This is a genomic window from Pseudomonas artemisiae (assembly GCF_057128685.1).
This window is the reverse complement of sequence record NZ_JBSKHS010000005.1, coordinates 260,712-316,290: the sequence shown is the minus strand read 5'-3', so window position 1 is coordinate 316,290 and position 55,579 is coordinate 260,712. Positions and strand designations below refer to the sequence as shown.

53 protein-coding genes, 3 tRNA genes and 1 pseudogene are annotated in these 55,579 nt (G+C 59.8%); 37 read left to right on the top strand and 20 right to left on the bottom strand.

Features of this window, described 5'->3' with window-relative positions:
* Positions 1-134: 134 nt before the first annotated feature.
* Entirely contained in the window at positions 135-1,016 is an 882-nt protein-coding gene (locus ACWKV4_RS09010; protein ID WP_483831724.1) for a LysR substrate-binding domain-containing protein, read from the bottom strand.
* 101 nt (positions 1,017-1,117) lie between these two features.
* Between ACWKV4_RS09010 and ACWKV4_RS09005 the strand changes: the two genes are divergently transcribed.
* From ACWKV4_RS09005 to rpoS, 8 genes are all read left to right on the top strand, one after another.
* On the top strand, positions 1,118-2,230 hold the full coding sequence (locus tag ACWKV4_RS09005) for an S-(hydroxymethyl)glutathione dehydrogenase/class III alcohol dehydrogenase (protein ID WP_483831723.1): 1,113 nt from the start codon (positions 1,118-1,120) through the stop codon (positions 2,228-2,230).
* Between the two features lie 10 nt (positions 2,231-2,240).
* The gene (fghA, locus tag ACWKV4_RS09000) at positions 2,241-3,083 is read left to right on the top strand and encodes an S-formylglutathione hydrolase (RefSeq protein WP_483831722.1); all 843 of its coding nucleotides are present in this window, start codon (positions 2,241-2,243) and stop codon (positions 3,081-3,083) included.
* A 100-nt stretch (positions 3,084-3,183) separates the two neighbouring features.
* On the top strand, positions 3,184-3,657 hold the full coding sequence (gene ispF, locus ACWKV4_RS08995; RefSeq protein ID WP_483831721.1) for a 2-C-methyl-D-erythritol 2,4-cyclodiphosphate synthase: 474 nt from the start codon (positions 3,184-3,186) through the stop codon (positions 3,655-3,657).
* A complete protein-coding gene (gene truD / locus ACWKV4_RS08990) occupies positions 3,654-4,688 on the top strand; it encodes a tRNA pseudouridine(13) synthase TruD (RefSeq protein WP_483831720.1) in 1,035 nt (344 codons plus the stop codon). Before ispF ends, truD begins: the two co-directional genes overlap by 4 nt.
* Before the next feature lie 11 nt (positions 4,689-4,699).
* The gene (gene surE / locus ACWKV4_RS08985; RefSeq protein WP_483831719.1) at positions 4,700-5,449 is read left to right on the top strand and encodes a 5'/3'-nucleotidase SurE; all 750 of its coding nucleotides are present in this window, start codon (positions 4,700-4,702) and stop codon (positions 5,447-5,449) included.
* A 38-nt stretch (positions 5,450-5,487) separates the two neighbouring features.
* Complete coding sequence (locus ACWKV4_RS08980) at positions 5,488-6,123, top strand: protein-L-isoaspartate(D-aspartate) O-methyltransferase (RefSeq protein WP_483831736.1); 636 nt, start codon at positions 5,488-5,490, stop codon at positions 6,121-6,123.
* A 186-nt stretch (positions 6,124-6,309) separates the two neighbouring features.
* Entirely contained in the window at positions 6,310-7,191 is an 882-nt protein-coding gene (locus tag ACWKV4_RS08975) for a peptidoglycan DD-metalloendopeptidase family protein (RefSeq protein ID WP_483831718.1), read from the top strand.
* Positions 7,192-7,299: 108 nt separating this feature from the next.
* A complete protein-coding gene (gene rpoS, locus ACWKV4_RS08970) occupies positions 7,300-8,304 on the top strand; it encodes an RNA polymerase sigma factor RpoS (protein WP_483831717.1) in 1,005 nt (334 codons plus the stop codon).
* 434 nt (positions 8,305-8,738) lie between these two features.
* On the opposite strand, the gene fdxA is transcribed toward rpoS, so the two are convergent.
* Positions 8,739-9,062, bottom strand: coding sequence for a ferredoxin FdxA (gene fdxA / locus ACWKV4_RS08965; protein WP_483831716.1), 324 nt, complete (start codon positions 9,060-9,062; stop codon positions 8,739-8,741).
* Positions 9,063-9,204: 142 nt separating this feature from the next.
* Positions 9,205-11,772 (bottom strand): DNA mismatch repair protein MutS, encoded by a 2,568-nt coding sequence (mutS, locus tag ACWKV4_RS08960; RefSeq protein ID WP_483831715.1) that lies wholly within the window; start codon positions 11,770-11,772, stop codon positions 9,205-9,207.
* A gap of 247 nt (positions 11,773-12,019) precedes the next feature.
* Here mutS and ACWKV4_RS08955 point away from each other — a divergent pair, with 247 nt between their 5' ends.
* The 3 genes from ACWKV4_RS08955 (at position 12,020) to recX (ending at position 14,166) form a co-directional block, all read left to right on the top strand.
* A complete protein-coding gene (locus ACWKV4_RS08955) occupies positions 12,020-12,520 on the top strand; it encodes a CinA family protein (RefSeq protein WP_483831714.1) in 501 nt (166 codons plus the stop codon).
* A gap of 106 nt (positions 12,521-12,626) precedes the next feature.
* Entirely contained in the window at positions 12,627-13,685 is a 1,059-nt protein-coding gene (recA, locus tag ACWKV4_RS08950) for a recombinase RecA (protein ID WP_483831713.1), read from the top strand.
* 28 nt (positions 13,686-13,713) lie between these two features.
* Complete coding sequence (gene recX / locus ACWKV4_RS08945) at positions 13,714-14,166, top strand: recombination regulator RecX (protein ID WP_483831712.1); 453 nt, start codon at positions 13,714-13,716, stop codon at positions 14,164-14,166.
* A 21-nt stretch (positions 14,167-14,187) separates the two neighbouring features.
* Here the strand turns inward: recX and ACWKV4_RS08940 are convergent, their stop codons facing one another.
* Both ACWKV4_RS08940 and ACWKV4_RS08935 read right to left on the bottom strand, forming a co-directional pair.
* On the bottom strand, positions 14,188-15,252 hold the full coding sequence (locus ACWKV4_RS08940; RefSeq protein WP_483831711.1) for an LOG family protein: 1,065 nt from the start codon (positions 15,250-15,252) through the stop codon (positions 14,188-14,190).
* Positions 15,253-15,337: 85 nt separating this feature from the next.
* A complete protein-coding gene (locus ACWKV4_RS08935) occupies positions 15,338-15,748 on the bottom strand; it encodes a quorum-sensing-regulated virulence factor family protein (RefSeq protein WP_483831710.1) in 411 nt (136 codons plus the stop codon).
* Positions 15,749-15,906: 158 nt separating this feature from the next.
* Between ACWKV4_RS08935 and ACWKV4_RS08930 the strand changes: the two genes are divergently transcribed.
* A complete protein-coding gene (locus tag ACWKV4_RS08930) occupies positions 15,907-16,596 on the top strand; it encodes a tRNA-uridine aminocarboxypropyltransferase (protein ID WP_483831709.1) in 690 nt (229 codons plus the stop codon).
* Here ACWKV4_RS08930 and ACWKV4_RS08925 read toward each other — a convergent pair.
* On the bottom strand, positions 16,593-17,483 hold the full coding sequence (locus ACWKV4_RS08925) for a DMT family transporter (RefSeq protein ID WP_483831708.1): 891 nt from the start codon (positions 17,481-17,483) through the stop codon (positions 16,593-16,595). The two genes, ACWKV4_RS08930 and ACWKV4_RS08925, sit on opposite strands and share 4 nt — an antisense overlap.
* Positions 17,484-17,647: 164 nt before the next feature.
* Here ACWKV4_RS08925 and erdR point away from each other — a divergent pair, with 164 nt between their 5' ends.
* Both erdR and ACWKV4_RS08915 read left to right on the top strand, forming a co-directional pair.
* Positions 17,648-18,298, top strand: coding sequence for a response regulator transcription factor ErdR (erdR, locus tag ACWKV4_RS08920; protein WP_483831707.1), 651 nt, complete (start codon positions 17,648-17,650; stop codon positions 18,296-18,298).
* 72 nt (positions 18,299-18,370) lie between these two features.
* Positions 18,371-18,733 carry a diacylglycerol kinase gene (locus ACWKV4_RS08915; RefSeq protein ID WP_483831706.1) on the top strand — a complete coding sequence of 121 codons (363 nt, stop codon included), beginning with the start codon at positions 18,371-18,373 and terminating at the stop codon, positions 18,731-18,733.
* Here ACWKV4_RS08915 and ACWKV4_RS08910 read toward each other — a convergent pair.
* Positions 18,730-19,656: a LysR family transcriptional regulator gene (locus ACWKV4_RS08910; RefSeq protein ID WP_483831705.1), complete on the bottom strand. Its 927-nt coding sequence runs from the start codon at positions 19,654-19,656 to the stop codon at positions 18,730-18,732. The two genes, ACWKV4_RS08915 and ACWKV4_RS08910, sit on opposite strands and share 4 nt — an antisense overlap.
* 135 nt (positions 19,657-19,791) lie before the next feature.
* Between ACWKV4_RS08910 and fpr the strand changes: the two genes are divergently transcribed.
* Positions 19,792-20,571, top strand: a complete 780-nt coding sequence (gene fpr / locus ACWKV4_RS08905; protein WP_483831704.1) for a ferredoxin-NADP reductase — start codon at positions 19,792-19,794, stop codon at positions 20,569-20,571.
* 51 nt (positions 20,572-20,622) lie between these two features.
* Here fpr and tsaA read toward each other — a convergent pair whose 3' ends face one another.
* The 3 genes from tsaA to rimO form a co-directional block, all read right to left on the bottom strand.
* Positions 20,623-21,318, bottom strand: a complete 696-nt coding sequence (tsaA, locus tag ACWKV4_RS08900; protein WP_483831703.1) for a tRNA (N6-threonylcarbamoyladenosine(37)-N6)-methyltransferase TrmO — start codon at positions 21,316-21,318, stop codon at positions 20,623-20,625.
* A gap of 1 nt (position 21,319) precedes the next feature.
* Positions 21,320-21,781, bottom strand: coding sequence for a YehS family protein (locus ACWKV4_RS08895; RefSeq protein ID WP_483831702.1), 462 nt, complete (start codon positions 21,779-21,781; stop codon positions 21,320-21,322).
* Between the two features lie 108 nt (positions 21,782-21,889).
* Positions 21,890-23,224 (bottom strand): 30S ribosomal protein S12 methylthiotransferase RimO, encoded by a 1,335-nt coding sequence (gene rimO, locus ACWKV4_RS08890; RefSeq protein WP_483831701.1) that lies wholly within the window; start codon positions 23,222-23,224, stop codon positions 21,890-21,892.
* Positions 23,225-23,518: 294 nt separating this feature from the next.
* On the opposite strand from rimO, the gene ACWKV4_RS08885 reads away from it, so the two are divergent.
* Positions 23,519-25,360: a potassium transporter Kup gene (locus tag ACWKV4_RS08885; protein WP_483831735.1), complete on the top strand. Its 1,842-nt coding sequence runs from the start codon at positions 23,519-23,521 to the stop codon at positions 25,358-25,360.
* Between the two features lie 61 nt (positions 25,361-25,421).
* On the opposite strand, the gene ACWKV4_RS08880 is transcribed toward ACWKV4_RS08885, so the two are convergent.
* The 4 genes from ACWKV4_RS08880 to ACWKV4_RS08865 form a co-directional block, all read right to left on the bottom strand.
* Positions 25,422-26,693 carry a virulence factor family protein gene (locus tag ACWKV4_RS08880; protein ID WP_483831700.1) on the bottom strand — a complete coding sequence of 424 codons (1,272 nt, stop codon included), beginning with the start codon at positions 26,691-26,693 and terminating at the stop codon, positions 25,422-25,424.
* Positions 26,693-29,335, bottom strand: a complete 2,643-nt coding sequence (mprF, locus tag ACWKV4_RS08875; RefSeq protein WP_483831734.1) for a bifunctional lysylphosphatidylglycerol flippase/synthetase MprF — start codon at positions 29,333-29,335, stop codon at positions 26,693-26,695. The genes ACWKV4_RS08880 and mprF overlap by 1 nt, the downstream gene beginning before the upstream one ends.
* Before the next feature lie 228 nt (positions 29,336-29,563).
* A tRNA-Met gene (locus ACWKV4_RS08870) sits at positions 29,564-29,640 on the bottom strand.
* A 160-nt stretch (positions 29,641-29,800) separates the two neighbouring features.
* A tRNA-Met gene (locus ACWKV4_RS08865) sits at positions 29,801-29,877 on the bottom strand.
* Between the two features lie 173 nt (positions 29,878-30,050).
* Between ACWKV4_RS08865 and dinB the strand changes: the two genes are divergently transcribed.
* On the top strand, positions 30,051-31,115 hold the full coding sequence (dinB, locus tag ACWKV4_RS08860; RefSeq protein ID WP_483831699.1) for a DNA polymerase IV: 1,065 nt from the start codon (positions 30,051-30,053) through the stop codon (positions 31,113-31,115).
* Between the two features lie 122 nt (positions 31,116-31,237).
* Here the strand turns inward: dinB and ACWKV4_RS08855 are convergent, their stop codons facing one another.
* The 3 genes from ACWKV4_RS08855 to ACWKV4_RS08845 all read right to left on the bottom strand — a co-directional run bounded on the left by ACWKV4_RS08855 (position 31,238) and on the right by ACWKV4_RS08845 (position 35,385).
* Positions 31,238-32,176, bottom strand: a complete 939-nt coding sequence (locus ACWKV4_RS08855; protein WP_483831698.1) for a hypothetical protein — start codon at positions 32,174-32,176, stop codon at positions 31,238-31,240.
* Positions 32,177-32,193: 17 nt separating this feature from the next.
* Entirely contained in the window at positions 32,194-33,909 is a 1,716-nt protein-coding gene (locus ACWKV4_RS08850; RefSeq protein ID WP_483831697.1) for a proline--tRNA ligase, read from the bottom strand.
* 117 nt (positions 33,910-34,026) lie between these two features.
* A complete protein-coding gene (locus tag ACWKV4_RS08845; RefSeq protein ID WP_483831696.1) occupies positions 34,027-35,385 on the bottom strand; it encodes an OprD family porin in 1,359 nt (452 codons plus the stop codon).
* Between the two features lie 658 nt (positions 35,386-36,043).
* Here ACWKV4_RS08845 and ACWKV4_RS08840 point away from each other — a divergent pair.
* Together ACWKV4_RS08840 and ACWKV4_RS08835 are read left to right on the top strand one after the other, a co-directional pair.
* The gene (locus ACWKV4_RS08840) at positions 36,044-36,469 is read left to right on the top strand and encodes an HIT domain-containing protein (protein ID WP_483831695.1); all 426 of its coding nucleotides are present in this window, start codon (positions 36,044-36,046) and stop codon (positions 36,467-36,469) included.
* Positions 36,469-36,675 (top strand): SlyX family protein, encoded by a 207-nt coding sequence (locus ACWKV4_RS08835; protein WP_483831694.1) that lies wholly within the window; start codon positions 36,469-36,471, stop codon positions 36,673-36,675. Before ACWKV4_RS08840 ends, ACWKV4_RS08835 begins: the two co-directional genes overlap by 1 nt.
* Positions 36,676-36,685: 10 nt before the next feature.
* On the opposite strand, the gene ACWKV4_RS08830 is transcribed toward ACWKV4_RS08835, so the two are convergent.
* Together ACWKV4_RS08830 and ACWKV4_RS08825 are read right to left on the bottom strand one after the other, a co-directional pair.
* On the bottom strand, positions 36,686-36,919 hold the full coding sequence (locus ACWKV4_RS08830) for a cold-shock protein (protein ID WP_483831733.1): 234 nt from the start codon (positions 36,917-36,919) through the stop codon (positions 36,686-36,688).
* A gap of 96 nt (positions 36,920-37,015) precedes the next feature.
* A pseudogene (locus ACWKV4_RS08825) lies at positions 37,016-37,288 on the bottom strand (cold shock domain-containing protein membrane protein); the annotation flags it as partial.
* A 385-nt stretch (positions 37,289-37,673) separates the two neighbouring features.
* On the opposite strand from ACWKV4_RS08825, the gene ACWKV4_RS08820 reads away from it, so the two are divergent.
* The 18 genes from ACWKV4_RS08820 (at position 37,674) to ACWKV4_RS08735 (ending at position 51,237) form a co-directional block, all read left to right on the top strand.
* Positions 37,674-38,147: a Dps family protein gene (locus tag ACWKV4_RS08820; protein WP_483831693.1), complete on the top strand. Its 474-nt coding sequence runs from the start codon at positions 37,674-37,676 to the stop codon at positions 38,145-38,147.
* Between the two features lie 175 nt (positions 38,148-38,322).
* Positions 38,323-38,697: a ribbon-helix-helix domain-containing protein gene (locus ACWKV4_RS08815; protein WP_483831692.1), complete on the top strand. Its 375-nt coding sequence runs from the start codon at positions 38,323-38,325 to the stop codon at positions 38,695-38,697.
* Between the two features lie 105 nt (positions 38,698-38,802).
* Positions 38,803-39,024, top strand: a complete 222-nt coding sequence (locus ACWKV4_RS08810; protein WP_483831691.1) for an FmdB family zinc ribbon protein — start codon at positions 38,803-38,805, stop codon at positions 39,022-39,024.
* Positions 39,025-39,107: 83 nt separating this feature from the next.
* Positions 39,108-40,883 (top strand): aspartate--tRNA ligase, encoded by a 1,776-nt coding sequence (aspS, locus tag ACWKV4_RS08805; RefSeq protein ID WP_483831690.1) that lies wholly within the window; start codon positions 39,108-39,110, stop codon positions 40,881-40,883.
* 92 nt (positions 40,884-40,975) lie between these two features.
* Positions 40,976-41,722 (top strand): YebC/PmpR family DNA-binding transcriptional regulator, encoded by a 747-nt coding sequence (locus ACWKV4_RS08800; protein ID WP_483831689.1) that lies wholly within the window; start codon positions 40,976-40,978, stop codon positions 41,720-41,722.
* The gene (gene ruvC, locus ACWKV4_RS08795; RefSeq protein ID WP_483831688.1) at positions 41,719-42,249 is read left to right on the top strand and encodes a crossover junction endodeoxyribonuclease RuvC; all 531 of its coding nucleotides are present in this window, start codon (positions 41,719-41,721) and stop codon (positions 42,247-42,249) included. Before ACWKV4_RS08800 ends, ruvC begins: the two co-directional genes overlap by 4 nt.
* A 99-nt stretch (positions 42,250-42,348) precedes the next feature.
* A complete protein-coding gene (ruvA, locus tag ACWKV4_RS08790; RefSeq protein ID WP_483831687.1) occupies positions 42,349-42,960 on the top strand; it encodes a Holliday junction branch migration protein RuvA in 612 nt (203 codons plus the stop codon).
* A gap of 1 nt (position 42,961) precedes the next feature.
* Positions 42,962-43,999, top strand: coding sequence for a Holliday junction branch migration DNA helicase RuvB (gene ruvB, locus ACWKV4_RS08785; protein WP_483831686.1), 1,038 nt, complete (start codon positions 42,962-42,964; stop codon positions 43,997-43,999).
* Positions 44,000-44,184: 185 nt separating this feature from the next.
* Entirely contained in the window at positions 44,185-44,652 is a 468-nt protein-coding gene (gene ybgC / locus ACWKV4_RS08780; RefSeq protein ID WP_483831685.1) for a tol-pal system-associated acyl-CoA thioesterase, read from the top strand.
* Positions 44,642-45,337 (top strand): protein TolQ, encoded by a 696-nt coding sequence (gene tolQ, locus ACWKV4_RS08775; RefSeq protein ID WP_483831684.1) that lies wholly within the window; start codon positions 44,642-44,644, stop codon positions 45,335-45,337. The genes ybgC and tolQ overlap by 11 nt, the downstream gene beginning before the upstream one ends.
* 14 nt (positions 45,338-45,351) lie before the next feature.
* Complete coding sequence (gene tolR / locus ACWKV4_RS08770; RefSeq protein ID WP_483831683.1) at positions 45,352-45,804, top strand: protein TolR; 453 nt, start codon at positions 45,352-45,354, stop codon at positions 45,802-45,804.
* Positions 45,804-46,907, top strand: a complete 1,104-nt coding sequence (tolA, locus tag ACWKV4_RS08765; protein ID WP_483831732.1) for a cell envelope integrity protein TolA — start codon at positions 45,804-45,806, stop codon at positions 46,905-46,907. The genes tolR and tolA overlap by 1 nt, the downstream gene beginning before the upstream one ends.
* On the top strand, positions 46,904-48,202 hold the full coding sequence (gene tolB / locus ACWKV4_RS08760; RefSeq protein WP_483831682.1) for a Tol-Pal system beta propeller repeat protein TolB: 1,299 nt from the start codon (positions 46,904-46,906) through the stop codon (positions 48,200-48,202). Before tolA ends, tolB begins: the two co-directional genes overlap by 4 nt.
* 52 nt (positions 48,203-48,254) lie before the next feature.
* The gene (pal, locus tag ACWKV4_RS08755; RefSeq protein ID WP_483831681.1) at positions 48,255-48,770 is read left to right on the top strand and encodes a peptidoglycan-associated lipoprotein Pal; all 516 of its coding nucleotides are present in this window, start codon (positions 48,255-48,257) and stop codon (positions 48,768-48,770) included.
* Between the two features lie 6 nt (positions 48,771-48,776).
* The gene (gene ybgF / locus ACWKV4_RS08750) at positions 48,777-49,601 is read left to right on the top strand and encodes a tol-pal system protein YbgF (protein WP_483831680.1); all 825 of its coding nucleotides are present in this window, start codon (positions 48,777-48,779) and stop codon (positions 49,599-49,601) included.
* 161 nt (positions 49,602-49,762) lie between these two features.
* Positions 49,763-50,410 carry a 7-carboxy-7-deazaguanine synthase QueE gene (gene queE / locus ACWKV4_RS08745; protein ID WP_483831679.1) on the top strand — a complete coding sequence of 216 codons (648 nt, stop codon included), beginning with the start codon at positions 49,763-49,765 and terminating at the stop codon, positions 50,408-50,410.
* A 15-nt stretch (positions 50,411-50,425) separates the two neighbouring features.
* The gene (queC, locus tag ACWKV4_RS08740) at positions 50,426-51,100 is read left to right on the top strand and encodes a 7-cyano-7-deazaguanine synthase QueC (protein ID WP_483831678.1); all 675 of its coding nucleotides are present in this window, start codon (positions 50,426-50,428) and stop codon (positions 51,098-51,100) included.
* A 61-nt stretch (positions 51,101-51,161) separates the two neighbouring features.
* Positions 51,162-51,237: transfer RNA gene (locus ACWKV4_RS08735), tRNA-Lys, on the top strand.
* Between the two features lie 390 nt (positions 51,238-51,627).
* Here ACWKV4_RS08735 and ACWKV4_RS08730 read toward each other — a convergent pair.
* Positions 51,628-55,579, bottom strand: a 3,952-nt coding sequence (locus tag ACWKV4_RS08730) for a putative Ig domain-containing protein (protein WP_483831677.1), incomplete at its 5' end; no start/stop codon positions are given.

The window sequence follows — 55,579 nt, the reverse complement described above, 5'->3', positions numbered from 1 at the left end:
GACCTAAGCCCTGTAGCGTACAGGGCCCAGGCTCAAACGGCTTAACGATCACTGTCCAGGTTTTGGGGCGCAGTTCATAGCCAATAAGACGCCGTTCGCCAGCTCTGCTGGCTCCTACATGAAGCATGCGGTGATTATTCGGTAGGTGCGAGGCCCTGGCGCAAGTGTTCGATCAGCCCCCGAACCTTGGGCGACAGGTGCCGTTGTTGGGGGTACAGCGCCCATACGGCGGTATTGGGCGGCTGGTGAGCGTCGAGCAATGACACCAGCGCGCCATTGCGCAGGTGTTCGAGCACATAGTAGTCAGGCAACTGGCACAGCCCCATGCCTTTGACGGTGGCATCCAGCACCGCCTGGCCGCTGTTGCAGCGCCAGTTGCCCTGAGCGCGAATGCTCTGCTCGCGGCCATCCACTTGCATTATCCACTGGTCGCTACTGCCAATCAGGCAATTGTGTCGAGCCAGTTCGGAAAGGCTATGCGGCCGGCCATAACGCTCCAGGTAACTAGGCGCCGCGCACAGGTACATTCGCCTTGGCGCCAGGCGGGTGGCCACCAGCCGTGACGCGTGCAGCCGCCCCAGACGAATGGCCAGGTCCAGCCCTTCGTTAACCAAGTCCAGCGTGCGATTGGTCAGCTCTATATCCACTTCCAGCTGCGGATACCGGGTCATGTAATCGGTCACCAGCGGTACGATAAAACGCTCACCATAAGCGACCGCGCAGGTCATGCGCAGCAGGCCCTTGGGCTCGCTGGTGAGGTCTTGCACGGCGCGCATGGCTTCTTCTCGACCATCGTGCAGCCGTCGGCAATGCTGCAAAAAAGTGTGGCCAGCCTCAGTCAGGCTTACCCTTCGAGTGCTGCGATAAAACAGCCGGGTTTGAAGCCGCTCTTCGAGTTGTGCTACCTGACGGCTCACCTGGGAAGATGACATACCTAATTGTTCGGCCGCAGCGCTGAAATGGCCTTTCTCGGCCACGGCTACGAATTCATCGATCCCTTCCCAGCGCAATGCCATACGGATTATCCCTGAGTAGCAATAATGTTTCCCGAAAGTGCTGATTATCCGCTGTAAGACGATGAATTACACTATGGTTTTACCGGATTCAAGGAACCCCCATGATCAAGTCCCGTGCTGCCGTAGCCTTTGAAGCTTCAAAACCCTTAGAGATTGTTGAAGTCGACGTTGCCATGCCTAAGGCAGGCGAGGTACTGCTCCGGGTGGTTGCCTCCGGCGTGTGTCATACCGATGCCTATACGTTGTCTGGCGCGGACCCGGAAGGTATTTTCCCAAGCATTCTGGGGCATGAGGGTGGCGCGGTCGTAGAGGCGGTGGGCGATGGCGTAACCTCAGTGGCCGTGGGTGACCATGTGATCCCGCTGTACACCCCTGAATGCCGCCAGTGCAAGTTCTGTCTCTCTGGCAAGACCAACCTCTGCCAGGCCATTCGCGCTACCCAAGGCAAGGGCCTTATGCCAGACGGCACTACGCGTTTTTCGTATCAGGGCAAGCCTCTGTACCACTACATGGGCACCTCGACTTTTTCTGAATACACCGTATTGCCGGAAATCTCCGTGGCCCGCATTCCTAAAGAGGCGCCTTTGGAAAAAGTTTGCCTGCTCGGTTGCGGCGTAACCACTGGCATTGGCGCAGTGCTCAACACCGCCAAGGTCAAACCCGGTGACACCGTGGCCATCTTTGGCCTGGGTGGGATTGGTTTGTCGGCCATTCTGGGCGCGGTCAAGGCCAAGGCCGGCCGTATCATCGCCATCGACATCAATCCGGCCAAGTTTGAGATCGCCAAGCAATTGGGTGCCACTGATTGCGTGAACCCCAAGGACTACGACAAGCCCATCCAGGAAGTCATTGTCGACATGACTGACGGCGGCGTGGACTTTTCCTTTGAATGCATCGGCAACGTGCAACTGATGCGTGCGGCTTTGGAGTGCTGCCACAAGGGTTGGGGCGAGTCTGTGATCATTGGCGTGGCAGGCGCCGGCCAGGAAATCGCAACCCGGCCGTTCCAGTTGGTGACCGGGCGCGTGTGGCGGGGTAGCGCCTTTGGTGGCGTGCGTGGGCGTACCGAGTTGCCCAGCTATGTAGAGATGGCTGAAAAAGGTGAAATCCCACTGGACACCTTTATTACCCATACCATGCCGTTGGAGGATATCAACAAAGCCTTCGATCTAATGCACGAAGGCAAGAGCATCCGTAGCGTCGTTCATTTCTGAGGGGCCGGCCATGAGCCTGGAAAACCTGTCGTGCCAGAAGAGCTTCGGCGGCTGGCACAAGCGTTACAAGCATCGCTCCAGTACCCTGGGCTGCGATATGGTGTTCGCGGTGTACCTGCCGCCCCAAGCAGAGTCGGGCGCCAAGCTACCTGTGGTGTACTGGCTGTCGGGGCTTACCTGTAACGATGAAAACTTTATGCAGAAAGCCGGCGCCCAACGGGTGGCCGCCGAACTGGGGTTGATTCTAGTGGCGCCTGATACTAGCCCACGGGGCCCCGAGGTGTCCGGCGACCCAGAAGGCGCCTGGGATTTCGGCCTGGGCGCGGGGTTTTACCTCAATGCGACCCAGCCGCCCTACGCCAAGCACTACCATATGCACGACTACGTAGTGAGCGAACTACCGGCGTTGATCGAAGCAAACTTCCCAGCCAGCGACGCGCGAGCCATCGCCGGTCATTCCATGGGCGGGCATGGGGCACTGGTGTGCGCCTTGCGCAACCCCGGGCGCTATCGGTCCATTTCAGCCTTTGCGCCTATCGCCAACCCTATGGATTGCCCCTGGGGGGAGAAGGCCTTCAGCAACTACCTGGGCGAGGATCGCAGTCGGTGGCGTGAGTGGGATGCCAGTGTGCTGATAGCGCAGGCCCAGGAACGGCTGCCGTTGCTGGTGGACCAGGGCGACCGGGATGACTTCCTGGCCAACCAGCTCAAGCCTGAAGCACTGAAACAGGCCGCGCAGGCTGCCCACTACCCGCTGGCCCTGCGTTTGCAGCCCGGTTACGACCATAGCTATTACTTCATTGCCAGCTTCATCGAGGACCATCTGCGTCATCATGCCGGTGCGTTAAAGTAGCACTTGATTGCTCATTGCCCCTCTGGCAGGCGCAGCAGCGGTGCCCAAGCCGCCCTTGGCAAGGTAGAATCGCGCCCTGACTTACACAGGGCGTTTTTCTATGCGGATCGGCCACGGCTACGACGTTCATCGTTTCGGTGAAGGTGACTTCATTACCCTTGGCGGCGTGCGTATCGCTCACCGCGCTGGCCTGCTCGCGCACTCCGATGGCGATGTGTTGCTTCATGCCTTGAGCGATGCCTTGTTGGGCGCTGCGGCATTGGGCGACATCGGCAAGCATTTTCCAGACACCGACCCGCGTTTCAAGGGTGCGGACAGCCGTGCGCTGTTGCGTCACGTGGTAGCGCTGGTAAAAGCCAAGGGCTGGGCGGTGGCTAACGTGGACGCCACCATCGTGGCCCAGGCACCGAAGATGGCGCCGCATATCCAGGCCATGCGTCAATGCATCGCCGAAGACCTGCAAGTGACCCTCGACCAGGTCAATGTCAAGGCTACGACGACCGAACAGCTAGGGTTTACCGGGCGCGAGGAGGGCATCGCCGTGCATGCGGTTGCCTTGTTGCTGGCCGCATGAACGAGGCCCAACTGCTAGGCCCGCGTGCCTTGGGCGAAGCCCTTGGCACTGCGGTGCTCAAGGCCACCGCTGAAGATTTTCAGGTCAATGAAGTGCTGGACATTCCCTTGACGGGGGAGGGTGAGCACCTTTGGCTGTGGGTGGAAAAGCGTGAACTCAATACCGAAGACGCCGCGCGCCGCCTCGCTCGCGCAGCAGGCCTGCCCTTCAAGGCCATTAGCTATGCTGGCCTGAAAGACCGTCACGCGCTGACCCGTCAATGGTTCAGCCTGCACCTGCCAGGCAAGCAGGCGCCAGACCTGGCTCGCGCCGAGGACGCCAGCCTGCGAATTCTTGAAGCCACGCGCCATACCCGCAAACTGCAGCGTGGCGCCCATTCGGCCAATGGCTTCTGCCTTCGACTGACCGCCCTGAACGCTGATGTAGCAGCCATCGAAGAGCGCCTGCAGTGGATCAAAACCCACGGTGTGCCTAACTACTTCGGCCCTCAACGTTTTGGCCATGACGGCGGTAACCTGGCCCAGGCCCGTCACTATGCCGATAACCAGCGCCTGCCAGAGCAACGCAATGTACGTTCGCGCATTCTTTCGGCGGCGCGCAGCTACCTGTTCAATCAGGCCCTGGCTCAACGGGTAGCCCAAGGCACGTGGAACCAGGCCCGCGTAGGGGATGTACTGGCCTTCACCGATAGCCGTAGTTTTTTCGTGGCGGGTGAGGCCGAATGCCAAGACCCACGGCTGGTGCAATTAGATGTGCATCCCACAGGGCCCCTGTTTGGCCGGGGTGACAGCCCTGCAACTGGGGCAACCGCCGTGCTGGAAACGCAAGTGGCGGCTACTGAGCCGGCACTGTGCTCTTGGTTGGCCGAGGCGGGCCTGGATCACGAACGCCGCATTCTGCGGCTGCCCATCCGAGAGCTGTCGTGGCATTATCCCGACCCTGACATTCTGCAACTGGATTTCATCCTGCCCACTGGGTGCTTTGCGACCGTCGTGGTTCGCGAATTGTTCGACCTGGTGCAGGCGGGATAGACGGAAAGCCCATGCGTATCTTGATCTCCAACGACGACGGGGTTACCGCCCCAGGCATCGCCGCGCTCCACGCGGCGCTGGCGGACCTTGCCCACTGCACGGTGATCGCGCCAGACCGGGAGCGAAGCGGTTGCGGCAGCGCCCTGACCACGGGGCGCCCGCTGCATCCCATTACCTTGGAAAACGGTTTTATCAGCCTCAATGGCACCCCCACCGACTGCGTGCACCTGGGGCTCAACGCCTTGTTGGAGCATCAGCCAGACCTGGTCACCTCGGGCATCAACCTGGGTGCCAACCTGGGAGATGACGTGATTTACTCTGGCACCGTAGCGGCCGCCTTGGAAGGGCGCTTCACGGGCCATACCGCTTTTGCCTTTTCTCTGGCGTCTCGCCAAGTGGATCACTTAGCCAGCGCGGCCTGGTATGCACGTAAGCTGGTGCAGGCTCACGCCAGCCTCAACCTGCCTGCGCGTACTCTGCTCAACGTGAACGTGCCTGACCTGCCTTTGGAAGCCATCCGCGGCATCCGCTTGACCCGCCTGGGGCACCGTGCTCGCGCAGCGCGGCCAAGCCTGGTAATCGACCCTCGTGGCAAGCCCGGTTACTGGATCGCTCCCCCTGGCGACGTGGAAGACGGCGGTGCCGGAACGGATTTTCATGCCGTCACCGAAGGATACGTGTCCATTACCCCGCTGCAGCTTGATCGTACCTTCAGCCCCGCGTTCGAAGCCCTTGGCCCCTGGCTCGAGGGCTTGAACTGATGCGAGGGCAAGACGACCTGCTGCACCGCGGCATCGGGATGACGTCCCAACGCACCCGTGAACGCTTGATTCAACGCTTGTGCGAGGAGGGGATCTGCAATCCCCAGGTGCTCGATGTACTGCGCAAAACCCCACGGCACCTGTTCGTGGACGAAGCCCTCGCTCATCGCGCCTATGAAGATACCGCGCTGCCCATCGGCAGCAACCAGACCATTTCCCAGCCCTATATGGTAGCCCGCATGAGCGAGCTGCTACTGGCCGCCGGGCCTTTGGACAAAGTGCTTGAGATTGGCACAGGCTCGGGTTACCAGACTGCGGTACTGGCGCAATTGGTAGAGCGGGTGTTTTCGGTAGAGCGCATCAAGGGCCTTCAGGATAAAGCCAAGGAGCGCATGCAGGCCCTGAACGTGCGCAATGTGGTATTCCGTTGGGGGGATGGCTGGGAGGGCTGGCCGGCCCTGGCGCCTTATAACGGGATCATCGTTACCGCGGTGGCCACGGACGTGCCCCAGGCCCTGTTGGATCAGCTCGCCCTTGGTGGGCGAATGGTCATACCCGTTGGCGCAGGGGACGTGCAGCAACTGATGCTGATTGTCCGTGAAGAGGCCGGTTTCGCCAGGCACCTGCTTGGCGCGGTACGTTTCGTGCCGCTGCTCACCGGCCCTTTGGCCTGAGTAACGGCAGGTCGGAATTCCGCCACCTGATGCCGGTCATAGAAGGGTCTTTAGCCTCTCTGCCAGCGCTTCGGCGAACGCTTCGGTGCATGTTTTTGTTTCACAACGGCTTTTCCGGCATGGCCGGCTACTGGGCTCGGTTATAATGCCAGCTTCGTTCGATCCATCATCCAGAGGGAGTAGCGGGTGAGTCTGACAGTTATTAGCCAACCGACGGCTGCGCGACCTCAAGGGCGCTTGCTCCTCACGTTGGCTATCGCAGCCCTGTTGACCGGCTGTTCCAGCGGGCCCAGCAGCGGTGTGCGCGTTGTCGACCGCGCCGCTCAAAACCCTCAGCGGCCTCAGGTCACTACCGGCCAGTACGTCGTCAAGCGGGGCGACACCTTGTTCTCGATCGCCTTCCGCTATGGCTGGGATTACAAAGCCCTGGGTGCGAGAAACAACATTGCGCCGCCCTATACCATTCGTCCGGGGCAAACCCTGCGCTTCGATGGTCCCGGTAGCCCGGCTACCACTGCCAGCCCGCCTTCCGCTACGGTCGTTACACGAAGCAATTCCACCTCTTCTTCCAGTACCACCACCATCACCCGTCGGCCGGTTCCCGCGCCAACCGTGGTCTCGCCGGGTGTTTCAAGCGCACCGGCGCCCACCGTAGCCACCCCTACACCTACCCCAGTACCTGCTGGCGAAGTTATATCAGGGGGTTGGACATGGCCTGCCAACGGTGTGCTGATAGGCAAATTCGCTTCAAACGGTAGTTTGAATAAAGGAATTGATATCGCCGGGGATTTGGGACAGCCTGTTTTTGCTGCGTCTGATGGATCCGTGGTGTACGCCGGTAGCGGGCTTCGGGGTTACGGCGAGTTGGTGATCATCAAACACAGCGATACCTACGTTAGTGCCTACGGTCATAACCGTAGGCTGTTGGTTCGGGAGGGGCAGCAGGTCAAAGCCGGGCAGACGATTGCCGAAATGGGCTCCACGGGTACCGACCGGGTGAAACTTCACTTCGAAATTCGCCGCCAGGGCAAACCAGTCGACCCCATGCAATTCCTGCCACGACGTTGAACAACGCTGTAGCCTGTCGCTAACCACGTAGTGGGGACGGGCTCCTGCGCAGCCATGGAAACCAGGCGCGCTTGGGCTTGAGGTCGAACTCAGAAAGGGACTATAACAATGGCTCTTAACAGAGAAGCGCCGGAGTTTGACATCGACGATGACGTGCTTATGGTGGAAACCGGCATCGTCCTTGAAACGGCGGTTGATGAGGACGCTCCGCTACCCGCGGCCCGTACCAAGCCCAAGCAGTCTGCTTCACTCAAGCAGCACAAATACATTGATTACACCCGCGCACTCGACGCCACTCAACTCTATCTAAACGAAATCGGTTTTTCCCCGTTGCTGTCTCCGGAGGAAGAAGTGCATTTCGCGCGCCTGTCGCAAAAAGGCGACCCGGCTGGGCGCAAGCGGATGATTGAAAGTAACCTGCGCCTGGTGGTGAAGATTGCTCGTCGCTATGTCAATCGCGGCTTGTCGCTGCTGGACCTGATCGAAGAGGGCAACCTTGGGCTAATCCGGGCCGTTGAGAAATTCGACCCAGAGCGGGGCTTCCGCTTCTCCACCTATGCAACCTGGTGGATACGGCAAACCATCGAGCGGGCGATCATGAATCAGACCCGCACCATCCGCTTGCCGATTCATGTGGTCAAAGAGCTAAACGTGTACTTGCGCGCTGCGCGTGAACTGACCCAGAAGCTGGACCATGAACCCTCCCCTGAAGAGATCGCCGCGCTGCTGGAAAAGCCAGTGGGTGAGGTCAAGCGAATGCTGGGCCTTAACGAACGGGTATCGTCTGTGGACGTTTCCCTTGGCCCGGATTCTGACAAAACCTTGTTGGATACCCTGACCGATGACCGACCTACCGATCCCTGCGAGCTGCTTCAGGACGACGACCTCTCCCAGAGCATAGATCAGTGGCTGTCCGAGCTTACTGACAAACAGCGAGAAGTGGTGGTGCGCAGGTTTGGCCTGCGTGGTCATGAGAGCAGCACCCTAGAAGACGTTGGGCTAGAGATTGGCCTGACCCGGGAACGGGTACGGCAAATTCAGGTGGAAGGGCTCAAGCGGCTACGGGAGATTCTTGAGCGCAATGGGCTGTCCAGTGAGTCACTGTTTCAATAGCAATCAACGACTTCCCCGTGTTCAAACAAACCCTGCCAATCGGCGGGGTTTTTGTTAAAAATGCAACCTGTGCCCAACTTTATGTAGGAAATCTCTTACGCAACCTGTAAGTAATCAACAGGTATAGGCATGGACTTTATATATGGTGAACTAAGCTTATTCTTAACCTATTGATAATAATTGTTTTTTTTATTTTAAACTGGAAATTGCTGACGTGTTTTGCAAACCACCACTGCTTGCTCGGCGCTTGCGAAAGCCTATTATGGGAAGCGTGCACAGGGAGTTGCACAGGCTGCCAGGAAGGCAACCAGGACATCGCAAGAAGCGGTTCATCAGGACGATGACAGGACAAAAGGATCAAGGACGGCAATACGGGGGGTTCAGCCCCCCTTTTTTTATGCCTACGATTTATGGGCTGGCTCAGGCCAACGTCATTAGCGCTGCAACTCCTTTAGCTTGCCCTTGATACCGTCGAACGTTTCGGCGTCTGGCAACGCGTCTTTCCTTTCGGTGATATTAGGCCAAACCTCGGCCAGCTCGGCGTTCAAGGCTATGAACTCCTGCATGTCATCAGGCACTTCATCTTCCGAGAAAATGGCCTGGGCAGGGCACTCCGGCTCGCAGAGCGCGCAGTCGATGCATTCGTCCGGGTGAATCACCAGGAAGTTCGGGCCTTCGTAAAAGCAGTCCACCGGGCATACTTCTACGCAGTCGGTGTACTTGCACTTGATGCAATTGTCGGTCACGACGAAGGTCATTCTCGTTTTCTCCTCAGGCGGCCCCACGGGAAGGGCCCGGCTGGTTCGGTGTTTCGTAAGGCCTCAAGCATGGCCGGCCCCGGCGGTTGACGTGGTGGTACGTCAAGCCGCGCGGGATTCTATCAGCTTGCGTACATGGACGTTAGACCCGGTTTTTGAGTGTATAGAGCAGCTCAAGTGCCGCCCGCGGTGTCATGTTGTCCAGGTCCACCTTGGCGAGATCGTCCAGTACCGGGTGAGGGAGCTGAGCGAACAGGTCGCTTTGGTGCGGCACGGCGGCTTTGCCCTGGCTAGGAGGACTCACGGTTTTCGGCAGGCTCGCGGTTTCAAGCCGAGCCAAGTGGTCACGGGCGCGCTGGATGACCGGCCCTGGTACACCCGCCAGCTGAGCCACGGCCAGGCCATAGCTCTGGCTCGCCGGGCCGGGCAACACATGGTGCAGGAACACGATCCGCTCGTTGTGCTCAGTGGCGTTGAGGTGCACGTTGGCGACCACCGGCTCGTTTTCCGGCAATACCGTGAGTTCGAAGTAATGGGTAGCGAACAAGGTAAAGGCCTTGAGTTGCGCCAGGCGCTCCGCTGCGGCCCAAGCCAGTGACAGCCCGTCGAAGGTACTGGTGCCTCGGCCTACTTCGTCCATCAGCACCAGGCTGGCATGGGTGGCGTTGTGCAGGATGTTGGCGGTTTCGCTCATTTCCACCATAAAGGTGGAGCGCCCACCGGCCAGGTCGTCGCTAGAGCCGATACGGGTAAAGATGCGGTCTACCAGCGATAGCTCGCATTGGCGCGCCGGCACGAAGGCGCCAATGTGCGCCAGGAGCACGATCAAGGCGGTCTGGCGCATGTAGGTAGACTTACCACCCATGTTCGGCCCGGTGATCACCAGCATGCGGGTGCTGTCATCCAGGCTCAGGTCATTGGCCACGAATGGCGTAGTCAACACTTGCTCCACCACGGGGTGGCGGCCCTGCTCGATACGGATGCACGCCTCGTCGACGAAGCGCGGGCAGTTCAGGTCTAGGTTCAGCGCACGCTCGGCCAAGTTGCTCAGCACGTCCAGCTCGGCCAAGGCCGCGGCGGTGTCCTGCAGCGGCGCCAGGTGCCCGATCAGGTTCTCCAACAGGGCCTCGTAGAGCATTTTTTCCCGAGCCAGTGCCCGGGATTTGGCTGACAGGGCTTTGTCTTCAAAGGCTTTTAGTTCTGGCGTGATAAACCGCTCCGCGCCTTTGAGGGTTTGCCGCCGAATATAGTCTGCTGGCGCCTGTTCGGCTTGCTTGCTCGGCAACTCGATAAAGTAACCATGCACGCGGTTATAGCCGACCTTCAGGTTGCTCAGCCCAGTGCGGGCTTTTTCCCGTGCCTCCAGGTCGATCAGGAACTGCCCGGCGTTTTCGCTCAGCGCCAGCAGCTCATCAAGCTCGGCGTCATAACCGGTTTTCAGCACGCCGCCGTCACGGATCACCGCTGGGGGTGTGTCTATGATCGCGCGGGCCAGCAAGGCCGCCAGTTCAGGATAGGTGCCGGCAATGGTTGCCAGTTGCGCCAAGTGTGGCGCTTCCAGTTCGGTCAGTTCGTTTTGCAGCTCAGGCAGCGCCGCCAGGGCATCACGCAGCCGCGCCAGGTCTCGAGGGCGGGCATTGCGCAGGCCGATGCGCGCCAGTATCCGCTCCAGATCGCCGATGTGCTTGAGCGGCGGCTGCAGGCCCTCGAAGCGATACCCTTCCAGCAGGCAGCGAATGGCGCTTTGACGCGCGGTCAGGGTTTTCAGGTCGCGAAGCGGGCGGTTCAGCCAGCGGGTAAGCAGCCTGCTGCCCATGGCCGTTTGGCAACGGTCCAGTACTGACTGCAAGGTGTTGTCGCGCCCGCCGCTGAGGTTCACGTCCAGCTCCAGATTGCGCCGGGTGGCCGCATCGAGCACCACGGTGTCATCCAGCCGTTCATGGCGCAGGCTGCGCAGGTGGGGCAGGGCGGTGCGCTGGGTTTCCCGGGCATAGGCTAGCAGACACCCGGCTGCACCGATGGCCAGGGTAAGCTGCTCGCAGCCAAAGCCTTTGAGGTCCTGTGTGCCGAACTGTTGACATAGCAGTTTCTTGGCCGTATCGCGTTCGAATTCCCAAGGCGCGCGCCGCTTGGCGCCACGGCGTTTCTCCGCGGGCAAGCCCTGCGGCCAGTCATCGGGGAACAGCAGTTCCACTGGGTTGATGCGCTCCAGCTCCGCTAGCAGATGCTCCCAGCCCTTGAGTTCCTGAACGATGAATTGCCCACTGGTGATGTCCAGCACCGCCAGCCCGAACAAGCGCTCATCGCCCAGCAGCGCGGCAATCAGGTTGTCGCGACGCTCATCGAGCAGGGCTTCGTCGCTTATGGTACCCGGTGTGATGATACGCACCACCTGCCGCTCTACCGGCCCTTTGCTGGTAGCCGGGTCGCCGATCTGTTCACAGATCACTACGGACTCGCCAAGCTTTACCAGCTTGGCCAGGTAGCCCTCCGCCGCGTGATAGGGAATGCCACACATGGGGATGGACTGCCCGGCCGATTGCCCTCGGGCGGTCAGGGTGATGTCCAATAGCTTGGCCGCGCGCTTGGCGTCCTCATAGAAAATTTCATAGAAATCTCCCATGCGGTAAAACATAAGCTGCTCTGGATGCTGATTCTTCAGCTTCCAGTATTGCTGCATCATCGGGGTGTGGCTGGACAGGTCAGACATTCAGGGGCTTGGCTCGGCTGTCGTGGTGCAAGGTCGAAAGCCGGCCATGGTACAAGGTTTTTCAGGCCCGCCGAAGCGGTCTGGGCAGATGACGCGCGCGTGAGGGCTGAGCATGGGCATTATCGCTGTACACGCTGCTCGCAACCTGTGGTTGCGTATTGGCGGTGGACAGCGCGGTCCTGGCGGTGGAAAGTCTTCCAGGCAGGCCACTTGGCCTATTGTTTATCTGCCATGCCAAGGAGTTTCCATGGATGAGATCACCCACCTTGCCACTGCCCTGGGCCACCGCTTACAAGCGCTTGGCGCCAAGGTCACCACGGCCGAGTCCTGCACCGGCGGCGGCATCGCCGAGGCCATCACCCGCGTGGCTGGCAGTTCCGCTTGGTTCGAGGCTGGCTTTGTAACCTATTCCAACCGCCAAAAGCACCTTCAATTGCACGTCCCCGAGGCCCTGTTCAACGAAGTAGGCGCGGTAAGCGAAGAGGTGGTGCAGGCCATGGCCAAGGGCGCTGCCGACCACGCCCAGGCACGCTTCGCCGTGGCTGTCAGCGGCGTTGCCGGGCCTGGTGGAGGCAGCGCGGACAAGCCTGTAGGCACCGTTTGGTTCGCCTGGGCCGACGGCCAGCGAATAATTACGGAACGCCAGCGATTCGATGGTGATCGACAAGCTGTAAGGCAACAAACGGTAGTGGTTGCCTTGGAGCGCCTATTGGCCCTGGCTGATGGAGAAAAACCCAACCAGGGGTAGGCGATCCACGGAAGGTATGGAATAATACTGTCTACTTATACAGTTATTAGCCAATGCAGGTCGCGCGCCGGGCGCTGTCGACCTTGTCGAAATCATGAGGAATTCAATGGACGACAACAAAAAGCGTGCCTTGGCTGCGGCCTTGGGTCAAATCGAACGTCAATTCGGCAAGGGTGCCGTTATGCGCATGGGCGACCATGAGCGCTCGGCTATCCCTGCCATTTCCACCGGTTCCCTGGGGCTAGACATTGCCTTGGGCATTGGCGGCCTGCCCAAGGGCCGGATCGTAGAAATCTACGGTCCGGAATCCTCCGGTAAAACCACCCTTACCCTGTCGGTCATTGCCCAGGCTCAACGTGCGGGTGCAACCTGCGCCTTCGTGGACGCCGAACACGCGCTCGACCCTGAGTACGCTGGCAAGCTGGGCGTGAACGTGGACGATCTGCTGGTCTCCCAGCCGGACACCGGTGAACAGGCGCTGGAAATCACCGACATGCTGGTGCGCTCCAATGCCGTGGATGTGATTATCGTCGACTCCGTGGCGGCCCTGGTGCCTAAGGCGGAAATCGAAGGTGAAATGGGTGACATGCATGTAGGCCTGCAAGCCCGCTTGATGTCCCAGGCGCTGCGTAAGATCACCGGTAACATCAAGACCGCCAACTGCCTTGTAATCTTCATCAACCAGATCCGGATGAAGATCGGTGTGATGTTTGGCAGCCCGGAAACCACCACCGGTGGTAACGCGCTGAAGTTCTACGCATCGGTTCGTCTGGACATCCGCCGTACTGGTTCGGTCAAGGAAGGCGACGATATCGTCGGTAGCGAAACCCGTGTCAAAGTCGTCAAGAACAAGGTATCGCCACCATTCCGCCAGGCCGAATTCCAAATCCTGTACGGCAAGGGCATCTACCTGAATGGTGAGATCGTTGACCTGGGCGTGGCCAATGGCTTTATAGACAAATCAGGCGCTTGGTATGCCTACCAAGGTAACAAGATTGGCCAGGGCAAGGCGAACGCTGCCAAATACCTTGAGGAAAACCCTGAGGTGAAGGCCGCGCTGGAGAAGCAGATTCGCGACAAGCTGCTCAACAGCGGTGCAACCCCTGAGCCCAAGAAAGGCGCGGTAGCCGCTGATGAAGTAGCGGACGTGGAAAGCGACCTCTGACAGGGCGACGAGCGCGAGCACAGCGGCGATGATTTTAGATACAGCGGTCGCTGTGCGCCGTGTCGCAATGGACCTGTTGGCCCGTCGCGAACACGGCCGAGTGGAGCTTGAACGCAAACTCCGGCAAAGGGGGGCAACACCTGAGCTTATCGCCACGGCGCTTGATCGCCTGGCTGAGCAAGGGCTGCTTTCCGAAGCTAGGTACTTGGAAAGCTTTATCCACCACCGCGCGCGTTCCGGCTATGGGCCGGCCCGTATTCGGGAAGAGCTGACGCAACGGGGCTTGGTCCGCTCGGATGTAGACCAAGCCTTACGCACCTGTGGCTATGACTGGGCCGTACTGTTGCGTGAAACCTGGGAGCGCAAGTTCACGGGTGAGCTTCCCATGGACCCAAAAGAGCGTGCCCGTCAAACACGCTTTCTCCTCTACCGTGGCTACCCCATGGACCTTATAGGGCGTCTACTCAGCGGCCGCGAATAGGGCCGCTGGCAGTGTACGCTCTTAAGCCCAATGCTTGGGTTCGTTGATAAAGTCCACCAATTCCCTAAGCCGCCCTTGGTTACGCCCGCTGAACGCAAAGGCCAAACGCGTCAGATGTAACAGGTCGGGCTCTTCTGCATGCTCAGCCGCTGGCCCATGCTGCTCGAATACGCCGCCCAGGTTCAAGTCTGCGAACGTTACTTGAATATCGGCCAGCGCGGCGGGGTTCAACGCATGACGCATGCGTATGATAAACACGTTGTTGAGCCAGCGAGTGGAATGAAAGTTAGCGTAAAACCGCTGAATTTCGTCAACCGCCTGGTCTGCGTCATACACCAGTCGCATCAACTTCAGGTCGCTGGGTAGAATGTAGTGATTGGCTTCGAGCTGATTGCTGATGAACGCCAGGGCCTCTTGCCAGAAGGTACCACCCGGAGCGTCCAGCAATACCACGGGTACCAGTGGGCTTTTGCCTGTCTGAATCAGCGTGAGTACTTCCAAGGCCTCGTCCAGGGTGCCGAAGCCGCCTGGGCACAGCACCAAGGCATCGGCTTCCTTGACGAAAAACAGTTTGCGAACGAAGAAGAAGTGAAACGGCAGCAGCCGATCGGTGCCTTCTACCGTGGCATTGGCATGTTGCTCGAAGGGCAGCCGAATGTTGAAACCAAGGCTATGGTCCCGGCCCGCGCCTTCATGAGCGGCGGCCATGATCCCACCTCCGGCACCGGTGATTACCATAAGGTCGGCTTGAGCCAGTGCTTCACCCAAGCGCTGTGCCAGTGCATACACAGGGTGCTCTCGAGGCGTGCGAGCCGAACCAAAGACCGTTACCTTGCGCCGCCCCCGGTGGGTTTCCAGCACACGGAACGCGTGATCAAGTTCGCGTAAGGTTTGCAAGGTGATCTTGGTGTTCCAACGGTTGCGATCCTCTTGCGCCATACGCAAGACGGTCAGCAGCATGTCCCGGTACATTGCAGTGTTCGGGCTATCAGGCGCTAGCCGAGCAAGTAGCGTGTCTACAGCGTTGAACACGGAACTGTCTTCGCTGAAGTGTAGGGCCAGTGACTCGTTAGGCAGGTAAGGCATGCAACCTCTCCATGGGCATCAGCAAGAAGGCCGCAGGGGAGGCCCAAGCGGCGCTAAGGCAGCGAGCCGGCCGGGCGGCGTGCGATCAGGGCTTCATGCCGCAATCGGCTGCGGTGTAGCGTTGGGTGGCTACAGGTTTTTTGGTTTTGATTTCGGCAAAGTCATAGCGCATGGTCGCGCCACGCGCCATCAGTTTACGATAGCCTTCATTACGGCACACGCTGGCGCCCAGCTGAAGGTAAACCGTGTTGGGGTCGCTACGCATTTGCTCGGCGTAGTTGGGGCGCACCGCGAGATGGTTGATCAACTCATTGCCCTTGACCGTATAGCCCTCGTCGAGAATGTCCTCGTTAATGGCCCGAGGCGTGCCCACGCTGCTCTCTTTCGCTACCTGATTCAGGGTCTTGTTCAGCTCCAGTTCCTTCAGCGAAGCCGCCTGGGCGATGCCCATGGGCAAGGCCAGCAGCAGGGAAACAGCAAGGGTAAAGCGTGGCATGAAACCTCCTCGATCAAATGGCGCCCAGGGCGCGAGTCCGTTGGACCGAGCTCGCCCACGGGTGTTCCGGGCATGGCCGTGGAGTATATACCTCAGGTGCGCTGCCTGACCGTGATGGCCGGTGGTAGAATGGCGCTTTGTTACAAGCAGGCTGTCACATGTCCCATGCTGTTTTCCGCCTGCGTGCCGAGCGCCTGGCGCGTAGTACCCGGCCGTTTATTGCACGGGGATCAAAGTGCCCACGTTGCCCACGCTGTCGAGTAAAGCCCAGCCACTGCCTGTGCGCTCACCAGCCGCAGGTAACCAGCGAGGCGGCGGTGTGTCTGCTGATGCACGATGTAGAAGCCCTCAAACCCACCAACACCGGCTGGCTGATCGCCGATGTAGTGCCTGAAACCTATGCATTCGGTTGGCAGCGTACCCATGTCGATCCTGGGTTGCTTGCGCTGTTGGCCGATGAGCGCTTCCAACCGTGGGTGGTTTTCCCTGGGGAATTCGTAGAGCCCGCCAGCCGCGTAGTCAGCCAGGTAACGCTGCCAGCGGGCAGGCGGCCACTGTTCATTCTGCTGGACGCCACTTGGACCGAAGCGCGGAAGATGTTCCGCAAAAGCCCCTACCTGGACCGCTTCCCGGTATTGAGCCTGGCACCCGAGGAGATCTCTCGCTATCGCCTACGCCGTTCTCGCCGTGAAGATCACTTCTGTACCGCGCAAGTCGCCGCCATGTGCCTGGCTCTGGCGGGGGAGGCCGAGGCAGCCGATGCCGTGGATGCCTGGCTGGATACCTTCAGCGCCCACTACTTGGCCGCCAAGCGTGGATTGCCAGCCCCCGAGGTAGGCACGCCTTAAGCCACGGTGGCGGGTGCCTTGGTACGCCATAGCTGTGCAACCAACATACCGGCCAGCATCACACCGCATCCCAGGTAGCCTCGGGGCGTTAGCACCTCGCCCAGGAACAGGGTCGCCGCCAGCGCCGCAAATACCGCCTCAAGGGAGAAGATGACCGCGGCGTGGGAGGTAATCGCGTGGCGCTGGGCGATCACCTGCAAGGTATAACCCAAGGCAGCGGCCACCATGCCACCGTAGGCAACGGCAGGTAGGGCGGCCATGATCGCGCTGCCCACCAGTGGCTCGAACACTACGGCTAGCGCCAGGCTAGCCAGCCCGCAAACCACGAACTGGATAAACGCTAATCGGATCACGTCATAACGGCTGGCGAAATACCCCACCAGCAATACATGCCCTGCCCACACGAAGGCCCCCGCCAGTTGCAGCCAGTCCCCTGGGGCTACTTCGAAACGCTCATTGACGCTCAGCAGGTACATGCCCACCACCGCCAGACAGGCACCCACCCAGGTACCGGCACCGGTGGCATGGCCAAGCAACAGGCCAACCACAGGCACCACGATCACATACAGGCCCGTGATAAAGCCTGCATTGGTCACGGTAGTGAACTGTAAACCGAACTGCTGCAGGTTGATGCCCACCGCCAATGCCAGGCCCATGGCCGCGCCCGCCTTCCATTGGCCACAAGCAAAGCCTGCTGGTTGTGGTTGCCGCCGTTGCCGCCAGTACAGCAGGGGGATCAGGCAAACAGCGCCAAGGGAAAAGCGCAGGCCGGAATACAGAAATGGCCCTATATGGTTCATGCCGGTGGTCTGCGCGACAAAACCCGACCCCCAGATCAGTGCGGTAAGCAGCATCAGCAGGTCGGCGCGCAAGGCTTGGCGGTGCATGGTTCGCTCCTTGAACAAAAGGGCTCAGACTGTGCCCGAATGCGCTCAACTTGACCACCCTAGGCTACGCTCGGCATGCTTGGCGCCGGTTCAGCGGTGACGGTCATGCCGACGCTGGCGCCAAATCACCGAGCTTCGCTCGCATACAAAGGATTTTGCAGCTGATGCCCAGCCACCCTATCTTGATCGCGGATGATCACCCGCTCTTCCGCAGCGCGTTGCGCCAGGCATTGACGCTGGGGCTGGGCCCTTCGGTAGCCTTGGCCGAGGCCGAGAGCATCGCTGAGCTGGAATCCCAATTGGCCCACAAGCAGGATTGGGATCTGGTCTTGCTGGATCTGAACATGCCGGGGGCCTATGGGTTCTCCGGCCTGGTATTGCTGCGCGGGCAGTATCCCCACGTACCTGTGGTGATGGTGTCAGCCCAGGATGAGCCCGCCGTGATAGCCCGGGCACGAGAGTTTGGGGCCTCGGGTTTCATTCCTAAATCCAGTTCGCTGGAAATCATCCAAAGTGCCGTTCAGGCCGTATTGGATGGCGATGACTGGTGGCCACCGATTGCCTTGGAAGCCGCGCAGGTCAGCCCTCAGGCCCGAGCCGCGGGGGAAGGGCTGGCAAGCCTCACCCCGCAGCAGTTCAGGGTACTGACCATGGTATGTGAGGGCTTGCTGAACAAGCAGATCGCCTTCGAACTCAACGTGTCGGAGGCAACGGTCAAGGCTCATGTGACCGCTATTTTCCGCAAGCTCGGGGTGCGCACCCGTACCCAGGCCGCCTTGCTGTTGCAACAATTGGCTTCGATTCCGGGAGCCTAGAACGTTATCGGCTGGCTGCATCCGGCAAGCTGATCGGGTAATGTGCACCACCGCATACTCAGGGCCCGTTCCATGTCACCTTTCAAAGGCCACCGTGGCCTCAAGCGCATCGTCAATGCCACCGGTTATTCTCTCGATGGCCTGCGCGCCGCATTTATCGGCGAGGCCGCGTTCCGCCAGTTGGTGCTGCTCAACGCGGTGCTGATTCCCTTGAGTTTTATGCTGCAGGTCAGCCGGGTGGAGCGGGCCCTGTTGATCATGGCCTGCCTGGTGGCGCTGATCGTCGAGCTGCTCAACTCCGCCATCGAGGCCACGGTGGACCGCATTTCGCTGGAGCGCCACCCGCTGTCGAAAAATGCCAAGGACATGGGCAGCGCGGCGCAATTCGTGGCGCTGACGCTGATCGTTATGGTGTGGGCGGTGGTGCTGATCTAGGCCACTGGGCTTAGCACTATCTCATCACTACGCCGCACCCCTGCGGTAAAGGCGCGGCATAGCTCCAGAAATTCCCGCATGGCGCAGGTTTGGTATTTCTGCTTGTGCCAAATAAAGAAAAACTGCCGGGCCAGGTCCAGTTCCGGCGTAGCGATATACACCAAACTGCCGCGGCGGAAGGCGTCGCGCAACGCCAAACGCGACACGCAGCCAATGCCCAGGCCAGACTCCACCGCGCGCTTGATCGCTTCGGTATGTTCAAGCTCCAGCCTTACATTGAGGGTAGAGCGATGGTGCCGCATGGCCTGGTCGAAGGTGAGGCGGGTACCGGAGCCCTGCTCGCGCAATATCCAGGCTTCGCCGATCAGCTCATCAAGGCTGGCCTGCCCGCGGGCGGCCAGGGGGTGGGAAGGTGAGCAGAACACCGCCAGTTCGTCTTCCACCCAAGACTGAACGGCGATATCCCCATGATGACAGTCGCCCTCGATCAACCCCAGGTCCAGTTCATGTTGGGCCACCTGTTGCACGATATGCGCGGTGTTATGCACGTGCAGCTTTACCTGGCTCTCCGGATGGCGCTGCATAAAGCTGCCAATCAGCAAGGTGGCCAGGTAATTGCCGATGGTCAGGGTGGCGCCTACGGCCAATGAGCCAAAGCCTGACTTGCCATTGAGCAGGTCTTCGATTTCCTTGGCCTGATCCAATAACGCTACGGCCTTGGGCAACAGCTGATGACCCAGGGCATTAAGGCTTAGGCGCTTGCCCGCACGGTCGAAGAGCTGGCAACTCGATTGCCGCTCCAGCTCCGTGATCGAGGTACTGGCGGCAGATTGAGACAGCGCCAATTGCGCGGCCGCCTTTGACACGCTTTGTTGCTGAGCCACGGCGACAAACACTTGCAGTTGTCGTAAAGTAAATCGCATATCTATATAACCGATTAGGTATATCTTGATAATTCATTTAACAGATATTGTCGCTGCATTTAGACTATGGCGCAATCATGCCGCGGCGTCGGCACCTGCCAGGCAGGGTACCGAGTTTTCAGGAGCTTTTCGTTAATGAGCAATTTCAACCACGAGCGGGTGCTCAGTGTTCATCATTGGAACGATACCCTGTTCAGCTTCAAGTGCAGCCGAGACCCAGGCTTGCGCTTCGAAAATGGCCAATTCGTAATGATCGGCCTGCAACAGCCCAATGGCCGCCCGCTGATGCGTGCCTACTCCATCGCCAGCCCCAACTGGGAAGAGCATCTGGAGTTCTTCAGCATCAAGGTGCCAGACGGCCCGCTGACTTCGCAGTTGCAGCACCTGAAGGAAGGCGACGAGATCATCATCAGTAAAAAGCCCACCGGCACCTTGGTGCTCGATGACCTCAAGCCCGGTAAGCACTTGTACCTGCTAAGCACCGGCACGGGCCTGGCGCCGTTCATGAGCGTCATCCAAGACCCTGAAACCTACGAGCGTTTCGAGAAAGTCATCCTGTGCCACGGCGTGCGCTACGTGAACGAAGTGGCGTACCGCGAGTTCATCACCGAACACCTGCCGCAGAATGAATTCTTCGGCGAAGCGGTGCGCGATAAGCTGATCTACTACCCCACCGTGACCCGTGAGCCTTTCGAGAACGAAGGCCGCTTGACCGACCTGATGCGCAGCGGGAAGTTGTTCGCCGACATCGGCCTGCCACCGATCAACCCCCAGGACGACCGCGCCATGTTGTGCGGCAGCCCGAGCATGCTCGATGAAACCAGCGAAGTGCTTGACAGCTTCGGCCTGACTGTTTCGCCGCGCATGCGTGAGCCGGGTGATTACCTGATCGAGCGCGCGTTCGTCGAGAAGTAACCCGAGGTTGCGCCTCGCAAGCCGCCCCGCCTCATAGGCCGGGCGGCTTTTTCATACTAGGGGAATAACGTCTAGCACCTGGATGCGATCCCCTACCGGGTAGTGCCAGCGCACTTCTACGTCCCAGAGCTTGACCCCGTAGTGCCGCTCGGGGGCTGGCAGCTGGTAAGCAGGGCGTGGGTCTTGGGCCAGGCACTGTTCAATCAGCTGAACCAGTGGCTCACCCAAGCGCGCCTCGTGAGCCTGCGCCTGCTCCAGCGCCTGTTGGCTCCAGCCCACGGCGATGCACGTGGGGGGCGTATTGGCCAGCGCATTGACGGCGCCAGTTACCTGGTCGGCATAAGGTACATAGGGCTTGATGTCGATGACGGGTGTGCCGTCGAGCAGGTCGATGCCAGACAGCCATAGCTTGCCCGGCTCTACCCGGTCTAACCGCACCACGGACTGGCCAATGCCGTTGGGGCGGTGGGTAGAACGCGTAGCGAATACCCCTACACTGCGGTTACCCCCTAACCGGGGCGGGCGAACCTTCAGGCGCGGCTGCGCTTGCAGTGCTTGATGGAACATAAACAGCAGCCACACATGGCTTACCCCTTCAAGCCCCTGCACCGCCTCGGGGCGATCGTAGGGCGGGAGCAATTCCAGGCAGCCCCGAGCCGCGCTAGCCAAGGCGGGCTGTCGGGGAATCGCAAACTTCTCTTTGAAGCAGGAGCGAAGGTAGCCGACGGGTGACACGCTGTAGGTCATGCTAAGGGCGCAGCCGGGCGGTAAGGCCCTTGAGGAAGTTGCGCAACAGCTGGTCGCCGCAGGGGCGGTAGTTATCGTGGCCTGCCTTGCGGAAGAGCGCGCTTAACTCAGGTTTTGAGACTGGAAAGTCCGCGGTTTGCAGAATCTGCCGAATATCGTCTTCGCGCAACTCGAAGGCGACCCGCAGCTTTTTAAGGATGTCGTTGTTGGTCACCGGCAGTTGGAGGGGCAGGGGTGGGCGGGTGTCGTCCCGGCCTCGGCGCTCAATGACCAGCCCATCGAGGAAATGCCCCATCACGGCGTCTGGGCAGCGGGCGAAACCGGCTTCTTCCTCCTTCTTGAGGTAGGTGCGCAGGGCATCCAAGGGCACATCCAGGCCGCCGAGGCGGATGATGTCGACCAGTTTGCCGTCGCTCACATTGAGCAGGTAGCGCACGCTGCGCAGCACATCGTTATGGATCATCGTCAGTACAGGCCTTGAGGCGAAGGGGCTGAGTGTAACTGCCCGGGGCATGGCATTGGTGAGTAGGTGGCGCCGTTTGGGCGCGCACCGATTGCAGCGCAGCGGGCGTTAGAGCGCGGTGGCCCACAGGTCGTATTCGTCCGCCTCGGTTACCCGACACATCACTTTGTCGCCAGGGCGCAAGGGGCGGTCGGCTTCCACATACACGTTGCCGTCGATTTCCGGCGCGTCATAGAAGCAGCGGCCGATAGCGCCCTGTTCGTCCACTTCATCGATCAACACTTCGATTTCACGCCCTACCCGAGCCTGCAGGCGTGCGGCGCTGATCGCTTGCTGGTGCGCCATAAAGCGGTCCCAACGGTCTTGCTTGATCTCGTCAGGTACCGAATCGGCCAGGGCATTGGCCGGCGCGCCTTCCACAGGCGAGTACTGGAAGCAACCCACGCGGTCCAGCTGGGCTTCGCTGAGCCAGTCCAGCAGGTATTGGAAGTCCTCCTCGGTTTCGCCGGGGAAGCCCACGATAAAGGTAGAGCGAATGACCAGTTCCGGGCACAGCTCGCGCCAGTTCTTGATGCGGGCCAGGGTTTTGTCTTCGAAGGCCGGGCGCCTCATGGCCTTGAGTACCTTGGGGCTGGCGTGCTGGAAGGGGATGTCCAGGTAAGGAAGGATCTTCCCGGCGGCCATCAGGGGGATCAGTTCGTCCACGTGAGGGTAGGGGTAAACGTAATGCAGGCGTACCCACACCCCCAGGGTGCTCAAGGCCGAGCACAACTCGGTCATGCGGGTTTTCACCGGCTGGCCGTTCCAGAAGCCGGTGCGGTATTTGACGTCCACGCCATAGGCACTGGTGTCCTGGGAGATCACTAGCAGCTCTTTGACGCCGGCCTTGACCAGCCGCTGGGCTTCGTCCAGTACGTCACCCACGGGGCGGCTGACCAGCTTGCCGCGCATGGAGGGGATGATACAAAAGCTGCAGCTGTGGTTGCAGCCTTCGGATATTTTCAGGTACGCGTAATGGCGCGGAGTGAGCTTGATGCCCTGTGGCGGTACCAGGTCGATCAACGGGTTGTGGTCCTGGCGCGGCGGCACCACTTCGTGCACGGCATTGACCACTTGCTCGTACTGCTGCGGCCCGGTCACCGCCAGCACGCTGGGGTGTACGTCGCGGATGGCGCTTTCTTCCACGCCCATGCAGCCGGTGACGATCACACGACCGTTTTCAGCGATGGCTTCGCCAATTACTTCGAGCGATTCGGCCTTGGCACTGTCAATAAAGCCGCAGGTGTTGACCACTACAACGTCGGCATCCTGGTAGGTAGGAACGACTTCGTAGCCCTCCATGCGCAGTTGAGTGAGAATCCGTTCCGAATCCACCAAAGCCTTGGGGCAGCCAAGGGAAACGAAGCCGACCTTTGGGACGGCGGGCACGGTAACAGTAGACATGACTAACCTCGGTATGGGGCGAAGCCGTGGGTCGCCCAGCGCCGCATAAGTAAGCGGCTGATCAAAAAGTGCGCAATTCTAGCGATGCACGCGCGCCATTGCCAGCGTTAAACCAGGGAAATACGACCAGCGCTGCGCTATGCTTCGCCCCCGCGCGGCGGGTGCCACGCTAGGCTCAAGATAAAAGAACACACACCACCGGTTTCGTACGGGCATAAAGGGTAGCAGGAGAGGTACATGGTTCAGGCAAGCAATGAGGCAGAGGGCGGTCACGCCGCCGCGAAGCCGCTGAGCATGCTGGTGGCGGCGGTCGGCGTGGTCTACGGCGATATCGGCACCAGCCCTTTATATACCCTTAAAGAGGTATTCAACGGCGGCTACGGGGTCACCGTCAGCCACGATGGAGTACTGGGTGTGCTGTCCCTGATCTTCTGGGCGCTGATCTGGGTGGTCTCGATCAAATACGTGCTGTTCGTACTGCGGGCCGACAATCAGGGCGAAGGCGGCACCATGGCGCTGCTGTCGCTGGCCCGGCGCGCTGTAGCAGGCCATCCCCGGCTTAGCTCAGTGCTGGTTGCCTTTGGCCTGGTAGGCGCCGCCCTGTTTTATGGCGACAGCATGATTACCCCAGCGGTATCGGTACTGTCGGCGGTCGAAGGTCTGGAGCTGGCGTTCGACGGAGTAGAGCGGTGGGTGATTCCCATCGCCCTGGTCATCTTGATCGGCTTGTTCATCCTGCAAAAGCACGGCACCGCCAGCATCGGCAAACTGTTCGGTCCTATCATGGTGTGCTGGTTCCTGGTATTGGCCGCCCTGGGCATCTTGGGCATTTCCGCCCACCCGGAAGTGCTTCACGCCATCAACCCCATCTGGATGGCGCGGTTCTTTGCCAGTCATCCTGGCATTAGCGTGGCCGTGTTGGGCGCGGTGGTGCTGGCCCTGACCGGCGCCGAAGCCTTGTATGCGGACATGGGCCATTTTGGCCGCAAGCCCATTGCCCGCGCATGGTTCGCACTGATCCTGCCCGCATTGGTGCTTAACTATTTTGGCCAGGGCGGCCTGCTGCTGGACAACCCGGAAGCCGCACGCAACCCGTTTTTCCTGCTGGCACCTGGCTGGGCACTGATTCCGATGGTAGTGCTGTCGACCCTGGCCACGGTCATCGCCTCCCAGGCGGTGATTTCCGGGGCGTTCTCGCTCACCCATCAGGCTATTCAGCTGGGGTATATCCCTCGCATGCACATCCAGCATACCTCCAGCAGCGAACAGGGGCAGATCTACATTAGCGCTGTGAACTGGGCGCTGATGGTTGGCGTGATCTTGCTGGTATTGGGCTTTGAATCGTCTAGCGCCTTGGCGTCGGCCTATGGCGTGGCGGTCACCGGTACCATGTTGTGCACCACGGTACTGGTGTCGGTGGTGATCGTTCGGCTGTGGAAGTGGCCTCTGGCGCTGGCCATTCCTTTGCTGGGGAGCTTCCTGATCGTAGATTTGCTGTTCTTTGCCGCCAACGTGCCGAAAATCGTACAGGGTGGTGCCTTCCCGGTATTGGCCGGCGCGGTGTTGTTCATTCTGATGACCACCTGGAAGCGCGGTAAGCAGTTGCTGGTAGACCGTTTGGACGAAAGCAGCCTGCCTTTGCCGATTTTCATTGGCAGCATCCGTGTGCAGCCGCCATTCCGTGCCCAGGGTACGGCGGTGTTCCTTACCGCGCGGCAAGATGCGGTACCCCACGCGCTATTGCATAACATGCTGCACAACCAGGTACTGCACGAGCAGATCGTACTGCTGACGGTGTTGAGCGAGGACACGCCCCGCGTGCCGACACAGCGGCGAGTAGAAGTGGAAGCCTATGGTGAGGGCTTCTATCGAGTGATCCTGCACTACGGCTTTATGGATGAACCGGACGTGCCTGGCGCACTGGCGCTGTGCCAGTTGGACGACCTGGATTTCACGCCCATGCGCACCACCTACTTCTTAAGCCGAGAAACCGTGATCCCTTCGCGGTTGCCAGGAATGGCCCGCTGGCGAGAAGGGCTGTTTGCCTTCATGCTCAAGAACGCCAACGGCAACCTGCGCTTCTTCAGGCTGCCGCTTAACCGGGTAATTGAGCTGGGGACCCAGGTAGAGATGTAACTGGCAGGCGAGCGCAAAAGAAAAGGCCCGGGGAATACCCGGGCCTTGTTTGTTCTGCCAATCAGTGTTTGCGCTGATCGATCGCTTTGATCAACCGTTGCGCCAGGGCAGGATAGTTTTCGTCGAAGTGGTGCCCCCCGGGCAGTTGCAACTTCTCCCCCTGGTTAGTTGCCTCGGTGCAACCGCTTTCATTGGCTTCTTCGGCGCCGTACACGCAGAACACCTTGGCCGCGGGCACTTTGGCCAGCTCAGGGCCCGTAGGTGCTTCTTTGCCCTCCTGGCCCAACCAACCCTCTACGGCGATTTCAAAGCTACCGCTACGGGCAAAGGCCAACAGTATCATGCTGTCGACTCGTGCCTGGTCTTCGGGGGGCAGGCGGTTATAGATGGCAGGCAACACGTCGGCACCGAAGGAGTAGCCAGCCAGCGCGAAGCGCTTGGCGCCCCATTTCTGCCGGTAATATTGCATCAACTCTACCAGGTCTTCGGCGCTTTCTTCTGGGGGCTTGTGCTGCCAGTAATAGCGCAAGGTATCGATGCCCACCACCGGGTAACCGGACTTGGCCATCTCTTCAGCCGCGACTTTGTCCAAATCGCGCCAGCCGCCGTCGCCCGACAGGAACAGCGTCACGGTGTCGTTATGCCCAGCGGCGGGGACTTCCACCACCGGCATCTTCAGGCCCTTGTGATCCTGACCCAGCACAGCCTGAGTCAGTTGCGCCTTTAGCAGTTGTGGCAGCTTTACGTCATAGTCGCTGATACTGTTCTGGGCATTGGCCTGGCCACGTACGAAGGTTGCGCTTACATCATCGGGCCAGTCGTTCCAGGCCACGGACCAACTACCATGCTCGGCTTTCTTAGGCACCTCAGCCTTGCAGTTGGGCTGCTCTACGGCGAAGTCCACGGACACTGCCCGCGCTTTGTCATTGCTCTGGCCAGCCAGCCATTGCCAGGCCAGGAAAGCCCCAGGGCCAATGCCACCGACTATATCTGGGGCACTACCCAATTGCTTGAGGGCTGCATCAAACGCACCTTGCTGGGCAACGCAATCCTCTTTAGGTAACACAACCTGAAGAATACGCGCGGCGCCCGTGCGGCTCAGGTCTGCAAGTTGACGGTCACTCAGCGGTTGGTCCACCGGTACCGCCACGGCCATGGTCACTTTGGCGCGTTGCCCAGGGGTGACCAAGGTCGCGGCACTACCATCGCTCAACTTTACAGGCTCGGTGGTGGCCGGAGGGATGGGCCGAGTCGCCCACCAAAAGCCCGCCGCACCCAGTGCTACTACGATCAACAACACGATCAGCGCCGCGCGCCAGTAACGTCGAATCATCAGCGTTTCACCAATCCAGTCAGGCCGCCTGCAATCAAGGCAGCGGTATCGGCCAGCGCCACAAGCGGGTCCAGGCCCGCGGGCACAGCCATGTAGCGGGGCTCCCAGTCCGGTTGGAACTTGTCCTTGAACCGGCGAAGCCCTTGGAAGTTGTAAAGCTGCTCGCCCCGGCGAAACACCATCGAGCCCAGGCGTTGGGTCAGTGGCGCGCCACGGCGGGGCTGAAGCCCAGAGAGCGGCACCATCCCCAGGCTGAAGCGACCGTAACCCAGTTGTTTGTAGTGCTGAATCAGCCCTACCATCATGAATTCCATGGTGAGTTTCGGCGCTTCTGGGTGCGAGCGCATCAAATCCAGGCTGGCCAACTCATGGCTGTTGGTCTCCAGCAGGTTGGCGAACGCCACTGGGCGCCCCTGGAAGTGAATGATCACGATACGGAAATGCTTGAGGTAGTCCGGGCTGAAGCGGCCCAGGGAGAAGCCTTTCTCTCGTACATTCTTACCGGATAGCCAAGCATCGGAGATAACTTTCAGTTCATCCAGCGGCGCCTGGCCAGGCTCGTAGATCTCCATGCTCAGCCCGTCCCGCGTACCACGGTTCCAGGTGTAGCGCAGGTCTTTCATTTCCTTGCCCTTGGCTTCCAGGTCGAAAGTGCGCAGGTTGACTCGCGCTTCTTCGCCCAGCTTGATGGCGGTCAAGCCAATGTCCATATAGAACGGCAGGTTCTCGGCACGCACCTGATAGAACACGGGGCGGGCATGATGGAAGTCGCACAGGTCACGGAACTGCCAGATCATCTCGGCCCGGGGTTGCGTAGGCCCTACAGGATCATAAAGGGCTACCAGGCTGCGGCCACGACGGGCGTACATCAAGAACGCCTTGTCGTCAGGGTGGAACAGCAACGCCTTGTCGCCTGTAAGCGCCAGGCCCCCGTCGGGCTGATGCGACGCCATCAAAATGCGGTGAGCGCGTTGGAGTTCATCTGGCGTGGGCAAGTGGATCACTGGCCGTGCGGTGCGCAACAGCCAGGTCAGGGCCACTATGATCAACAACACCGCGCTACCTAGGGCAGAGCGCAGGCCCCTGGGGGCATCCGCGTCCAAGGTGAACTGCCACCACAGCCGGTTGCTGTAGGGAACGTCCTGGTAGGCGAAGAACAGCAGCCAGATCGATGCCCCGACCACGCAAGCCGCGGCCATCAGGTAAAAGGGCGAGAAGGGCAGCTCCATCAGCCGGCTGGGCCGGTAGAACGAGCGCCGGAAGACCGCCAACAGGCTAGCGGTGAGCGCAAGGATACTGGCTTCTTCCCAGTCGAACCCCTTGAGCAGGGAAAGCAGGGCGCCCACCAGCAACAGCACCATGGTCAGCATCCAGGCCGCCGAGAGCCGACGCCGCAAGCCTTGGGCCAGCAACAGGCACAGCACGCCGATCAAGCTGGCGGCGAAGTGGGACGCATCGATCAGGCGATGGGGCAGCAAGAAACCCATGTGCCGAAGGCGGGTATCGATTTCCGGCGTAGCGCCGGAGAACAGCAATACCATGCCCGACAAAAACACCAGCACTGCTAAGATAGGCGCGGCCAGGCCAGAGGCCACCCGGATGGCTTGGCGAGCAAACAACAGCCGGCGAGCCTCGGTGGCCAATAGCAGCAGGCATGCCAGCAGAAACGGCAACATCACATAGATCAGCCGGTACAGCAGTAAGGCTGCCGCCAGTGGCGCGGCGCCCAGGGTGTTGGCAAAGGCCGCCAGCAGGATGGCCTCGAATACCCCTACGCCACCTGGCACGTGGCTGAGTACACCCGCGGCCAGCGCCAGCAGGTACACCAACAGGAACGCGCCGAAGGGTGGTGCCTCAGGCAACAGGCTGTACAGCACTGCCGCGGCCACGGCCACGTCCAGCGCGGTGATTACCAGTTGTAGCCCACAAAGCCGAAGCGAAGGTAAGCGCAGGGTGCTACGCCCCGTGCGCACAATCAGGTTATGAGGGTAGGGCTGCGCCGGAGCGCGGCGTTTGTATACGCCAAGAACCAAGCCTGCTGCCAGTAGCAGCACGCCCAGGGCCACCACAGCCAGTACCGTGGAGGAAATTCCTAGCGCCGTGGACGCGGCGGAAAGGTCGCTCAGGCATGCTAACGCGGCCAAGGGAGGCAGCGCACAGCCCAGCGAAAGGCTAGCGAACAGGGTCATTCGCGCGACTTCCGCAGGGCCCACGCCCGCTCTGGAGTACAGTCGGTAGCGCACTGACCCGCCGGACAGCAGCGATAGGCCTACGGCGTTACCGATGGCGAAGGCAGTAAAGCCTCCCATCAGTAGGCTACGCGAGGGCAGGGTTGCTCCGGCATAACGGGCGGCGGACCATTCGTAGCCCAGCAGCACCATGAATCCCAAGGCGGTAAAGCCCAACGCCGCCCAAAGCGCGCCGGTGGGCGTGGCTGCAACGGAGTCGTGAAGGGCGTAGATGTCCATATCGGTCAGCATGCGCCGGCAGGCGATCAGGGCTATCGCGAACATCACCAGCGTCAGGCCAATCCCTAAGGGTTGGCGGTATTTGCTGAGCAGTTCCAGCCAGCGCAAGCGGGCGGGGGGCAGGGGGGGTGGAGGAGCTACGGTGTCGTTTACTTCAGACATTTCTGGGCGCATCAAGGACCTCGCCTATTGAGCGCGACAGGATGGAGGTATCTGGCCAACTTACCAATCCCTACAAAAATGAAATTTTTGCGAAAGCCCAGGTGCCTGCCCGCTATGGGGCAACTGCTTGGCCTACCCTGGCCGACCGGCTTTACCGAGCGACCTCAGTTTAAGAGGGTGGCACATGCTCGACCGTGAAGCCAAAAAAAAGGCCACTTTTTCAAGTGGCCTTTCTCTATTTGGTTGCGGGAGCCGGATTTGAACCGACGACCTTCGGGTTATGAGCCCGACGAGCTACCAGACTGCTCCATCCCGCGTCTGTGGTTGCGCATTATAGGGAGCTTTGGCGCGCTGTCAACATGAATCTCCCTCAGCTATCTGCTTTTGGTCTACCAGTACTAAAGCCTGGGTGTGCTGAGCTGCGGACTTAACGCGAAGCCAAAAAAAGGCCACTTTTTCAAGTGGCCTTTCTCTGTTTGGTTGCGGGAGCCGGATTTGAACCGACGACCTTCGGGTTATGAGCCCGACGAGCTACCAGACTGCTCCATCCCGCGTCTGTGGGGTGGATTCTACGCCAAACGTGGCGGCTGTCAATGGGCTCCGATGAAAAATTGCTTTTCAGTCAACCGTTTAGCTTTTAGAACACAGCGCCGTGGCCTCTGGCCAGGGTATATTTTAAAAAAAGACTGTATATTTATTCACCTGTCACCATAGGTTTCAATCGGTCATGGCGCAGCGGAAGATCCTTCATATTGACTGCGACTGCTTTTATGCAGCCATCGAGATGCGCGACGACCCCAGGCTTGCGGGAAAGCCTCTGGCGGTAGGGGGCTCTGCTGACCGGCGAGGCGTGATCGCTACCTGCAACTATGAAGCGCGCGCCTATGGTGTACGTTCGGCGATGTCGTCCCGGCATGCGCTGAAGCTCTGCCCAGATCTGACTATCGTCAGGCCTCGCTTTGATGCCTATAAGCAGGCGTCCAAGGAAATCCATACGGTTTTCCAGCAGTACACCGAGCTGATCGAGCCGCTGTCATTGGACGAAGCCTACCTGGATGTGACCGATTCCCCACATTTCCATGGCAGTGCGACCCGCATTGCCCAGGCCATTCGCAATGACGTTGCCAAGCGGCTGCACATTACGGTGTCGGCGGGGGTAGCGCCAAACAAGTTTCTCGCCAAGATTGCCAGCGACTGGCGTAAACCTAATGGCCTCTTCGTTATAACCCCTGACCAGGTCGAGGATTTCGTCGCGCATTTGCCCGTGGCCAAGCTGCATGGGGTAGGGAAGGTGACTGCGGAAAAGCTAGTGCGCCTGGGGATCGAACACTGTTCGGACCTGTTGCAGTGGTCGCGCTTGAATCTGATTCGGGAGTTTGGCGGTTTTGGCGAGCGATTGTATCAACTGGCCAGAGGCATAGATGACAGGCCTGTACACGTGGATAGCCGTCGGCAGTCGGTCAGCGTTGAGAACACTTACGACCAGGATCTGCCCGACTTGGATGCCTGCCTGGCCAAGCTGCCTGAGCTGATGGATACTCTCGCCGGGCGGTTGGAGCGGCTGGACGATAGCTACCGCCTGGGTAAGCCCTTCGTGAAGGTGAAATTCCACGATTTCACCCAAACCACCTTAGAGCAAGCCAATGCCGCGCGGGACCTGGGCAGCTACCGTGGTTTGCTGGGCCAGGCCTATGCCCGTGGCAACAAGCCGGTACGCCTGCTAGGCATCGGCGTGCGGCTGCACGACGTGCGCGGCGCCCTTACCCAACTGGAGTTGTTCGGCGAGGCCTAACCTGCCTGGGGGCTGATGTTTCTCTAGGAACCAGCAAAGCTGGCGAAAATCCACCGCAAAGCCATGCTCTTGAGCGGTTTCTCCCGCTTTGCTGGCTCTTACAGACCGGCAATCCGCTGTGTTCAGGGCGTGACCTTGCGCCCTGTATCCTTGGCAAGAGCCTTGATAAAGTCGCGCTGTAGTTCCGGGTCGTTGCGTGTCAGCTCCACCAGGCTTTGCTGCAACTCATTGGCTTCATCCTCTAAGCCCAATTGGGCAAGGCGCTTGACCCTATAGACCCATTGCCCCACCTCGTCGTCCTCCAGGTCTTCATAAATCAGCTTGTGGGCTTCGGCGACCTTGGTGCGCAGTGCCAGGGGCACCTGCAATGAGGCGTCAGCGCGAGAGGTGCCGTCTTCATCTTTGACCGCCAGCACTAATCGGCTTACCCGCTGCATGTCTTGATCGGCAAAGGGCGCGTCCAGCAAATTAAGCCGCAGGTATCCCTTGCGGTCGGTGGTCAGCGCATACACCTCTGCCCCTGCGGTGACCTCTACGGGTTTCTCGAACCAAGGGTCGGTGATCACTTCCCGGCGCTGGTCTTTCTGTACTTCATCCAGGCCTGCCAGGTTCTGCTCTGCGCGCCCGTTGGATTGGGCGTTCATAAAGGGGTTTATCCCGGCAAAGCCATAGTTGAGCCAGCCGTGGGTCACGTTTTCTGGGAGGTGCCCCAGTGCTACGAGGTTCACGGCATTGGCTGCAACCCCTGCGACCACCGCTACCGCACCCAACGGCACTTCATACAACTCGCGCCAAGGTTGGTAAGGTGTATAGCGGTCGTAGCGGCGGCTCACTTCAAAGTCGGTGACCTCGAACGTCGCCTGCTCGGTGACACGCACCCTACGCTGAGGCTGCTCCATCACCGGGTCGCCCGCGTCGATCGACAGGTGGTGTTCGATAGGTTTGCGCACGGTGCGCGCCTCATGCTCGGTGCGCTGAGACATCTGGTTGGCGCAGCCCGCAAGCAGGCAGGCGCCGCACAAGGCGGCACCTCCAAGCATCGAGAAACTTCGTGTAGACATGAACGCTTACTCGCTAATCAGCGGCCCAGGCGTGCCCGAAGGAAAGGCAGTACCTCGGCGACGTCCAGGCTTTGTGCGTCGCGCTCGGTACGCTGTTTGTACTCCAGCTTGCCTTCAGCCAGGGAGCGGTCGCTGATCACGATGCGGTGCGGGATGCCAATCAGCTCCATGTCCGCGAACTTGTTGCCAGGGCTGGTTTTCTTGTCGCGGTCGTCCAGCAGCACGTCGAAACCAGCGGCGGTCAATTGGTGATACAGCGTGTCAGTGGCTTCACGCACCTGTTCGGTCTCATAGCGCAGCGGTACCAACGCCACTTGGAAAGGCGCCAGGGTGTTACTCCAGATGATGCCGTTCTCGTCGTGGTTCTGTTCAATGGCCGCCGCCACCACACGGGAAACGCCAATGCCGTAGCAGCCCATGGTCAAGGGCACGGGTTTGCCATTCTCGCCCAGTACCTGGGCTTTCATGGCTTCGCTGTACTTGGTGCCGAGCTGGAAGATATGCCCCACCTCGATACCGCGCTTGATTTCCAAGGTGCCTTTGCCGTCTGGGCTAGGGTCGCCTTCTACTACATTGCGGAGATCGGCGATCTCGGGCAGCGGCAAGTCACGTTCCCAGTTCACACCGAAGTAATGCTTGTCGTCGATGTTCGCGCCAACGGCGAAATCGCTCATCAACGCGACCGAGCGGTCGATCACGCAGGGCAGGGCCAGGTTCAGCGGGCCTAGGGAGCCGGCACCAGCGCCAATGGCGTCACGCAATTCAGCTTCGCTGGCCATGACCAGTGGGCTAGCCACCAGCGGGTGATTAGCGGCCTTGATCTCATTGAGCTCGTGGTCGCCGCGCACGACCAAGGCCATCAGTTTGCCTTCTTCGGTGGCATGCACCACCAGGGTTTTCACGGTTTTTTCGATAGGCAGGCCGAAACCTTCCACCAAGGCCGCGATGGTCTTGGTATCAGGGGTGTCGACCAGGCGAAGTTCCTCAGTGGGAGCGCCCCGGGCGGTTTCCCGTGGCAAGGCTTCGGCTTTTTCAATGTTGGCGGCGTAATCCGAGGCGTTGCTAAAGACGATATCGTCTTCGCCGCTGGAGGCCAGCACGTGGAACTCATGGGAGCCCGCGCCGCCGATGGAGCCGTTATCGGCTTCCACAGGGCGGAAGTTCAAGCCCAGGCGGGAGAAGATGTTGCAGTACGCCTGGTGCATGCGATCGTAGGTGTGTTGCAGGGACGCTTGATCGGCATGGAAGGAGTAGGCGTCCTTCATGATGAACTCGCGGCCACGCATCAAGCCGAAGCGTGGGCGGATTTCATCGCGGAATTTGGTTTGGATCTGGTACAGGTTCAGCGGCAACTGTTTGTAGCTGTTGAGCTCGTTACGCGCGATGTCGGTGATGACCTCTTCGTGCGTGGGGCCCGCGCAGAACTCACGGTTGTGGCGGTCTTTAAGGCGCAGCAGCTCGGGCCCGTACTGCTCCCAGCGGCCGGATTCCTGCCACAGCTCGGCGGGTTGAATGCCAGGCATCAGCACTTCCAAGGCGCCGGCGGCGTCCATCTCTTCGCGCACGATGGCCTCGACCTTGCGCATCACGCGCAAGCCCATCGGCAGCCAGGTGTACAGGCCGGAAGCGAGCTTGCGAATCATCCCCGCGCGCAGCATCAGCTGATGGCTGATGACCACCGCGTCGGACGGGGTTTCTTTAAGTGTGGCGAGCAAGAATTGACTGGTGCGCATGGTAGGCCGTGTCGGTTGCTGAATTCGTGTGTAGCTGGGCATTGTACGGAGCAAGCGCCGCCAATGAAAAGCCCGGCGCGGGGCCGGGCTTGTACAGCGGTGCGAGCCGCTTGGCGATTACAGGATCGAGATGGGGTAATCGACGATCAGGCGGAACTCGGCGCGATCGCCTTCCCCCTCATCGGCATTGGCGGTGTGCCAAGCCTGACGAATACGGAAGGACATGTCTTTGACAGGACCAGTCTGCACCACGTATTTGGCCTCGACGTTGGTTTCGTGATGTTTGCCGTCCTCCCCGTAGAGCGGGCCGGTAATGTTGTTATTTTTATCCCGGCTGACATATGCACCCGACATGTCTGTGCCGGTGCCATCGATGTCATAGCCATAAGCGTAACGGGCCATAAAGCTCAGGCCTGGCACGCCGTAGGATGCCATATTCAGGTTGTACTGCAGCTTCCAGGACTTCTCGCCAGGTGCGTTGAAGTCGGAGTACTGGATGGAGTTGGCAAGGAAGATGGAATCCCCGCCTTTGTTGTTGTCACCCACGCCGATATAGTCGAAGGGCGTATCGCCATTCACTTTCTGGAAGGACAAGGTCAGGGTCTGGCCAGGCAAGAAGGCGTAGGCTGCCGACAGCGAGTAGGTGTTGTTGTCGATGTCGCCAGCCTTGCTGCTGCCTTCATCGGTAGTGCGGTAGTAGTTCACGTCGAAAGTCAGCGATTGGTCGTTGTTCAACGGCAGTACGTAATTCACGTTGCCGTAGTACTGGTCCCAGATGTCTTCGAGTTTGGAGCCATACACGCCAACGCTCAGTTGGTCGTTGATGGCATAGCGGCCGCCCAGGTAATCGGCGCTTTTGGCGCTGACGCCAGCGTAGTTGGCCCACAGTTCGCCATCACGGCCGTCACTGTTCTGGCTGGTGGCAGAGTAGAAGTGGCCAGCTTCGAGATCCAGCCCGTTCACTTCACTGCTCATCAACGTAATGCCGCTGGCGGTTTGCGGAAGCAAGCGGCTGCCGCCCACAGCAAACACTGGGCTGGTGCTAGGTTGTTGATCACCAATTTTCAGCATGGTTTTGGAAACGCGAAATTTCACAGCCGCGCCAGCTTTGCCGAAGTTGCTGTGGTTATCCCCGTCCGAACCTACAGTCAGGTTGCCAGACCCGGCATACTTATCCAGGCCCCACAAGCGCAAGCCACCGTAGGCGAAGGCGTCGACGCCCACCCCAATGGTTCCCGTAGTGAAGCCAGAGCTGTATACCCCATGAACGCCCTGAGTCCAATCACGCTGGTCGTTGCCGCCGTTACGGTTGTCACGGTGGAAGTAGTAGTTACGAAGCAACACATTCAAGGTGCTGTCTTCCACAAAACCTTTAGCCTCTGCCTGGTCGCTGACGAAGGCTTCAGCCATGGCCAGCTGCGACGCCGCCGCCGCGGTGACTGCCAGTGCGATTGCGCTCCACTTCATCACTTTCATAGTGACTTGCTCCTTTGGTTTAAGAGTATGGCCAACCGCTTGGTTTTTAGTGGGTCGGCTCTTTCTTTTCTTGAGGCGCGACTTGTGTCACGCCCACGGTAGTCTGGAATACTAAGGCCGGGCAGCGGCTACGCCATGTGCCCAAGGCCATTCACTGGCAATGGGGTAGCAACAATTGTGCACAAACGCCCCTTCGCCTCACAAAATTTTCACTTTCTGCAAAAAAACGCAAAAACCCCTCAGCGTACAAGGGCTTAGCCCAAGGTACGCCGTACTTGACAGCCGCACCGCTTTAAGATGGTGCCCTTTATAACCTCAACACAGTGTTACCTTTATCACGTTACCCTTTGATGCTGAAGGGATAAAGCGTACGGATGGTAGCCCATGTGTTCTGTTATGGTGCAAAAAGTAGCACAGCGGTGGTGAGAGGCTAGCGGAACTTTTTAGCTTGGCAAGGTTTGCACGGCTTACATTTGTAAACCGCGCCCCTAGGCCAGGCAATTGGTTCTGGCACAGGCATTAAAGCCACAAATTGGTGCGTATGAACTATTGCCCGAGCCAATCCAGGGCGGCGGCCCAATCCTAAAATGGACGGGTAGGGGTTATGCTAGCCGGGCGCAGAACGCTAGCGCCCGTATTTCGCCATAGGAGCCTGTCTTTGTTCGAACTCGATTCCCGCTTGCAAGCCGATACCTGGGTGCTGGGCGATTTCCCCCTCTGCCAACTACTGCTTAGCCGCGATGCCAACTATCCCTGGCTGATTCTGGTCCCGCGCCGCGTAGGGGTTACTGAAGTTTTTGAGCTGAACGTAGCCGATCAGGCGCAGCTTGCGGTGGAAACCGCCCAGCTTGGAAAAGCTCTAAAGCAGCTAACACTCGCTGATAAAATCAATATCGCAGCCCTGGGCAACGTTGTGGCGCAATTGCATGTGCATGTCATCGCCCGCTACACCAGCGATGCAGCCTGGCCTGGGCCTGTCTGGGGCAAGGTGCCCGCCGTGGCCTATGACGAATCCCGCCTGAGCGAACTCAAGGCGCAGCTCAAGGGCGAATTGCCCGGCGATTTTCAGTGGGTGGCGAAGTGATGGAGCTTGAGAATCGAGTCACTGAGCTGGAAACCCGCTTGGCGTTCCAGGATGACACCATTCAGGCTCTGAATGAGGTAGTGGTAGAGCAACAGCGGCAACTGGAGCGCATAGGGTTGCAGCTGGGCCAGTTGATCGAGCGTTATCGTGAGTTGGCGGGGCAGTATGGGGAGGCGGGAGAAGAGGCCCCACCCCCCCATTACTAGGCTCTACACCTTAACGGCCTGGAGCCGCGGCTACCACATCTTCGGCCTGTAGGCCTTTGTCGCGGTTCATCACTGAGAACTCCACCCGTTGGCCTTCTACCAGCACACGGTGGCCTTCGCCACGGATGGCGCGGAAGTGAACGAAGATATCGTCACCCGAATCGCGCGAGATGAACCCGAACCCTTTGGACGTGTTAAACCACTTCACGGTCCCGGTGTCCCGGTTGGCGGAGTTAAAGTTCACAGGGGCCGGGGTAGGGTGATGACGTGGTTGGCTGGCTACCAGCTGCAAGATCGCCGCGGCGAACATCGACAGCAGCCCTAGCCACACGGCAGGCTCGCCCGCCACCAGCGGCAGTGGCGCATACAGCACGAGCGCTTGCAATACGGCCGCCAGCACCAATAGTGCACTGACGAAGCCTTGCAGGGTTTGCCGAGGGTTGTGCTTCCATTGCGGAATCAGAGGTGCGAACAACAGGTTGCCCAGGCCGATAAAGGCCAGGTGAAAGGCATCGGTTTGCGAGAGGTAGGGCAAGGCGTCCGGCAAAACGCCGGGCAGGGCGGCCAACAGCAAGGCGCCCACGCCTGTCAGGAGATGAACGGTTTTCAACATAGGTTTGACTCACATTTTGTCAAAGGATCATGAAGCGCTGATCCCTTACAGAACCCGTACGGTAGTGAACGAAAGACGGCTGGAAGGGATTGGCCTATGCGCCTACGCGCCAAGCCTGCGTGACAACCGCATGGAACGAGAGAAAAAGCGGTGACTCGAAGGAAGTTGGCGCGCGTCGGTGGCACGCCGGCTATTTAACAGGAAATAGCCCCGTGGACTCAATTCCAACCGCCCAAGGCAGGCTTCTAACCTCGTCTTTAGCGACGCCCGGCGCCTGGCGGCAGGTGTCAGCATCAAGGCTGGCCCAACGCTGTGGCGCCCCGAGGTTTATTGATACAGTAGCCGACGCACCTTTTGAAACGTTTCACCACATAAGGGGAACCCCATGGCAATTGATATCGGCATCAGCGAAGAAGATCGCAAATCCATCGTGGATGGCTTGTCGCGGTTGCTCTCCGACACCTACGTGCTGTACCTCAAAACCCATAACTTCCACTGGAACGTCAGTGGCCCGATGTTCCGCACCCTGCACTTGATGTTCGAAGAGCAGTACAACGAGCTGGCCTTGGCCGTGGATTCCATCGCCGAACGTATTCGCGCGCTGGGCTTCCCCGCGCCGGGTACCTATGCCACCTATGAACGCTTGTCGTCCATCAAGGTGGAAGACGGCGTGCCGGCGGCCGACGAGATGATCCGCCAGTTGGTGGACGGCCAGGAAGCCGTGGTTCGCACCGCGCGCAGCCTGTTCCCGTTGCTGGATAAAGTCAGCGACGAGCCCACCGCGGACTTGTTGACCCAGCGCATGCAAACCCACGAAAAAACCGCCTGGATGCTTCGCGCTCTGCTTGAAGACAAGTAACTCTGGCACCGCCCCGGTGGCTACCGCCGTCGGGGCGTTTTTACCTCGCGCGTGTCAGCGCAATTTCCTACCTTCCTGATCGTTCCGCTCCCTCCCTCATCCCTTGTCCCCAGGTTTCTATTAAAGCCGTGGGGCGCGCTTTCGTGCGTCCGAATCAGGCCAAGGAAGGTGACACATGTTGATGAACTGCTCCCAGCCGCCGCGTTGCTCCGGCGCCGCCAAACTGTTGCTAGACCCTTTTGAAAAGGATTTCGACATGGCCCTGGCGCGGCCCATGGCGCGTTCTGTGCGGTTAAACGGCTTCGCGACCTGCCTGCGCCTGGAGCGGGTGTACTGGAACATTCTGCAAACGTTGGCCGAGCGCAATCACTGCACCGTCAATCAGTTGCTATCGTATCTGGACCGTGAGGTACACCTGCGTCATGGGGGCGTGAAGAACTTCAGTGGGTTGGTCAGGGTAGTCTGCGTCGCCTATCTGCTCGAACAAGCTTCCTCGCCCAAGCAGAACCAAGACGCTATGGACGCCCCGGAGCGATGCTCGGAGCGATAAACGTGGCACCAGGGAGCTTGCAGCCTAGCGCGGGTAACCAGATATAATTCCGCGCTTAAGTTAACCAGCGCCTTCGCGCCACGTTCGTAGCCGAGCACCTGTAATATGCCCTTGTACAATTACCAATGCGACAGCTGTGGTCACCAGTTGGAAACCATCCAGAAATTCAGTGACGCGCCTTTGACCGAATGCCCCGCCTGCGCGGCGCCCCAGCTGCGCAAGGCTGTGTCACAGGCAGGTTTCCGGTTGAGTGGCAATGGCTGGTATGAAACCGACTTCAAGACCGGCGCCAAGAAAAACCTTGCTGGCGCCGACAAGGCCGACTGAGTTGAACCCCCTCGCTGGGTGCTGCACACTGCCGGTGATGCGGGCCCGCCCGAACACGACTGACTATAAGTGAACCGACCATCATGATGCGCAGCCACTATTGCGGCCAACTGAACGAGAGCCTGGACGGCCAGGAAATCACCCTTTGCGGCTGGGTCCACCGCCGCCGTGACCATGGCGGGGTGATTTTCCTCGACGTCCGCGATCGCGAGGGCATGGCCCAAGTGGTGTTCGACCCGGACCGCGCCGAATCCTTTTCCGCCGCGGATCGCGTGCGCAGTGAGTATGTGGTGCGTATTCGCGGCAAGGTGCGCTTGCGCCCGGCTGGCGCGGTGAACCCGAACATGGCCTCCGGTGCCATCGAGGTACTGGGCTACGAGCTGGAAGTACTCAATGAGTCCGAAACCCCTCCGTTCCCGTTGAACGAATATTCCGATGTGGGTGAAGAAACCCGCCTGCGCTACCGCTACATCGACCTGCGCCGCCCCGAAATGGCCGAGAAGCTGCGCCTGCGTTCGCGCATCACCAGCAGCGTGCGCCGCTTCCTTGATGAAAACGGCTTCCTGGACGTCGAAACGCCCATCCTTACCCGTGCAACCCCCGAGGGTGCGCGCGACTACCTGGTGCCTAGCCGTACCCACGCCGGCAGCTTCTTCGCGTTGCCACAATCTCCTCAGCAGTTCAAACAGCTGCTGATGGTGGCCGGCTTCGACCGTTACTACCAGATCGCCAAGTGCTTCCGCGATGAAGACCTGCGTGCTGACCGCCAGCCGGAATTCACTCAGATCGACATCGAAACCAGCTTCCTGGACGAAAGCGAGATCATGGGCCTGACCGAAGGCATGATCCGCCAATTGTTCAAGGAAGTGCTGAACGTAGAGTTCGGTGAGTTCCTGCACATGACCTACGAAGAGGCCATGCGCCGCTACGGCTCGGACAAGCCTGACTTGCGTATCCCGCTGGAACTGGTAGACGTCGCCGACCAGCTCAAGGGTGTGGAATTCAAGGTCTTCAGCGGCCCGGCCAACGATCCCAAGTGCCGTGTAGCCGCGTTGCGAGTGCCTAACGGCGCCAGCATGCCGCGCAGCAAGATCGACGAGTACACCAAGTTCGTCAGCATCTACGGGGCCAAGGGCCTGGCCTACATCAAGGTCAACGAGCGTGCCAAGGGCGTGGACGGCTTGCAGTCGCCTATCGTCAAGAACATTCCGGAAGCCAACCTGAACGTGATCCTCGATCGCGTGGGCGCGGTGGATGGCGATATCGTGTTCTTCGGCGCGGACAAAGCCAAGGTCGTCAGCGAAGCCCTGGGCGCGCTGCGTATTCGCCTGGGCAATGACTTGGAGCTGCACACCTGTGAGTGGGCACCGATGTGGGTCATCGACTTCCCGATGTTCGAAGAGAACGACGACGGTAGCGTGAGCGCGGTACACCACCCATTCACTGCGCCCAAGTGCAGCCCTGCCGAACTGGAAGCCAACCCCAGCGGCGCGCTGTCCCGTGCCTACGACATGGTGCTCAATGGTACCGAGCTTGGCGGCGGGTCTATCCGTATTCACCGCAAGGAAATGCAGCAGGCGGTGTTCCGCCTGCTGGGCATCGACGCGGCCGAGCAAGAGGAGAAGTTCGGCTTCCTGCTGGACGCGCTCAAGTTCGGCGCCCCGCCCCATGGCGGCCTGGCCTTTGGCCTGGACCGCTTGGTCATGCTGATGACCGGCGCTCAATCCATTCGGGAAGTCATTGCCTTCCCGAAAACCCAGAGCGCCGCCGATGTGATGACCCAGGCGCCGGGCGCGGTGGATGCCAAGGCCCTGCGCGAGTTGCACATTCGCCTGCGCGAACAGCCCAAGGCCGAATAACGGGCGCGCTTTGGCGTTCCTTGTACTACCCTGCGCCCCCGCCGCGTTTCGCGCGCGGGGGTGGTTTGTCATGAAAACGTTTTGGAGTCTGTATGGCCGGTCATTCCAAGTGGGCGAACATCAAGCACCGCAAAGAACGCCAGGATGCCAAAAGAGGCAAGATCTTCACCAAGTGGATTCGTGAACTGACGGTCGCGGCCAAGCAGGGTGGGGGCGATCCCGCCTCCAACCCACGACTGCGCCTGGCGCTGGACAAAGCCCTGGGCGCCAACATGAGCCGCGATATCATCGAGCGGGCCATCGCGCGGGGCGCAGGCACCACTGACGGCGAGAACGTCGAGGAACTGAGCTACGAAGGCTATGGCCCCGGTGGCGTAGCCGTGATGGTCGAGGCCATGAGCGACAACCGCAACCGCACCGCGGCAGCGGTTCGACATGCTTTCAGCAAGTGCGGCGGCAACCTGGGCACCGATGGCTCGGTCGCTTATCTGTTCGACCGCAAGGGCCAGCTGAGCTTTGCGCCTGGGGTAGACGAGGACGCGTTGATGGAAGCGGCCATGGAGGCAGACGCCGACGACGTGGTCACCCACGAAGACGGCTCCATGGACGTGTTCACCTCCTTCGCCAGCTTCTATGCCGTGCGCACCAAGCTCGAAGAGCTGGGCTTCAAGGCCGCCGACGCGGAAATCATCATGGCGCCCAGTACTCAGGCAGAGCTCGATCGCGACGGCGCGGAAAAGGTCATCAAGCTGATCGACATGCTTGAAGACTTGGACGACGTTCAGAACGTGTATTCGAACGCTGCCATCTCCGATGACATCATGGAACAGCTCGGTTGAGCCTTATTCTTGGGATCGACCCCGGCTCGCGGATCACCGGTTACGGTGTAGTGCTCGACCGCGGGCTTGGGCGAGGCTGCGAGTACGTGGCCTCCGGGTGTATCCGCACCGGCAGTGGCGAGCTGCACGAACGGCTGCAGGTGGTTTACCGCAGCGTGCGTGAGGTCATCAGCGCCCATGGGCCGGTTACCATGGGCATCGAGCGGGTGTTCATGGCGCGTAACGCCGACTCTGCCCTAAAGCTCGGCCAGGCCAGGGGCGCGGCTATCGTGGCGGCGGCGGAGGAGGGCTTGGAAATCGCCGAATATTCCGCTACCCAGGTCAAACAGGCCATCACCGGCACGGGCGGTGCCAGCAAGGAACAGGTGCAACTGATGGTGATGCACTTGCTCAAGCTCACCACCAAGCCCCAGATAGACGCCTCCGACGCTTTGGCGATTGCATTGTGCCATGCCCACACCCGATCCAGCCTGGTACCCCATGGCCTGTCTACGGCACGTAGCCGTGGTGGCCGCCTCAGGCTCTAGCCGCAGCATCCCCTAAAACTTTTTCGTTTGCCGATGCTCGTCATGCTGCGATCATGGACATTGGCTGGCGGACAGCCTTCGGCATCTCAGGAACTCATCGTGATCGGACGTTTGCGCGGCACCCTGGCGGAAAAACAACCGCCACACCTAATTCTCGATGTCAATGGGCTTGGCTATGAGCTGGAAGTGCCCATGACTACGCTGTATCGCCTGCCACCAGTGGGCCAAGCGCTTACCTTGCATACGCACCTGGTGGTGCGCGAAGACGCCCAATTGCTCTATGGCTTCTACGAGCGGCGTGAGCGAGAGCTGTTTCGTGAATTGATTCGCCTTAACGGGGTGGGGCCAAAACTGGCCTTGGCCTTGATGTCCAGCCTGGAAGTGGACGAACTGGTGCGCTGCGTGCAGGCCCAGGACACTAGCGCCTTGGTCAAGGTACCGGGCGTGGGCAAAAAAACAGCCGAGCGCCTATTGGTCGAACTCAAGGACCGCTTCAAGGCCTGGCAAGCCACCCCTGCCATGTTCGAGCTGGTACCCGACGATGGCAGCCGGCCCAGGCCAGTGGCGGCCACCGCGGAAACCGACGCGGTCAGCGCGTTGGTATCCTTGGGTTATAAGCCTCAGGAAGCCAGCAAGGCCGTGGCAGCGGTCAACGAAAAGGGCCTTTCCAGTGAAGACCTGATTCGCCGCGCCCTTAAAGGGATGATCTAACGTGATTGAAGCCGACCGCCTGATTTCCGCCACGGGGCGAGACCGTGAAGAACAGCAAGACCGCGCCATTCGGCCGTTGCAGTTGGCTGAATACATCGGCCAGCCAGTGGTGCGCGAACAGATGGAGCTGTTCATCCAGGCGGCCCGAGGGCGCGGCGAGTCTCTGGACCACACGCTGATCTTCGGCCCACCAGGGCTGGGTAAAACCACCCTGGCCAATATCATTGCCGAAGAAATGGGCGTGTCCATCAAAAGCACGTCCGGGCCGGTGCTGGAGCGCCCGGGTGACTTGGCGGCCATGCTGACCAACCTCGAACCTCACGATGTACTGTTCATCGACGAAATCCACCGGTTGTCACCCATTGTCGAAGAAGTGCTGTACCCGGCCATGGAAGATTTCCAGCTGGACATCATGATTGGCGAAGGGCCGGCTGCCCGCTCCATCAAACTGGACCTGCCGCCCTTTACCCTAGTGGGGGCTACCACTCGCGCCGGCATGCTTACCAACCCCCTGCGCGACCGCTTCGGTATCGTTCAGCGGCTGGAGTTCTACAATAACGCAGACCTGGCCACCATCGTGGCACGTTCGGCGCGCATCCTGGGTTTGAGCATCGACCCGGACGGCGCCTTCGAAATCGCCCGTCGTGCCCGCGGTACGCCACGGATCGCCAACCGCCTGCTGCGTCGAGTGCGTGATTATGCTCAGGTACGGGGCAAGGGTGATATCACCAAGCCGGTCGCGGACCTGGCGTTGAACATGCTCGACGTAGACGAGCGTGGCCTGGACCACCAGGACCGTCGCCTGCTGCTGACCATGATCGAGAAGTTCGACGGTGGCCCGGTTGGGGTCGATAACCTGGCCGCGGCCATCAGCGAGGAGCGCCATACCATCGAGGATGTGTTGGAGCCGTACCTGATTCAGCAGGGCTATATCATGCGTACGCCGCGGGGGAGGGTGGTAACGCGTCATGCTTACTTGCACTTCGGCCTGAACCGGCCTGAGTTGTCCGACCCCGGCTTTCCGGATGAGCCGGCATGATTGCGTTCGGTTGCGCCGATCAAATGGCCGATTCAGTGGTCCTAGGCTCGCACAAAATGGATTTAAGTGAAGGTTTCAATGCGGCGCCCTCGGCCGGTATGAAGGCTCGGCAACCTGTGGCCTTCACGCCACTGAAAAAACAATTGCTGGGTTGGATTGGCAACCTACGGAGTTCGCACTAGAGTATGCGCGCGCAAAACGGGCTAGCGCCGTTCATTTATCGTTGTCGCGTCTACTACGAGGACACCGATGCCGGCGGTATCGTTTACTACGTCAACTACCTCAAGTTCATGGAACGGGCACGCACCGAGCGCTTGCGCGAGTTGGGCTATGTCCAGTCCGTGCTTGCGGCCGAGAACATGCTGTTCGTGGTTCATACCAGCGAAGCGCGTTATCACGTGCCGGCGCGGTTGGACGACGAACTGCTGGTGAGTGTCGAAGTAGGTGAACTCAACCGTGCCAGCCTGCGCTTCATGCAGCAGGTGCGGCGCGCTTGCGACCAGCAACTGCTGTGCGAGGGCCAGTTTCTAGTGGCCTGCGTACGTGCCGACAACTTCAAACCCCGAGCCATTCCACCCGCCATGCACGCGGCCTTCGCCGCCAAAGATGGCCCGGGTACAACTCAAGAGCAGGAGATCCAGCGTGGAAGCTAACGCCGTCGACCATACCTCCATGTGGAGCCTGGTCAGTAACGCCAGCATCGTGGTGCAACTGGTTATGCTGATCCTGGTGGCCGCCTCGGTCACTTCGTGGGTCATTATTTTCCAGCGCAGTAACCTGATCCGTGCAGGGCGCCGAGCCCTGGACGCCTTTGAAGAACGCTTCTGGTCGGGCATCGACCTCTCCAAGCTGTATCGGCAGGCAGGCAGCAACCCAGACCCAGACTCTGGCGTGGAGCAAGTATTCCGCGCAGGCTTCAAGGAGTTCTCGCGGCTGCGCCAACAGCCAGGCGTGGACCCCGACGCGGTAATGGAAGGCGTGGGCCGTGCCATGCGGGTGGCCATCTCCCGTGAAGAAGAAAAGCTCGAACAAACCCTTCCATTCTTGGCCACCGTGGGTTCCACCAGCCCGTATATCGGCCTGTTCGGTACCGTATGGGGGATCATGAACTCCTTCCGCGGCCTGGCCGGTGCCCAGCAAGCGACCTTGGCAACCGTTGCACCGGGTATTGCCGAAGCGTTGATTGCTACCGCCATTGGTTTGTTCGCGGCTATCCCGGCGGTTATCGCCTATAACCGGTTCGCTGCCCGTAGCGAAACCCTGATCAGCCGTTACTACACCTTCGCCGATGAGTTCCAGGCGATCCTGCACCGTAAAGTGCACACCAGCGAAGAGTAAGCAGGTATTTTCCAATGGCTCGAGTTCGGCAAAAACGCAAGCCGGTAGCCGAGATGAACGTAGTGCCCTATATCGATGTGATGTTGGTACTGCTGGTCATCTTCATGGTTACCGCACCCATGCTCAACCAGGGCGTGAAAGTGGACTTGCCCAAGGTATCCAGCGAAGCCCTGCCACAGGATAACAACGTGCAGGTGCTGACCATTTCCATCAAGGCGGATAAAACCTACTACTGGAACCTGGGCAGCGAAGTCGATACCGACAAGCAAATGGCCAAGGCCAACACCTTGCCCCAAATGACTCAGGCCGTAACGGCGATCATCAACCAGGGCAACGAGAACGGCAAAAAGACCCAAGTGTTCATCCGCGGTGACAAAGCGGTGGACTATGGTGCCGTGATGGGCGCCATGGGCGGCCTGCAAAAGGCTGGCGTGGGTAATGTCGGCCTGATTACCGAGGCCCCGTGATGCGACATCGAGAGCATTCCGCCTCGGAAAACTACTTCTGGCCCGCAGTGTGGGCCGTAGCACTGCACGTGCTGATCTTCGGCATGCTGTTCGTCAGCTTCGCCATGACGCCTGAGTTGCCGCCAGCCCGGCCTATCGTTCAGGCGACCCTCTATCAGCTCAAGTCCAAGAGCCAGGCCACGACTCAGACCAACCAAAAGCTTGCAGGCGAAGCCAAGAAATCCGCGGCGCGTCAGACGGAAGTCGAGCAGATGGAGACCAAAAAGGTCGAGCAGGAGGAAATAAAAGCGGCGGAACAAAAGAAAGCGGACGCCGCTCAAAAGGCCGAAGCCGCCCAGAAGGCCGATGAAGCCAAGAAAGCCGACGCCGCGGCCAAAGCTGCGGAAGCCGCGAAGGCTGCAGAAGCTGCCAAGGCAGCCGAGGCCGCAAAAGCCGCCGCGGCGAAGAAAGCCGAACAGGCTGATGTCGCCAAAAAACGCGCCGAAGACGAAGCCAAGAAGCAGGCTGAAGAAGAGGCGAAAAAACAGGCCGCTGACGACGCTAAAAAGAAAGCCGCCGCGGACGCTGCCAAGGCTGCTGAAGACGCCAAGAAAAAAGCTGCCGACGACGCCAAGGCCAAGGCTGCTGATGCCGCTAAGGCTAAAGCTGCCGAGGATGCGAAGAAGAAAGCGGCCGCCGATGCGGCCAAGAAAAAGGCACAAGATGCTGCGCGCAAGGCTGCCGAGGACAAAAAGGCCCAGGCATTGGCCGACTTGCTGTCCGATACGCCCCAGCGTCAGCAGGCCTTGGCCGATGAGCAGGGTGATGAGGTCGCGGGTAACTTCGATGATTTGATCCGCTCTCGCGCTGCTGAGGGCTGGGCTCGCCCACCGTCCGCGCGCAAAGGCATGATCGTGGTACTGCAAATCAACATGCTGCCTGACGGCACGGTAACCAATGTCAGCGTGGCGAAGTCCAGCGGAGATGGCCCGTTCGACAGTTCAGCGGTAGCGGCGGTGAAGAATATTGGTCGTTTGACCGAAATGCAGGGTCTGAAGCCTGCTGATTTCAACCCTTACCGTTCCTTCAAAATGACATTCACACCTGAGGATCTTGCGTTGTGATTACCCTTCTCCGAGGACTGCTTGTCGTGCTGTGTTGCGCGGCGGGGTTGGTCAACGCCGACGAAAAAAACATTATGGTCACCAGCGGCAGTGATCGTGCCACGCCTATCGCGGTAGTGCCTTTCGGCTACCAGGGCGGCTCGTTGCCTGACGACATGGCGCAAATCATCGGTGATGACCTGCGCAACTCTGGCTACTATGCCCCCATCCCCCGGCAGAATATGATCAGCCTGCCCGCCCAGCCTAGCGAAGTGATCTTCCGTGACTGGAAAGCCCTGGGGGCTCAATACTTGATGGTTGGCAGTATCGTGCCAGCCGGCGGGCGCTTGCAGGTGCAGTACACCCTGTTTAACGTGGCGACTGAACAGCAAGTGACTACCGGCAGCGTGAGTGGCGGGGTAGATCAACTGCGCGACATGGCGCATTTTATTGCCGATCAGTCCTTTGAAAAACTGACCGGCATCAAAGGTGCGTTTTCCACTCGCATGTTGTACGTCACCGCCGAGCGTTTAGGTGGCAGTAATACGCGTTACACATTGCAGCGCTCGGACTATGACGGTGCTCGCGCCGTAACCTTGCTGCAATCGCGCGAGCCTATCTTGTCTCCCCGTTACGCACCGGACGGCAAGCGCATCGCTTATGTGTCCTTCGAACAAAAACGCCCACGTATCTTTATTCAATATGTAGATACTGGCCGTCGTGAGCAGCTCACCAACTTCGAAGGCCTTAATGGCGCTCCAGCATTCTCCCCGGACGGCAACCGACTGGCATTTGTGTTGTCCAAGGATGGCAACCCGGAGATTTATGTAATGGACCTTGGCAGCCGTGGCCTGACCCGCGTAACCAACAGCCCTGCCATCGATACCGAACCTTTCTGGGGCAAGGACGGCTCTACTATTTATTTCACCTCCGACCGTGGCGGTAAACCGCAGATCTATAAAACGTCGGTGGGCGGCGGCAACGCTGAACGAGTAACTTTCGTCGGTAACTACAACGCTAACCCTAAACTGTCAGCCGACGAAAAAACGTTGGTGATGATCCATCGTCAAGATGGCTTCACCAATTTCAAGGTGGCTTCTCAGGATCTAATTCGAGGTAATGTGAAGATCCTCACGGACTCGAGTCTTGATGAGTCGCCTACTGTTGCGCCCAACGGCACCATGGTAATCTACGCCACCCGCTCGCAGGGCCGGGGAGTCTTGATGCTCGTGTCCTTGAATGGACGCGTAAGGCTCCCGCTTCCTACCGCACAAGGCGAAGTCAGAGAACCTTCCTGGTCCCCTTACCTGAACTGACGCGGCGCACAACGTTGTACTTAACACACTGGGGTTCATTAGGAGTTTTACGATGGAAATGCTGAAGTTTGGTAAATTCGCTGCGCTGGCCTTGGCCATGGCCGTGGCTGTAGGTTGCTCCTCCAAGGGCGGCGATAACGCTGGTGAAGGCAACGGTGCTGGTTCTGGTTCTATGGATCCGAACGCTGGTTATGGTGCAAACACCGGCGCTGTCGACGGCAGCATGAGCGAAGAAGCTGCTCTGCGCGCTATCACCACCTTCTACTTCGAGTACGACAGCTCTGACCTGAAGCCAGAAGCCATGCGTGCCCTGGACGTTCACGCCAAGGACCTGAAAGCTAGCGGCGCTCGCGTCGTTCTGGAAGGTAATACCGACGAGCGCGGTACCCGTGAATACAACATGGCGCTGGGTGAGCGTCGTGCCAAGGCCGTTCAGCGCTACATGGTCCTGCAGGGCGTTTCTCCAGCTCAGCTTGAAATTGTTTCCTACGGCGAAGAGCGTCCAGTCGCTACCGGTAACGACGAGCAGTCCTGGGCTCAAAACCGTCGCGTCGAACTGCGTAAGTAATTCGTCATGCGAACGTGCCGCCGTGCTTTAACTACTCTGGTGCTTGCCCTTCCGGTTTCGGCGTGGGCAGCAGTTCCCGTGGTTGATGGAAGTGGCGCCGGTAACGGTGCCAGCTATCCACCCTCAGGTTATGGCACGAGCGGCGCCTACGCCGGGGCGGGGGCCTCTTCGGCCCCTGTTTCGGCGCAGGGCGAGCTGTTCATGCAACTTCAGCAAATGCAGGAAGATATCGCGCGCCTTCGTGGGCAGGTAGAAGTCCAGCAAAATGACATTCAGCGCATGAAGCAAGAAGCGCTGGACCGTTACCAGGACCTGGATCGCCGTATCGGCACAGGTGCGCCTGCGCAACAACCGGCAAATGCCATCGATCCATCTGCGAATTCTGCCACTGGCGGTGCTTCTGGCACTGACATGGCTTCAGCCGACCAAGGCGCCGCGAGCTCCGAGCCCGCCGACCCCGCCAAGGAAAAGCTCTACTACGATGCGGCCTTCGACCTGATCAAGGCGAAGGACTTCGATAAGGCGAGCCAGGCATTTTCAGCTTTCCTGCGTAAATACCCCAGTAGCCAATACGCAGGTAATGCTCAGTACTGGCTGGGTGAGGTAAACCTGGCCAAGGGTGACCTGCAGGGTGCTGGCCAAGCTTTTGCGAAGGTGAGTCAGCTGTATCCCAAGCACCCTAAGGTGCCGGATTCGCTCTATAAACTAGCGGATGTAGAGCGTCGCCTGGGGCACACTGACCGGGTCAAGCCTATCCTTCAACAGGTAATCAGCCAGTACCCAGGTACCGCGGCTGCGCAATTGGCGCAGCGGGATCTGCAAAAACTCTGACCGACCGGCCAAACTTCACGAATCAACCCGCGCACGCCGCGGGTTTTTTCGTTAGAATTTGCGCCCTTTATTCACAACCTTCGTAAGCGCGGCCCCTGGCCAGCGGGCGCGGGTGCTAACGGAGGCGGGTGGCCTGTTTAGCTGCCACGCCCGTGGCGACTATGTCTAACACATTACGTATTACCGAAATCTTTCACTCATTGCAGGGGGAGACCCGAACCGCTGGCTTGCCAACGGTGTTCGTTCGCCTGACCGGCTGTCCACTGCGCTGCCAATACTGCGACAGTGCCTATGCCTTCACTGGCGGCACGCTCTATACCCTCGACGACATCATGGAGCAGGTTGCCGCCTTTCGGCCACGCTATGTGTGCGTGACCGGTGGCGAGCCAATGGCCCAGCCCAACGCCATCCCACTGATGCAGCGGCTATGTGACGCTGGCTATGAAGTGTCTTTGGAAACCAGCGGCGCGCTGGACATTAGCGCCACGGACCCCCGAGTCAGCCGTGTGGTGGACCTGAAAACCCCAGGTTCTCGCGAGGTCCATCGCAACCGTTACGAAAACATGGCACTGCTTACGCGCAATGACCAAGTGAAATTTGTGATCTGCTCTCGGGAAGACTACGACTGGGCCGTGTCCAAGATGATCGAGTACAACCTGGCCGAGCGGGCAGGGGAAGTTTTGTTTTCCCCCAGCCACCATGACATCAAGGCCAGCGAACTAGCCGATTGGGTAGTCGCCGACAATTTACCGGTCCGCTTCCAACTGCAGCTGCACAAATTGTTGTGGAACGACGAACCCGGCCGCTGAATGAGGAGAGCATCTGTGTCTGACAAGAAAGCCGTTATCTTGCTGTCTGGCGGGCTAGACTCCGCCACAGTAGTAGCCATGGCACGTGCCGAAGGCTACACCTGCTATACCATGAGCTTCGACTATGGCCAGCGCCACCGCGCCGAACTGCACGCCGCAGCCCAGGTTGCCAGAGACCTGAACGTTGTAGAACACAAGGTTATCGGCCTTAACCTCAACGGCATCGGCGGTTCCGCCCTGACTGATAGCAGCATCGACGTACCAGAGGCGCCCACCGAAGGCATTCCGGTGACTTACGTGCCAGCGCGCAACACCGTGTTTCTGTCTCTGGCCTTAGGCTGGGCAGAAGTGCTGGGCGCGCAGGATATTTTCATCGGCGTAAACGCCGTGGACTACTCCGGTTACCCAGATTGCCGCCCAGAATTCGTAGAGGCTTTCGAGCGTATGGCCAACCTGGCCACCAAGGCAGGCGTCGAAGGTCAGGGCTTCCGCATTCGCGCACCGCTGCAGAATCTGAGCAAGGCCGATATCGTAAAAGCCGGCATGGCCCATGGCGTGGACTACAGCCTGACCGTCTCCTGCTACCAGGCCAACGCAGCGGGCGAAGCCTGCCGTAAGTGCGACAGCTGCCGACTACGCGCCGAAGGCTTCGCTGCCGCGGGCGTGCCGGACCCTACCCGTTATTTCTAGTTTTTTACCTGACAGGGGTTGATTACTGCTTAAAAATCAGTATGATACGCCCCACCAAAAGGGGTCGTTAGCTCAGTTGGTAGAGCAGTTGGCTTTTAACCAATTGGTCGTAGGTTCGAATCCCACACGACCCACCATGTTCCGCCTGAACCCTCCTATATGGAGGGTTTTTGCGTTTCTGTAGCTCTGGCTTGCAGCCGTCTGGCGCAAAACATATACCGCTAGCGGAATGTTGTCGAACCACAATTGAGCTGCGTCAGACTCTTTCAATCGCCTACCCGCGGCGCAGATACCCTGGCGTCATGCCTGCCACCCAGTGCTTATTTTGAGCTTCTGCCACAGCAAGGCCTCCCTCCTCCTGGCCACCGTTCTACTTGAAGCCATTGGCGCGCCTGAATGAAGAGGGGTACAAAGCAAAGGCAAGTAGGCTAGCAGGGGACAAGGGCAGGTGATAATTTGCGCGCTCTTAACACTAACCCAATAGCCAGCAAGCCGGCCGCGGGCGTTACCCCGCGACCTTTATCGCCTTATGCAGCGAAGTCGCTTTGCTGCAGTTGGGTCACGCCCACCAACTGGATCTCGAACTCGGCGCTGGCGTCAGCGTTTACGCTGCCGTACAGGATGCCGTTTTCGAAACGCAACTGGCCTGCGGCGTTGCTACTGCTAAACGCTTGGCTGCCGATGAAGCTGAAGCTGCCATGGGCTTCAGTGGTCGAGTTGGCATCAATGCCGGTGAGGTCAAGTTTGTCGCCCTCGGTGGTTTTAAAGCCCTGGATCACATCGCGCAAGCTGCCCAACCCCACATCACCCAATGCAGTGAATGTGTAGGTATCGGCTCCCGTACCGCCGGTGAGTGTGTCGGTGCCCGCGCCGCCAATAAGCGTATCGTCACCGGCACCGCCCAGCAGAGTGTCGTTGTCGTCGCCGCCGTCGAGCACGTTGGCGGCACTGCTACCGGTAAGGGAGTCGCTAAAATGACTACCGATCACGTTCTCGATGTACTTGAGGGTGTCCAAGCCAGAGCCGCCGGTATTTTGCTGGGCACTGCTGCTCAAGCCCACAGTCACCCCGGCCGTAGCGAAGGCATAAGAGACGGTGTCGTTGCCGTCACGGCCGTCCAGCACGTTGTTACCGCTGCCGGCGAACAATATGTTATCCAGTGCGTTACCGATACCGTTGGCAGTGCCAGTAGTATTGATCACCAGGTTTTCCACATTGCTGCTCAGGGTCCAGGTCGCCAGGCTGGTGTACACGGTGTCGATGCCGCCCACGACGCTGTTACTGTTGTTCTCGACGGTGGTGTCGTCGATGTTATCGACATAGTAGGTGTCTGAGCCATTGCCTCCGGTCATGCTGTCGGCGCCGCCTTTGCCATCCAGTACGTTAGCCGCGTCGTTGCCGGTAATGAAGTTGCGCAGGGCGTTACCAGTGCCGTCGATGGCCGAGTAGCCGGTGAGCACCAAGTACTCCAGGTTATTGCCCAACGTCCAGCTGACAGACGCTTTTACAGTGTCAATCTGGGTAGCAGACGCATTGGTTTCAGTGACCACGTCCAGTGCGTTGTCAACGATGTATACATCCTTGCCATCGCCCCCAGTCATGTTATCCGCGCCAAGGTCGCCGTCCAGGGTGTCGCCGTAGGCGCTGCCTACCAGGGTGTCGTCTTGGTCGGTACCGAGAATGTTGCCGCCATTCTGGCTAGCCACTTCGTTGTACACATCCTGGGCGGTACGGTTGTCGGTAGTGTTGCCCTTGTAGCCAAGGTCTGTGGCGATATAGTCGGCCAGGCGCTGGCCCACGATTTCGGCAGACTCTTCATGCAAGTGCCACACGTCGTCCGGGTAGGTGACGGGGTCGGCTTCCTGACGCAGTGGCAGGTCGGTGTAGTCCACGGCCAGGTCTACGTCTGAACGCTCTGCGGCCATCGCTTCCTGTGCTGCTCGCACGGCCACCAAGCCTTTTTGGATCTGGGCGATCTTGTCCTCATCATAGCCACGCACCCGCGCGGCATCCGCGTCGTAGTGCCCAGTTTCCATGATGTAGACCTTGAAGTCCCCCAACTGCGCGTGCAGGTAGTCGAACACTTTCAGCGTGTTGGCTTTATACGCGGCAGCCTGCGCGGCGGGGTTGGCGGCGCGGCCGATCTCCTGCGCGGCTTCCTCGCCCTGGCCCCAGATGATGCCCATGGTCACGTTGTCGGTGGCCTTGAGGCTGGCAAGCTGCTCTTGTAGCAGGCCCACGGCGCGCAGCAAGGCTGGCCCCGGTTTGTTGGTGTCGGACAACCACCAAGACAGGCGCAGTTCTTCTTCGCTACCGGTAGACAACCCGTTCACTGTGCTGCCACCTACGGCCACGTCGATACCATTGCCGTCGGCATCGGTGAATTGGCTGCGCACGTCGTAATCGGTGTATTTTTTCAGGTCATTGACCAGTTCGGTGATGCCCGACTGCGCATCATCGTCGGTCATGCGCAGAAGCCGGGCGTTGGACTGGCCCAGTGTGGGCACGAAGAGGATGTGTTGCGGGGCGCGCTCGGCAAACACAAAGTCACTGGCGCTCAGGGTGGCGGAATAATTGCCCTGCAAGGTGACTTCGAAGCGGTTGCCATCGGCATCTGATTCGCCCGATTTGATGTAGGTTTTGCCACCGCTGGAGGTGATGGAAAGCGTACCGTGGCTACCATCGCCCAAGCCAAGAATGCCTAGCGAGGAGACGTCGATCTTGTCCACGCCAACGGTGAAGTCGGTGATGGTATCGCTGGCGGTAATCCCACCGGCGTCGTAATCGCGATAGCTATCAGTGACCGCCGAGAAACGGAAGGTGTCCGCGCCTGCGTCGCCGGTAAGGATGTCCGCCCCTGTCCCGCCGTCCAAAACGTCGGCCCCGGCGTTGCCTTTAAGGGTGTCAGCGCCGCCCAAACCTAGAAGCAGGTCATCGTGGGTGGTGCCAGTCAAAGTATCTTTGCCCGCAGTGCCGGTGAGGGTGGTGCGTGGCGCTTCGGCAACACTTACCGCGAACAGGTCGCTGGCAGAGGCGCCCTTGCTGTCCGTGGCGGTGACTAAGAAGTTGTACACACCGGCGGCGTTATCGTCCGGGGTACCGCTGAAGGTCAGGGTTTTTGCGTCAAAGGTCAGCCAGGAAGGCAGCGCCGTGCCGTCTTGAAGGGTAGCGGTGTACGTTAGCGCATCGTTGTCGGCGTCGGTGAATGCGGTCTGCGACAGGGTGTAGCTAAAGGCGGTATTTTCGGTCGCTGTGCTGTCCTGCAGCGGGTCGGTGACCATCGGCGCGTTGTTCGCCGGCAGGCTGCCAGACGAGAACACGAAGTTGGACGCTTTCAAGGTGGTGAGGTAGTTGCCCTGAAGCCCTAGCTCGAAGCGGTTGCCACTGGCATCGGCGTCCAGGCTCTTGATATAGGTGCGGTTGGCGGTGCTGTTGTATTGCACCAGCAGGGTGCCGTTATTACCGTTCCCCAAGCCCCGGAAGCCCAGGCCGACGAGGTCAATGCTGTCCATGCTGACGTCGAAATCGGTGATCAGGTCGGTGTATGCCGTATTGGCAGTGCGGTAACTGTCGGTCAGGGTGGTGATGCGGAAAGTATCAGCCCCCGCGCCGCCCATCAGGTTATCGGCACCGCCGCCGCCTACGAGCAGGTCATTGCCAGTGCCGCCCTTGAGGGTGTCCGCACCGGCCAGGCCGAACAGTTGATCATTGCCGCTGGTGCCCGTGAGCACGTCCTTGCCCACGGTACCGCTGATTACATTGCCTTGGGCCGGGGGTACATCTTTGACTGCCAGGACGAAGGTATCGCTGACGGTGCCAGCCTTACCGTCGTTGGCGGTCACGGTTACGTTGAAAGTGCCGGCGGCGCTCGCATCCGGGGTGCCGCTGAAGGTGCGGGTCGCGGCATCGAATTTGAGCCACGCCGGCAAGGCGCTGCCGTCAGCCAGGGTAGCGGTGAAGCTCAGGGTGTCGTTGTCGGCGTCGGAGAAGCTGCCTGCCGGGATCACGTAGCTGAACGGGGTGGTCTCGCTGGCGCTTTGGTCTGCCAGAGGTACGGCCACCAGCGGCGCATGGTTGACCGGAACAGGGGTGTCCTGTACGGCCAGGGCGAAGGTGTCGCTGACGGTGCCAGCCTTACCGTCGTTGGCGGTCACGGTCACGTTAAAGGTACCGGCGGCGCTCGCATCCGGGGTGCCGCTGAAGGTGCGGGTCGCGGCATCGAATTTGAGCCATGCCGGCAAGGCGCTGCCGTCAGCCAGGGTAGCGGTGAAGCTCAGGGCGTCATTGTCGGCGTCGGAGAAGCTGCCTGCCGGGATCACGTAGCTGAACGGGGTAGTCTCGCTGGCGCTTTGGTCTGCCAGAGGTACGGCCACAACGGGCGCATGGTTAACGACTGGCGCACTGTTGAAGATAAAGTCCGTCGCTTTGAGCGTGTTGAGCAGATTACCCGTGACTGCCAACTCCAAGCGCTTGCCGCTG

Bases quoted from the DNA above. Each gene is read 5' to 3' on its own strand.
- ACWKV4_RS09010 (WP_483831724.1), bottom strand. From the start codon at position 1,016: ATGGCATTGCGCTGGGAAGGGATCGATGAATTCGTAGCCGTGGCCGAG.
- ACWKV4_RS09005 (WP_483831723.1), top strand. From the start codon at position 1,118: ATGATCAAGTCCCGTGCTGCCGTAGCCTTTGAAGCTTCAAAACCCTTA.
- fghA (WP_483831722.1), top strand. From the start codon at position 2,241: ATGAGCCTGGAAAACCTGTCGTGCCAGAAGAGCTTCGGCGGCTGGCAC.
- ispF (WP_483831721.1), top strand. From the start codon at position 3,184: ATGCGGATCGGCCACGGCTACGACGTTCATCGTTTCGGTGAAGGTGAC.
- truD (WP_483831720.1), top strand. From the start codon at position 3,654: ATGAACGAGGCCCAACTGCTAGGCCCGCGTGCCTTGGGCGAAGCCCTT.
- surE (WP_483831719.1), top strand. From the start codon at position 4,700: ATGCGTATCTTGATCTCCAACGACGACGGGGTTACCGCCCCAGGCATC.
- ACWKV4_RS08980 (WP_483831736.1), top strand. From the start codon at position 5,488: ATGACGTCCCAACGCACCCGTGAACGCTTGATTCAACGCTTGTGCGAG.
- rpoS (WP_483831717.1), top strand. From the start codon at position 7,300: ATGGCTCTTAACAGAGAAGCGCCGGAGTTTGACATCGACGATGACGTG.
- fdxA (WP_483831716.1), bottom strand. From the start codon at position 9,062: ATGACCTTCGTCGTGACCGACAATTGCATCAAGTGCAAGTACACCGAC.
- mutS (WP_483831715.1), bottom strand. From the start codon at position 11,772: ATGTCTGACCTGTCCAGCCACACCCCGATGATGCAGCAATACTGGAAG.
- ACWKV4_RS08955 (WP_483831714.1), top strand. From the start codon at position 12,020: ATGGATGAGATCACCCACCTTGCCACTGCCCTGGGCCACCGCTTACAA.
- recA (WP_483831713.1), top strand. From the start codon at position 12,627: ATGGACGACAACAAAAAGCGTGCCTTGGCTGCGGCCTTGGGTCAAATC.
- recX (WP_483831712.1), top strand. From the start codon at position 13,714: ATGATTTTAGATACAGCGGTCGCTGTGCGCCGTGTCGCAATGGACCTG.
- ACWKV4_RS08940 (WP_483831711.1), bottom strand. From the start codon at position 15,252: ATGCCTTACCTGCCTAACGAGTCACTGGCCCTACACTTCAGCGAAGAC.
- ACWKV4_RS08935 (WP_483831710.1), bottom strand. From the start codon at position 15,748: ATGCCACGCTTTACCCTTGCTGTTTCCCTGCTGCTGGCCTTGCCCATG.
- ACWKV4_RS08930 (WP_483831709.1), top strand. From the start codon at position 15,907: ATGTCCCATGCTGTTTTCCGCCTGCGTGCCGAGCGCCTGGCGCGTAGT.
- ACWKV4_RS08925 (WP_483831708.1), bottom strand. From the start codon at position 17,483: ATGCACCGCCAAGCCTTGCGCGCCGACCTGCTGATGCTGCTTACCGCA.
- erdR (WP_483831707.1), top strand. From the start codon at position 17,648: ATGCCCAGCCACCCTATCTTGATCGCGGATGATCACCCGCTCTTCCGC.
- ACWKV4_RS08915 (WP_483831706.1), top strand. From the start codon at position 18,371: ATGTCACCTTTCAAAGGCCACCGTGGCCTCAAGCGCATCGTCAATGCC.
- ACWKV4_RS08910 (WP_483831705.1), bottom strand. From the start codon at position 19,656: ATGCGATTTACTTTACGACAACTGCAAGTGTTTGTCGCCGTGGCTCAG.
- fpr (WP_483831704.1), top strand. From the start codon at position 19,792: ATGAGCAATTTCAACCACGAGCGGGTGCTCAGTGTTCATCATTGGAAC.
- tsaA (WP_483831703.1), bottom strand. From the start codon at position 21,318: ATGACCTACAGCGTGTCACCCGTCGGCTACCTTCGCTCCTGCTTCAAA.
- ACWKV4_RS08895 (WP_483831702.1), bottom strand. From the start codon at position 21,781: ATGATCCATAACGATGTGCTGCGCAGCGTGCGCTACCTGCTCAATGTG.
- rimO (WP_483831701.1), bottom strand. From the start codon at position 23,224: ATGTCTACTGTTACCGTGCCCGCCGTCCCAAAGGTCGGCTTCGTTTCC.
- ACWKV4_RS08885 (WP_483831735.1), top strand. From the start codon at position 23,519: ATGCTGGTGGCGGCGGTCGGCGTGGTCTACGGCGATATCGGCACCAGC.
- ACWKV4_RS08880 (WP_483831700.1), bottom strand. From the start codon at position 26,693: ATGATTCGACGTTACTGGCGCGCGGCGCTGATCGTGTTGTTGATCGTA.
- mprF (WP_483831734.1), bottom strand. From the start codon at position 29,335: ATGCGCCCAGAAATGTCTGAAGTAAACGACACCGTAGCTCCTCCACCC.
- dinB (WP_483831699.1), top strand. From the start codon at position 30,051: ATGGCGCAGCGGAAGATCCTTCATATTGACTGCGACTGCTTTTATGCA.
- ACWKV4_RS08855 (WP_483831698.1), bottom strand. From the start codon at position 32,176: ATGTCTACACGAAGTTTCTCGATGCTTGGAGGTGCCGCCTTGTGCGGC.
- ACWKV4_RS08850 (WP_483831697.1), bottom strand. From the start codon at position 33,909: ATGCGCACCAGTCAATTCTTGCTCGCCACACTTAAAGAAACCCCGTCC.
- ACWKV4_RS08845 (WP_483831696.1), bottom strand. From the start codon at position 35,385: ATGAAAGTGATGAAGTGGAGCGCAATCGCACTGGCAGTCACCGCGGCG.
- ACWKV4_RS08835 (WP_483831694.1), top strand. From the start codon at position 36,469: ATGGAGCTTGAGAATCGAGTCACTGAGCTGGAAACCCGCTTGGCGTTC.
- ACWKV4_RS08820 (WP_483831693.1), top strand. From the start codon at position 37,674: ATGGCAATTGATATCGGCATCAGCGAAGAAGATCGCAAATCCATCGTG.
- ACWKV4_RS08815 (WP_483831692.1), top strand. From the start codon at position 38,323: ATGTTGATGAACTGCTCCCAGCCGCCGCGTTGCTCCGGCGCCGCCAAA.
- ACWKV4_RS08810 (WP_483831691.1), top strand. From the start codon at position 38,803: ATGCCCTTGTACAATTACCAATGCGACAGCTGTGGTCACCAGTTGGAA.
- aspS (WP_483831690.1), top strand. From the start codon at position 39,108: ATGATGCGCAGCCACTATTGCGGCCAACTGAACGAGAGCCTGGACGGC.
- ACWKV4_RS08800 (WP_483831689.1), top strand. From the start codon at position 40,976: ATGGCCGGTCATTCCAAGTGGGCGAACATCAAGCACCGCAAAGAACGC.
- ybgC (WP_483831685.1), top strand. From the start codon at position 44,185: ATGCGCGCGCAAAACGGGCTAGCGCCGTTCATTTATCGTTGTCGCGTC.
- tolR (WP_483831683.1), top strand. From the start codon at position 45,352: ATGGCTCGAGTTCGGCAAAAACGCAAGCCGGTAGCCGAGATGAACGTA.
- tolA (WP_483831732.1), top strand. From the start codon at position 45,804: ATGCGACATCGAGAGCATTCCGCCTCGGAAAACTACTTCTGGCCCGCA.
- pal (WP_483831681.1), top strand. From the start codon at position 48,255: ATGGAAATGCTGAAGTTTGGTAAATTCGCTGCGCTGGCCTTGGCCATG.
- ybgF (WP_483831680.1), top strand. From the start codon at position 48,777: ATGCGAACGTGCCGCCGTGCTTTAACTACTCTGGTGCTTGCCCTTCCG.
- queE (WP_483831679.1), top strand. From the start codon at position 49,763: ATGTCTAACACATTACGTATTACCGAAATCTTTCACTCATTGCAGGGG.